The organism is Bacteroides sp. 1001302B_160321_D4, from assembly GCF_015667765.1.
Classification (GTDB): Bacteria; Bacteroidota; Bacteroidia; order Bacteroidales; family Bacteroidaceae; genus Bacteroides; species Bacteroides xylanisolvens.
The window spans coordinates 1-57,671 of the sequence record NZ_JADPLO010000008.1 but is presented as its reverse complement, the minus strand read 5'-3'; the positions used below and the strand labels follow the sequence as shown (position 1 = coordinate 57,671).

The 57,671-nt window shown below is 43.2% G+C and carries 47 protein-coding genes and 1 other RNA gene (1 of these 48 running past the window's edge); 15 read left to right on the top strand and 33 right to left on the bottom strand.

From position 1 onward, the window contains the following. On the top strand, positions 1-564 hold the 3' portion of the coding sequence (gene rny / locus KFO40_RS05150; RefSeq protein WP_004313412.1) for a ribonuclease Y. 972 nt of this gene lie to the left of the window's left edge; the window shows 564 of its 1,536 coding nt (coding positions 973-1,536); the start codon falls outside the window, past its left edge; the stop codon is at positions 562-564. Positions 565-628: 64 nt separating this feature from the next. Further along, positions 629-1,381, top strand: coding sequence for a copper homeostasis protein CutC (locus tag KFO40_RS05145; protein ID WP_074706880.1), 753 nt, complete (start codon positions 629-631; stop codon positions 1,379-1,381). A 145-nt stretch (positions 1,382-1,526) separates the two neighbouring features. Here the strand turns inward: KFO40_RS05145 and KFO40_RS05140 are convergent, their stop codons facing one another. The 4 genes from KFO40_RS05140 to KFO40_RS05125 form a co-directional block, all read right to left on the bottom strand. After that, positions 1,527-2,741: a sodium ion-translocating decarboxylase subunit beta gene (locus tag KFO40_RS05140; RefSeq protein ID WP_195455643.1), complete on the bottom strand. Its 1,215-nt coding sequence runs from the start codon at positions 2,739-2,741 to the stop codon at positions 1,527-1,529. Positions 2,742-2,755: 14 nt separating this feature from the next. Next, positions 2,756-3,187 carry a hypothetical protein gene (locus KFO40_RS05135; RefSeq protein ID WP_008021027.1) on the bottom strand — a complete coding sequence of 144 codons (432 nt, stop codon included), beginning with the start codon at positions 3,185-3,187 and terminating at the stop codon, positions 2,756-2,758. A 395-nt stretch (positions 3,188-3,582) separates the two neighbouring features. Continuing rightward, positions 3,583-4,020: a hypothetical protein gene (locus tag KFO40_RS05130; protein WP_008645296.1), complete on the bottom strand. Its 438-nt coding sequence runs from the start codon at positions 4,018-4,020 to the stop codon at positions 3,583-3,585. 82 nt (positions 4,021-4,102) lie between these two features. Further along, complete coding sequence (locus tag KFO40_RS05125; RefSeq protein ID WP_211146152.1) at positions 4,103-6,862, bottom strand: transglutaminase domain-containing protein; 2,760 nt, start codon at positions 6,860-6,862, stop codon at positions 4,103-4,105. A 325-nt stretch (positions 6,863-7,187) separates the two neighbouring features. Here KFO40_RS05125 and KFO40_RS05120 point away from each other — a divergent pair, with 325 nt between their 5' ends. Next, positions 7,188-7,325: a hypothetical protein gene (locus KFO40_RS05120; RefSeq protein WP_004301914.1), complete on the top strand. Its 138-nt coding sequence runs from the start codon at positions 7,188-7,190 to the stop codon at positions 7,323-7,325. Positions 7,326-7,418: 93 nt separating this feature from the next. Beyond that, a complete protein-coding gene (locus KFO40_RS05115) occupies positions 7,419-8,597 on the top strand; it encodes a C1 family peptidase (RefSeq protein ID WP_211146151.1) in 1,179 nt (392 codons plus the stop codon). Positions 8,598-8,757: 160 nt separating this feature from the next. Here the strand turns inward: KFO40_RS05115 and KFO40_RS05110 are convergent, their stop codons facing one another. The 3 genes from KFO40_RS05110 to dinB all read right to left on the bottom strand — a co-directional run bounded on the left by KFO40_RS05110 (position 8,758) and on the right by dinB (position 13,022). Further along, the gene (locus tag KFO40_RS05110) at positions 8,758-9,459 is read right to left on the bottom strand and encodes a DUF4627 domain-containing protein (RefSeq protein ID WP_211146150.1); all 702 of its coding nucleotides are present in this window, start codon (positions 9,457-9,459) and stop codon (positions 8,758-8,760) included. Positions 9,460-9,518: 59 nt separating this feature from the next. Next, positions 9,519-11,453 carry a heparinase II/III family protein gene (locus KFO40_RS05105; protein ID WP_211146149.1) on the bottom strand — a complete coding sequence of 645 codons (1,935 nt, stop codon included), beginning with the start codon at positions 11,451-11,453 and terminating at the stop codon, positions 9,519-9,521. Positions 11,454-11,930: 477 nt separating this feature from the next. Further along, positions 11,931-13,022 carry a DNA polymerase IV gene (gene dinB, locus KFO40_RS05100; RefSeq protein ID WP_004301910.1) on the bottom strand — a complete coding sequence of 364 codons (1,092 nt, stop codon included), beginning with the start codon at positions 13,020-13,022 and terminating at the stop codon, positions 11,931-11,933. A gap of 216 nt (positions 13,023-13,238) precedes the next feature. Here dinB and KFO40_RS05095 point away from each other — a divergent pair, with 216 nt between their 5' ends. Together KFO40_RS05095 and KFO40_RS05090 are read left to right on the top strand one after the other, a co-directional pair. Next, complete coding sequence (locus KFO40_RS05095; protein ID WP_211146148.1) at positions 13,239-14,666, top strand: DUF4419 domain-containing protein; 1,428 nt, start codon at positions 13,239-13,241, stop codon at positions 14,664-14,666. Beyond that, positions 14,651-15,793 (top strand): YhcG family protein, encoded by a 1,143-nt coding sequence (locus tag KFO40_RS05090; protein WP_074706869.1) that lies wholly within the window; start codon positions 14,651-14,653, stop codon positions 15,791-15,793. The genes KFO40_RS05095 and KFO40_RS05090 overlap by 16 nt, the downstream gene beginning before the upstream one ends. Positions 15,794-15,991: 198 nt before the next feature. Here KFO40_RS05090 and ssrA read toward each other — a convergent pair. Beyond that, positions 15,992-16,388, bottom strand: a transfer-messenger RNA (tmRNA) gene (gene ssrA, locus KFO40_RS05085). 183 nt (positions 16,389-16,571) lie between these two features. On the opposite strand from ssrA, the gene KFO40_RS05080 reads away from it, so the two are divergent. Continuing rightward, entirely contained in the window at positions 16,572-17,753 is a 1,182-nt protein-coding gene (locus KFO40_RS05080; protein ID WP_211146147.1) for a lactonase family protein, read from the top strand. Positions 17,754-17,796: 43 nt separating this feature from the next. Here the strand turns inward: KFO40_RS05080 and KFO40_RS05075 are convergent, their stop codons facing one another. The 8 genes from KFO40_RS05075 to KFO40_RS05040 form a co-directional block, all read right to left on the bottom strand. Next, positions 17,797-18,435: a M23 family metallopeptidase gene (locus tag KFO40_RS05075; RefSeq protein WP_141408963.1), complete on the bottom strand. Its 639-nt coding sequence runs from the start codon at positions 18,433-18,435 to the stop codon at positions 17,797-17,799. A 28-nt stretch (positions 18,436-18,463) separates the two neighbouring features. After that, positions 18,464-19,129 (bottom strand): B3/4 domain-containing protein, encoded by a 666-nt coding sequence (locus tag KFO40_RS05070; RefSeq protein ID WP_211146146.1) that lies wholly within the window; start codon positions 19,127-19,129, stop codon positions 18,464-18,466. Between the two features lie 50 nt (positions 19,130-19,179). Further along, entirely contained in the window at positions 19,180-19,992 is an 813-nt protein-coding gene (pgeF, locus tag KFO40_RS05065) for a peptidoglycan editing factor PgeF (RefSeq protein WP_087322622.1), read from the bottom strand. Further along, positions 19,989-21,143 carry a GTPase ObgE gene (gene obgE, locus KFO40_RS05060; RefSeq protein ID WP_087322624.1) on the bottom strand — a complete coding sequence of 385 codons (1,155 nt, stop codon included), beginning with the start codon at positions 21,141-21,143 and terminating at the stop codon, positions 19,989-19,991. The genes pgeF and obgE overlap by 4 nt, the downstream gene beginning before the upstream one ends. An 89-nt stretch (positions 21,144-21,232) precedes the next feature. Next, positions 21,233-21,802: an adenylate kinase gene (locus KFO40_RS05055; protein ID WP_004301902.1), complete on the bottom strand. Its 570-nt coding sequence runs from the start codon at positions 21,800-21,802 to the stop codon at positions 21,233-21,235. A 59-nt stretch (positions 21,803-21,861) separates the two neighbouring features. Then, positions 21,862-22,398: a hypoxanthine phosphoribosyltransferase gene (gene hpt / locus KFO40_RS05050; RefSeq protein WP_004308350.1), complete on the bottom strand. Its 537-nt coding sequence runs from the start codon at positions 22,396-22,398 to the stop codon at positions 21,862-21,864. Between the two features lie 40 nt (positions 22,399-22,438). Then, the gene (locus KFO40_RS05045; protein ID WP_004325025.1) at positions 22,439-23,983 is read right to left on the bottom strand and encodes a peptide MFS transporter; all 1,545 of its coding nucleotides are present in this window, start codon (positions 23,981-23,983) and stop codon (positions 22,439-22,441) included. A 193-nt stretch (positions 23,984-24,176) separates the two neighbouring features. Continuing rightward, positions 24,177-24,401 (bottom strand): winged helix-turn-helix domain-containing protein, encoded by a 225-nt coding sequence (locus KFO40_RS05040; RefSeq protein ID WP_004301899.1) that lies wholly within the window; start codon positions 24,399-24,401, stop codon positions 24,177-24,179. 1,061 nt (positions 24,402-25,462) lie between these two features. Between KFO40_RS05040 and KFO40_RS05035 the strand changes: the two genes are divergently transcribed. From KFO40_RS05035 to KFO40_RS05025, 3 genes are all read left to right on the top strand, one after another. Beyond that, positions 25,463-26,974, top strand: coding sequence for a bifunctional ADP-dependent NAD(P)H-hydrate dehydratase/NAD(P)H-hydrate epimerase (locus KFO40_RS05035; protein WP_008021001.1), 1,512 nt, complete (start codon positions 25,463-25,465; stop codon positions 26,972-26,974). 72 nt (positions 26,975-27,046) lie between these two features. Then, the gene (locus KFO40_RS05030; protein ID WP_211146145.1) at positions 27,047-28,114 is read left to right on the top strand and encodes a DUF4831 family protein; all 1,068 of its coding nucleotides are present in this window, start codon (positions 27,047-27,049) and stop codon (positions 28,112-28,114) included. Positions 28,115-28,151: 37 nt separating this feature from the next. After that, on the top strand, positions 28,152-28,436 hold the full coding sequence (locus KFO40_RS05025; protein WP_004301893.1) for a hypothetical protein: 285 nt from the start codon (positions 28,152-28,154) through the stop codon (positions 28,434-28,436). A gap of 18 nt (positions 28,437-28,454) precedes the next feature. Here KFO40_RS05025 and KFO40_RS05020 read toward each other — a convergent pair whose 3' ends face one another. The 16 genes from KFO40_RS05020 to KFO40_RS04945 form a co-directional block, all read right to left on the bottom strand. After that, on the bottom strand, positions 28,455-28,805 hold the full coding sequence (locus KFO40_RS05020; protein ID WP_004301892.1) for a PqqD family protein: 351 nt from the start codon (positions 28,803-28,805) through the stop codon (positions 28,455-28,457). Between the two features lie 97 nt (positions 28,806-28,902). Further along, on the bottom strand, positions 28,903-30,291 hold the full coding sequence (locus KFO40_RS05015) for an MFS transporter (protein ID WP_004309797.1): 1,389 nt from the start codon (positions 30,289-30,291) through the stop codon (positions 28,903-28,905). Between the two features lie 249 nt (positions 30,292-30,540). Then, positions 30,541-30,936, bottom strand: coding sequence for a preprotein translocase subunit SecG (gene secG / locus KFO40_RS05010; RefSeq protein WP_008020992.1), 396 nt, complete (start codon positions 30,934-30,936; stop codon positions 30,541-30,543). 6 nt (positions 30,937-30,942) lie between these two features. Beyond that, complete coding sequence (locus tag KFO40_RS05005; protein WP_049703275.1) at positions 30,943-31,716, bottom strand: hypothetical protein; 774 nt, start codon at positions 31,714-31,716, stop codon at positions 30,943-30,945. Positions 31,717-31,721: 5 nt separating this feature from the next. Continuing rightward, positions 31,722-32,249 (bottom strand): LptE family protein, encoded by a 528-nt coding sequence (gene lptE, locus KFO40_RS05000; protein ID WP_004309799.1) that lies wholly within the window; start codon positions 32,247-32,249, stop codon positions 31,722-31,724. Continuing rightward, positions 32,236-33,477 (bottom strand): sigma-54 interaction domain-containing protein, encoded by a 1,242-nt coding sequence (locus KFO40_RS04995; RefSeq protein WP_004301887.1) that lies wholly within the window; start codon positions 33,475-33,477, stop codon positions 32,236-32,238. The genes lptE and KFO40_RS04995 overlap by 14 nt, the downstream gene beginning before the upstream one ends. A 9-nt stretch (positions 33,478-33,486) precedes the next feature. Then, positions 33,487-34,581, bottom strand: a complete 1,095-nt coding sequence (pdxA, locus tag KFO40_RS04990) for a 4-hydroxythreonine-4-phosphate dehydrogenase PdxA (RefSeq protein ID WP_117513694.1) — start codon at positions 34,579-34,581, stop codon at positions 33,487-33,489. A 4-nt stretch (positions 34,582-34,585) separates the two neighbouring features. Beyond that, positions 34,586-35,626 (bottom strand): DUF4837 family protein, encoded by a 1,041-nt coding sequence (locus tag KFO40_RS04985; RefSeq protein WP_211146144.1) that lies wholly within the window; start codon positions 35,624-35,626, stop codon positions 34,586-34,588. Positions 35,627-35,644: 18 nt separating this feature from the next. Further along, positions 35,645-36,679 (bottom strand): 23S rRNA (adenine(2503)-C(2))-methyltransferase RlmN, encoded by a 1,035-nt coding sequence (gene rlmN, locus KFO40_RS04980; RefSeq protein ID WP_008017001.1) that lies wholly within the window; start codon positions 36,677-36,679, stop codon positions 35,645-35,647. 103 nt (positions 36,680-36,782) lie between these two features. Next, entirely contained in the window at positions 36,783-40,136 is a 3,354-nt protein-coding gene (locus KFO40_RS04975) for a DUF4062 domain-containing protein (RefSeq protein WP_211146143.1), read from the bottom strand. A 211-nt stretch (positions 40,137-40,347) separates the two neighbouring features. Continuing rightward, positions 40,348-42,489 carry a peptidylprolyl isomerase gene (locus KFO40_RS04970; RefSeq protein WP_004301881.1) on the bottom strand — a complete coding sequence of 714 codons (2,142 nt, stop codon included), beginning with the start codon at positions 42,487-42,489 and terminating at the stop codon, positions 40,348-40,350. Between the two features lie 119 nt (positions 42,490-42,608). After that, positions 42,609-43,865 carry a hemolysin family protein gene (locus KFO40_RS04965; protein ID WP_049703277.1) on the bottom strand — a complete coding sequence of 419 codons (1,257 nt, stop codon included), beginning with the start codon at positions 43,863-43,865 and terminating at the stop codon, positions 42,609-42,611. Between the two features lie 57 nt (positions 43,866-43,922). After that, the gene (gene lptC, locus KFO40_RS04960; RefSeq protein ID WP_008645327.1) at positions 43,923-44,540 is read right to left on the bottom strand and encodes an LPS export ABC transporter periplasmic protein LptC; all 618 of its coding nucleotides are present in this window, start codon (positions 44,538-44,540) and stop codon (positions 43,923-43,925) included. Positions 44,541-44,583: 43 nt separating this feature from the next. Then, the gene (locus tag KFO40_RS04955; protein ID WP_008017009.1) at positions 44,584-45,909 is read right to left on the bottom strand and encodes a hypothetical protein; all 1,326 of its coding nucleotides are present in this window, start codon (positions 45,907-45,909) and stop codon (positions 44,584-44,586) included. Between the two features lie 65 nt (positions 45,910-45,974). Continuing rightward, complete coding sequence (locus tag KFO40_RS04950) at positions 45,975-47,252, bottom strand: OmpP1/FadL family transporter (RefSeq protein ID WP_118194594.1); 1,278 nt, start codon at positions 47,250-47,252, stop codon at positions 45,975-45,977. Then, entirely contained in the window at positions 47,239-48,027 is a 789-nt protein-coding gene (locus KFO40_RS04945) for a type III pantothenate kinase (RefSeq protein ID WP_008020984.1), read from the bottom strand. Before KFO40_RS04945 ends, KFO40_RS04950 begins: the two co-directional genes overlap by 14 nt. A 654-nt stretch (positions 48,028-48,681) precedes the next feature. Between KFO40_RS04945 and KFO40_RS04940 the strand changes: the two genes are divergently transcribed. From KFO40_RS04940 to KFO40_RS04920, 5 genes are all read left to right on the top strand, one after another. Continuing rightward, positions 48,682-49,869, top strand: coding sequence for a DUF4105 domain-containing protein (locus KFO40_RS04940; protein ID WP_211146142.1), 1,188 nt, complete (start codon positions 48,682-48,684; stop codon positions 49,867-49,869). After that, positions 49,869-51,443, top strand: coding sequence for an alkaline phosphatase family protein (locus KFO40_RS04935; RefSeq protein WP_015532487.1), 1,575 nt, complete (start codon positions 49,869-49,871; stop codon positions 51,441-51,443). Before KFO40_RS04940 ends, KFO40_RS04935 begins: the two co-directional genes overlap by 1 nt. Positions 51,444-51,640: 197 nt before the next feature. After that, complete coding sequence (gene secA, locus KFO40_RS04930) at positions 51,641-54,958, top strand: preprotein translocase subunit SecA (RefSeq protein WP_008020978.1); 3,318 nt, start codon at positions 51,641-51,643, stop codon at positions 54,956-54,958. Positions 54,959-55,192: 234 nt separating this feature from the next. Then, a complete protein-coding gene (locus tag KFO40_RS04925; protein ID WP_004314052.1) occupies positions 55,193-56,299 on the top strand; it encodes a DUF6340 family protein in 1,107 nt (368 codons plus the stop codon). A gap of 61 nt (positions 56,300-56,360) precedes the next feature. Next, on the top strand, positions 56,361-56,807 hold the full coding sequence (locus KFO40_RS04920) for a hypothetical protein (protein WP_009039707.1): 447 nt from the start codon (positions 56,361-56,363) through the stop codon (positions 56,805-56,807). Positions 56,808-57,203: 396 nt separating this feature from the next. Here the strand turns inward: KFO40_RS04920 and KFO40_RS04915 are convergent. Continuing rightward, on the bottom strand, positions 57,204-57,671 hold a 468-nt coding region (locus KFO40_RS04915), incomplete at its 5' end, for a discoidin domain-containing protein (protein WP_211146141.1).

Sequence of the window (57,671 nt, the reverse complement as noted above, 5' to 3'; positions counted from 1 at the left end):
CAGAACTTGTTGCAGCATGCACGCGAAACAGCCAACCTTTGTGCTGTGATGGCATCGGAACTGGGACTGAACCCGAAGAAAGCAAAACGTGCAGGTTTGCTGCATGATATTGGTAAAGTGCCTGATGAAGAACCGGAATTGCCGCACGCATTGTTGGGTATGAAACTTGCCGAGAAATACAAAGAAAAACCGGATATCTGCAACGCTATCGGTGCTCACCATGACGAAACAGAAATGACCAGTCTGCTGGCTCCTATCGTACAGGTTTGTGACGCCATCTCCGGTGCACGTCCGGGCGCACGCCGCGAAATCGTAGAGGCTTATATCAAGCGTCTGAACGATCTCGAACAGCTGGCAATGGCTTATCCGGGTGTAACAAAGACGTATGCTATCCAGGCAGGACGCGAACTCCGCGTTATCGTTGGTGCAGATAAGATTGACGACAAGCAGACAGAAAGCCTGTCAGGTGAAATCGCCAAGAAGATCCAGGATGAAATGACTTATCCGGGACAAGTGAAGATTACCGTCATCCGTGAAACACGTGCGGTAAGTTTCGCTAAATAACGTAACGATTCAAAAGAAGATTCATATAAGGGCGAAGAAATTCGCCCTTTTTTAATACACGACTATGGGAAAGTATCAATTTGAGATTTGTACCAATTCAGTGGAAAGTTGCCTGGCCGCACAGAAAGGTGGTGCAGACCGTGTGGAACTGTGTGCCGGAATACCGGAAGGTGGAACAACGCCCTCCTATGGTGAGATCGCCATCGCAAGGGAAGTACTGACTCATACCCGCCTGCACGTTATTATCCGGCCTCGTGGAGGAGATTTTCTGTATTCGGATATCGAAATCCGGACAATGCTGAAAGATATTGAAATGGCACGGAAATTAGGGGCAGACGGAGTGGTATTCGGTTGCCTGACAGCAGAGGGTGAAGTAGACTTGCCAGTAATGCAGAAACTAATGGAAGCTGCTCAAGGGCTATCTGTGACTTTTCACCGGGCATTTGATGTATGCCGTAACCCACAGAAAGCATTGGAACAGATCATCAAACTGGGATGTAACCGTATTCTGACTTCCGGCCAGCAATCTACGGCTGAACTGGGAATCCCCCTTTTAGAAGAGTTACAGAAACAGGCTGCCGGAAAAATCACATTACTCGCCGGATGCGGAGTAAATGAAAATAATATCGCACGCATTGCCGCAGAAACCGGAATCAACGAGTTTCATTTCTCGGCACGTGAAAGTATTCAGAGCGAAATGATATTCAAAAATGAAGCCGTCTCCATGGGAGGCACGGTACACATCAACGAATACGAACGAAACGTAACTTCCATACGAAGAGTAAAAGAAACGATTGATGCCGCTTTACATGGATAAATATGGCAGCAAGGGATGAGATATCGTCTCATAATAGTACTAATACAAGACAGAAATGGTGAACATACAGCCTTCAAGCCTTTTGTTCACCATTTCTTTTTTGCATCATTACCAACAGTATCTCAAGAAACTGTTATACTTTTATTTATAAATATGGAATTATCGTAATATAAATACCAGTAATAATAGCCGAAGTAATTACTCCCGAGATATTAGCTCCCAAGGCATCTCCCAGAACAAATGAGTCCGGATTATCTTTGCTTACAATCTTTTGTGCAACCTTCGCGGTAGTGGGTACACAGCTAACAGCTGCAATACCGATTACCGGATTGTAATTACCCCGTTTAATAATATACATGATATATCCTCCGATTATTCCTCCGATACCGGAAAGTAATAATGCTACAATACCTAATACTAATAGTTTCAAGATCTTCGGATCAAGCAACAGATGTGCATCACAAAGTACACCCAGCAGTACGCCCAACATAAAAGTGGAGCCATAAAGCAACGGACCACTCACAAAATCATAGATATGTTTCATACCCGACTCACGAACAGCAACACCCAGGAACAAAGAGAAAAACAAAGGAGAAGCTACCGGGAACAAGAAACAGAGAATAGCACAAAGAACAGCAGAGAAAGCCAGTTTCACTTTAGCATCGTAATTCTTCGGAGCTTTCTTTGTCACTATCTTAATAGCGCGGAAGCGTTTGGGAACCAACAGTTTTACTAAGTAAGGATAGCCTCCATACGTTAAGCCCAAATAAAGATAGGCAACCACCGTAATAGGAACAAAGAGATGTTTTGCCAATGCCAACGAAGTAAACAACACCATTGGTCCATCGGCTCCACCCACCATAGCCACAGATGCACTTTCTTTCAGAGTCAGACCAAGAGCAGAAGCAATAGGTACTGTCAGAAAAGTGCCCAGCTCTGCGCACAAAGCCAGGAATATACTTGCAAATGGTTTCTGAAGCAGGAAGCCGACATCCAGAAGCGTCCCGATACCCATAAAGACAAAACAAGCTATCAGCCCGTTACTAAACGTCAGGGTATAAACAGGTTGCAGGAAATCTATCTGCATAGTATTCATTAATTGGTCCGTATCTGAAAGCATCGGATCGAGAAAGAGATTGCCCAGTGTACCGTCGGGCATAATGAGGGTTCCACAGTTAATAGCTACCATTCCCAGTCCCATCGGAATCATTACCATCGGTTCGAGTATACCTTTCCAGCCTAAATAGATCAGTAACAAACCGAGAAGTACTAAAAAAACTCTTGCAGAAGCAAGCACCCATCCGCTTGCCATCATTGTACCAATACCTTGAAACAAGGTAGCAAAATCTATATTTTCCATAAGTTAGTTTTCTTTTATTGTTTGTTGTTAGTAAGTTTCTTTGAGTTCTTCTTATTGACATGTGCCTGCTCTTCTTCCCGAAGAAAGAATTCGCGGGTATCCTGTGAATAATAATAATTCATCAGATTATTTTCAGAAGCTCCCGGACTCACGCCATGATAATAGCCGGAATAACCAGTAAAGTTTCTGTCGATCCCCTTACTGTAATCTTCACGGAAATCTCCCAAAGCATCTTCATCTGCAATGGGAATCTGTCGGACTAATCTCTCCACCTTTTGCCGATGCTGACGCCAGCGTCGCAAACGGAGTAGCTCCAAACGGTGGGAACTATAAAAATCAAATGAATCGGCCGCATAGGCAATCAACTTAATGACCGCAGCGACAAAAAAACCGATGAGGAACGTAAGCCCCATCATCGCAAGAGTAGATAGTAATAAATGAATCATAGTAATATAAAAAATTAGGTTGTATAATCTTATTCAAAAAAAGAAGAGGCGCCCAATGGTAAAACCATTACAAAATTTAGACACACATGAAAGTTAATCCCATTGGGCCTTCCTCATCACCATATAGAAGCAATCGGCGGATAACACTTGCCTGAAACCACTTCGGTATATATCCTTGCTTTTATACGACGTAACTCCCGTTTCACAACGGGAACACAATATTTTAATCCTTAAAGACAGGCACATCAATATCCGTCCTTTGTTCCAAGTCATAGGAAATACATTCTTTGTTTTCCATGTTAACATGAATAAAACTAAGATAATAAATAAAGGAAATGATGGTAGATGGAGGATCTGAATAGGCACCTCACCTTACCCAAAGATAAGAATATAGTCTAAATGAGAATATGCGCCAATGTATAGACGTAATACTTACACGAATATTTAGTGTAATTGACATCAAGGCCGGTATGCCCCAAACGATTCTCCGGAAGCATAACATTCAGAGAGCTCAATATCTGTATAATGACAGTATTGGTATTGAACTTCAGGTTCTTGAAAGGAACAATGCTTCTCGGAAAAGAGATATTGTCAAAAATGCAGTCACTAACATTACAAGTGGATGTCTCGTCAACAAACTGCGAATGAGAATCTTTACCTGGCTTGTCGAAGCCGGCAGAAGAAACGCAACAGCATGACACTGCTTCATATCGCATGTCATTAGACGAGGTTTCAGTTTTTTTCTGAAATCCCTGCAATTCTTTATTGGAAACATTACTAAATCCCAATACTAGAAATGCACATGCTAATATGCAAAAAATGTACTTAGTCATAATTTGCTGCAAACGTAATCATTCTTTTCCGAAAAAACGCATTAAGGGCAAGAATTAACGATTATTGTATACCTCCTCTTTTCTATAACCCATGTACAACTTTCATCAATTGCTCACCCAAACCGATTGTATATCCTTGAGAAACAAAGACTACCCTATTAAATGTATCTGCAATGATAAATACCGGCAGAATAGAATTGTTCAAATTCATAGCCTGCACTATTTCTTTGCGGATGCTGTCATCGACATCAATACCGTAGGTGATGATAGACGGAAGTCCTTTAAATTCGTCGGCATTAAATTTCTTGTATTGTTCTTCCGAAGGGAAAAGAAAGACCATCTTACGCCCCCATTGTTCGAAGTCATTGCCCAAAGCGGCTATATCTCTTAGTGCATGATTGGTAGGTTCCTGCCCTACTCCAAGCACAGCTACTACAAAATAGCCACGCCCACAGGTTTGCAGAATACTCTGTTTTGACAAAGATATCACTTTCTCTCCTATTCCCTCCACCGGTGCAAAAAGCGATTCGGAATTGAAATTACCGATAACAGCCACTTTTTCTCCGGATTCACGCAAATGATAAGGTACTTTGGTCGCTACAGGTTTGAATTCGTCTTTCTGTGCAGGTAATACAAAAGAAGAAATTCTCGCCAACACACCTCCATCAGCAAGCCTTGTGCCAGTAACCAACAAGTAATATCCGGTATCCAATGTCCCTATATATCGCAACTCGGGATGTTCTTCGTCACAGCTAATCAATTCTGGTCTGCCCTCCCGCAACCTGGAAATGGTAAACTTATTATAATACTTTACTCTCTTATCATCACGAGCAATTGCCTTACCGTCCTCATAAAAACGATAAATGCCTCTGGATGCCTCCACTTCTTCTTGTTTATCGAAATCAACTTCCACATATCTATTATCCCCCCATTCATCCTTTTCAGGATCCATATAGCTTATGCGTCCATCCATCTTTCTCATATCAGCAGCAATATTCAGGCTACGCGCCAAAGCCACAAAGAAAATATCCCGTGAAAATGAATCCGCCACCTTCGCACGCCAAACCCCTTCCGGAGAAATAGGAATACGCAGAAAGTTATTTTCCTCATCAATCGTAATATTACGGTTTACCCATTCAACTAAAGCTTGCGGATGATTTCGAAAGGTATCTATTTCCGTTTCGGAGAACTTAGACTGAAAGAACGATTTATAAGGCGTCAATACCTCCGTTGAAATACGGGGAGCAAGTATGTCATAAATATCTCCAACCGAAGCATCCATACAGCGCAAGGAGGGAATAACACAATCATATAAATAGTTAGGAACATCTTTCGTATTCAATAAATGATCAATCAATACTTCATAAGGTACATCACGAAGATCTTTTTTAGTAAGCATGGACAGCAAAGCCGCACCTTTCATTAATTTTCCCTGCCGGTCTGCCTCATTCAGAAAACGAACCAATACATCATGATTCCCTCTTGATTCCACTAAGAAAGAAGCCAGTGCCTTCCTTACGAACGAACCTGATTTTCCCTTCAAACAGGATATAATAGAATCAACTTGTTCCGCAGTCGGGAAAGTAGCGACATAAGCATTGCGAATCGAATCCTCCTGCATCATTCTCCGGTCATTCTTCGCCCGCTGCTCTGGCGTTACTTCCGGTAAAATAGGATTCTCAACAGGAGGAACGATATCAATATCCTCTTCAAATATATCTCCTTCCTTCTTATCAAGTGTCAATGTCAATTCCGGTTGCTTGCTGAAAGATAGCTTGGAAAAGCCGAATGTCCCTTTATAGGAAGCCCATACCAACATATCTCCCTTACCGGCCGTTAATGACACTTGACCACTGGCATCAGTATATTTAGTAGCCACTGTATAGAACTCCGCATAGTTATATACTTTAAACTCCACTCTTGCTCCGGTGACAGGTTGTCCATTCCTATCTTTCACCGTTACCAACGCTTTTGCGATTGGAGCATAATTCTCCGTTACATTGATTTCCGTATAATTCGGTGTCTCAAGCATGATCTCTTCCGGACCGTTGTAACGTCCGAAAACCTTGGTATGCATCAACATTCCCCGACTGGCAGGGGAATTAAACCATCCCAAGTTCAAAACCGGTTCCGGTTCACAGGCTCCGAAGAAATACCAATGTCCATCCGCCCATGCTTCCACCCAAGCATGATTGTCATCCGTATGCGCCCAGCGGGGCGTATACACTTGCCGCGCCGGAATACCGACTGCCCGGAGCGCAGCCACCGTAAATGTAGACTCTTCGCCACAACGTCCATACGCTGTTTTGACAGATGCCAATGGTGAGCTGGTGCGCGCGTCACTCGGACGATAGACTACTTTCTCGTGACACCAGTGGTTCACCTCCAATATCGCGTCTTTCATCGGCAGTCCCTTCACCCTGTCTTTTAGTTCATCATAAAACACACGGCGGGAATCATCCAGATTCTCGTTATTCACCCGGATCGGCAGAACAAAATGACGGAACACTTCATCGGGAATCTCTTTGCCCCAAGGCATCTCGTCACGTGTCTGCTTCGACAGCCGGACATTCTCCAAGTAATAATCTCCCGGATAGTCCGTCACATCCCCTATCGGCATATAAGCGTAGAGAAACATCAATGCTTCGCGCTCGTAGACTGACAAAATAGAATCGGCAAAGATTGCAAATAAATCTCCATGAGGAAGTGCCTGTTTTTTCTGCTCAAAGTCTTGAGCTACTTGATTCCGGTAGGATTCTTCTTTGAGGAAGTGAGCATTGTTACAAGCAAACAGTACAATCGACAAAATCAGGACGCACAAAAGATGGGTGAATGTTTTCATATAAGTGTTTGGTTTATTCTATTAATAAGGTTGCTGACTGACAAAAATAGAAGAATATTTTCTGAATACCTAGATAAGTACATAAAAATGTGATAGATAAGAATAATATTGTCATTGATGGGAAAATCCGGGAATTTTGTAACAGGTTTGTAATATAGACCGTGTTCGAACCCTTATAAAAAAGAAAATTCAAAAGAAAAAGAAGATTTTTATGTTTTACAGCATATAATTCGAAAACAATTTGTATCTTTGCAGTGTTATTAGAGAAAACAAGATGTAAAACCGCTCTTCAAAACGTGGAGGGCAAAAAAAGAGGAAACAAATTATGAAAAAGAATGCAAATGAAAAAATTATGATGTTACAGTACCGTATTAAACGCTATCAAGCAATGGGAAATGGTGCCATGTGCCAAACATTAAACGGTAAACTTCAAAAACTGCTGTCACAGCAGGTTGCCATGTAAATAAACACACTAATTATAATAAATAGAGCGAGGAACTTTCGAGTATCTTCGCTTTTTTTATACATTTGCAGAAGAAAGATAATAAAACACATTATGAAAAAGCTATTTATGTCGGTTGCGCTCCTCTTATTGGTCGTAACCTCTTTTGCACAAACACCTGGTTATGAGTTCACAACCATTGTATCTCACCAAGCAACGCCTGTTAAAGATCAGGGTTCCACAGGAACCTGCTGGTGCTTTGCCACCGCTTCTTTCATGGAGTCGGAACTGCTCCGAATGGGAAAAGGAGAATATGATCTCTCGGAAATGTTTATCGTCCGCCAAAAGTACATGAATCAGATGGAGGACAATTATCTCCGTCGTGGTAAAGGAAGTATCGGTGAAGGAAGTTTGGCACACACTTTCAAAAACGCTTATAAGAAAGCGGGAATCGTTCCGGAAGAAGTGTACACCGGATTGCTGGGCGATAACAAAGACCACAATCACGGTGCATTGTCACGCTACCTCAAAGCATTGGTAGACGCAAATATTGAATCTAAAAAGCGTACTCCGCAATTTGATGCGCTTATTAATAATCTGTTCGATATTTATCTAGGCAAGCTTCCCGAAAAATTCACTTATAAAGGAAAAGAATATACTCCTCAATCTTTCACAGAAAGTCTGGGATTGAATATGGATGATTATGTTGAACTGACCAGTTTCACTCACAAGCCTTATTATGAGACATTCTCGCCTGAAGTTCCCGACAACTGGGAAAACCAGCCGATGTATAATCTTCCGTTGGACGAACTGATCGGGGCTATCGACTATGCACTGAACAAAGGATATACCGTATGTTGGGACGGTGACGTAAGCGAACAGGGTTTCTCTTTCAAGAACGGAATCGCCATTAACCCGCAAGTGGAGGATGTGAAAGATTACTCGACTACCGACCGTGCCCGTTTTGAGAAAATGCCCAAATATCAACGAATGGACGAAGTGTTCAAGTTTGAGCATCCTTATCCGGAAATCAACGTAACACCGGAAATCCGTCAGGATGGTTACGAGAAGTTTGTGACAACTGACGACCACTTGATGCACATCACCGGCATTGTAAAAGATCAGAATGGTACTAAATATTATATCACCAAGAATTCCTGGGGAGCGGAAAGCAACAAATCCAGAGGTTATCTGAATATGTCTGAAAGCTATGTACGTGCTAAAACAATCTGCGTGATGGTACACAAAGATTCTCTGCCTAAGGAACTGAAGAAGAAACTCGGTATTCAATAAATCGCATGAAATCAGTCCCGAAGGGAGATTGACTGTTTCATACATTTATTTATTCGGAACTCTCCATTATATTCATATAACAAAAGAAATAGGGCAACGAAGTATCACTACTTCACTGCCCTATTTTTTTGTTAACCTACTATATTAAATCCTTTGCTCTTTATTTCTTTTTCAATGTCACGTCGCTGATTTCTACAACACCGCCTTTGTTCTGGGAAAGAATAGCCACATAACAATCTTTCAGAATAGCAGCATCATCGTCTGTATCAGACACTTCCAAGTTAGCATTTGCTTTCTTACTGCTAATAGCATTTACCACTTGTCCCATATCATAATAAACCACTACTTTAGTCCATTTACCGGGCTCTTTAATTTTAAAATTGTATTGTGCACCCGAAGCATTCGGTTGAGCATCCGCGTCATAGTCTCTACGCATGAAGAAAGTAGTATTGTACTTACCATTATCATTCTTTTCCTCATTGGTCTGTTTGATGTATACACTGACCGGAGTTCCTGCTTCTTTAGCTTTTGCATAGAAAGTAAGAACATAGATACCTTTGTCCAAACCATCGGTAATACGTTGTCCCAGGAAAGCTTTATACCAAGAGAGATTCTTTTCGGCACCGGAGTTATCCAATTTCATTGCATTCGGATATTTGGCATCTCCTGTTTCTTCCCAAGCAATAGTAGTTACACCGTCAGCTTCATTATTCATGATAAACCACTCTCCTGCGGTAGCTTTATTGGCATTAGTCACTTTAGTCTTTACTTCAGTGGCGAATTTTTCGTTTTTTATCAGGTTCTGCGCACTTACGCTTACTCCTGCAAGGACCAAAAGCCCGGCAAATAATACTTTTTTCATCTTACTGTGATTTAATTGTTTATACTTTATTTTTTCTAGCTTTAAAAATCTATTTCATCCTACTTCACTTGTTGAATAACAAATCCATATTTACCAGTCACTTTCTTTTCTTCAGTCTTTAGTGTGATGCGGTAAATCTCTTTGCCCCATACGTTAGACAGGCGCGGATCATCCAGTTTGATTGTTTCCAGTTCGGCCTTAAACTGTGGTGGATAGTTCATTTCCACCTTTTGTCCCTTTACTTCGATGCGGATTTTTCCGGCTGACGGGAAAGTCACATTGCCCCAAGTTAAAAAGTTCATTTGATTAGGAGCAATAGCCTCATCCAACGTATAAATATCACCAATAATGAGTTTTTTATCATCAAGAGCATAAGAGCGAACCCAGCTTTTCACTTTCGCTTCTGCCGGATAAGCAGTAGCTATATCCGTAGAGAACATCCGTTTCTTCTCATTGCAAACGGTATTGGTAGCTTTATACTCCTGCCCGAATTTCTGCGGTACTCCGTTAATCATCGGCAAGTTATGATAGTTGCTCTGCATGGTCCAGATGGTATAGCGGTCCTTGCCGAACGTCTGTTTGGTATATGTACCTACACCGGCATCAATTATCACAGGAATTGTATTTACATATAAAGAAAAGGTTCCTACATCGTTGTGGTTATGGCTTTCGTTATTAAATCCGCCTTTAGCGGCAACAAACATACCGTTCTTATTCTTCATATAACAGAATTCCGTTTCGGGATACCAGGTTACATCCGGCATATCATGTTTCGGAGTTGCTTTTGCCAGCTCATTACAGCAAAGTAGAGATTGAAGCGAACGAAAAGCGTCGTTGCCCATGGTAGCATACGGTTTTCTTCCTTTCAACAGGTATGCGGCAAAATGCATCATTTCATCGCTGTTTACAGCTTTACCGTACCGATAGATTAACAAAGGATCGCCCCCGCCTTGTGCCGATGCATCAGCAAAATTCACCACCCAGCCATTGCCGACATAGGAACGGGACATATATTCTCCCATCCGGCGAATCATCGGTTCATTGAACAGAGACAGCTTACCGCCTGTGCCATCAGAGAGTATCTGCAAATAGTCATAGAGCTTTCCGGCGGCATGTCCCCAGTAAGAGGTTCCCTCCTCACAGGCACCATCGGATTTCACAAAGTTGATAAACTTATCGACTGACTGCATGGAGCGATAAACAGCTTTTGCCAACTTATCCTTGTTGTTCTCCATCAGTAAGAAACATTGCAGGGCATTAGAGTTACACCAGGGATTCCAGTTGTTGATGATTTCTCCCGGTTTCCAGTTAAAAGCCATCCACCACATTTCGTCGTCGTTCATATACGGATCGAGAATACGCTCTTTAATTGCTTTACGCATTTGCAAAGATACCACAGGATTGATTTTGTCGAATGGTTTGCGGAAGAAATAGTGTACCCAAGCCATTAATGCTCCATATCCGCCTGAGCCGAGGTCGATAATCTGTTCGCGGAAGTCGGGAAGTGAACGTTTACTGCTCTGGCGCGGCAAGTGTGCGGATAGAACCCATGAATTCATTTCACAGCTCATATATGCTCCGTTCAATAGTTGGTCGATGAAGCGTCCTTTTCCTTCGGCCAGTTCGGCGAGCATCAGGGTGTTGAGTGCCTGGCGGTTGGCGTCATAAGGAACTTCCATCACTTTGCGGTTACCGCTACGTTCGTATTCCAGATAGGCAGTGGCAGGTATCAGTTGCCATTTGTAGTCGAGAAGTTTTTCAGCGGCTTCGATGAGACGTTGTTTGTTGGGTCCCATCAGGGAATCCCAGGCGGCACGATCGGTATAAGCAGGATAAGGCACCCAAGCCTGTTTCATTATTAACACGTTTTTCAACGTAGTCTCGTCAGCCGCTTTTTGCAGCATATTGCGTTCGGTATAAGCGTTTGCCTTGAAAGAGAAACTCCCCAAAGCTGCTACCAGAAAAACACAAAGCAAATGTTTCATTCGAGTCATGGTATTTTCATTCATTTAAGTATTGCAAAGATAACGTATCTGATAAAAAATGAGGTGAGTAAATCATACGAACCTGATGACAAAAAAGTACATACTTCAAAAATAGTACTCTTAATTGCTATATTTTAGGCTTTTAAGTCATTATAAAAGCAATTTAAGTCATTGTAGAAACAATTTAAGTCACTATAAAAACAATTTAAGTCACACGGAAACCGGGTTTTCATTTCGGAAAAACAAAGATGCAGTTTTAGAAAATAGAGGCTCCCTTTGGAGAAAATAAAGGTTCTATTTATTCCAAACAGAGGCTCTGTTTAGGGCAAATAAAGGCTCTATTTTATTTCAAATAGAGTATCTGTTTTACTTCAGACAAAGTATCTGTTTGGATATTCAATCCTCTTTCTTTTTTCATTCTTTGATTCTCTTCTTTTTCATCCCCTATTCTTTCCTCTTCATTCCTCTATTTCTTCCTCTTCGCCTTCAATCCCAATCGCTAAATTCAAAGCTCAACTGTTCCCAAACACCGTGTTGTTCATCGGCTTCCTCTTTTGGATTGGAGACGGAAAGACCGATGAGCCGGATTGGATGTTGCTCAAATTCGACACTTTTAAGCAATTCTTTTGCAAGTGGGAGTACCCGGTCTAAGGTGGTGAGTTCCTGCGATTGAGTAAGGCTTCGGGTTATCTGGCTAAAATCATGAAACTTGATTTTCAGGGTAAGCGTGTTGCCTTTGAAGTCTTTTCGCTGAAGACGTTCAATCAGCTCTACCGCCACATGGTATAGTTCGATAATGACCGATGAACGGGCTGAAATATCACGTTCCAATGTACGTTCGCAGCCAATGGATTTACGGATACGAATTGCTTCGACAGGGCGTTCGTCAATTCCTCGTGAGCACTCATAATACAGTGCGCCGGCTTTCCCGAAATGGGCTGTCAGCATTTCAAGAGAGCATTTCCGTAGTTGAAGTCCATTGTGGATGCCAAGTAAATGCATCTTCTTTGCAGTCACCGGACCCACTCCCCAAAAAGATTCGATAGGAAGACGGGCGATAAAATCAAGGGCCTGTTCCGGATGAATGGTACATAAGCCATCCGGTTTGCGATAGTCCGAAGCTATTTTAGCCAGAAACTTATTATAAGAAACTCCAGCAGACGCAACAAGGTTGAGCTGCTCCCGAATCTTCTGCTTTATTTCCTTTGCTATATCCACAGCCAGGGAAATATCTTTTTTATTTTCTGTGACATCCAGAAAAGCTTCATCCAGAGACAGAGGTTCGATGATATCCGTATATTCGTGGAAAATCTCATGTATCTGACGGGAAACGGATTTATAAACATCCATCCTGCCAGGTACAAAAATGAGTTGGGGACAAAGACGTTTCGCCTTTTGCGAAGCCATGGCGGAACGGACACCGTAACGCCGGGCTTCATAGCTAGCAGCAGCCACAACTCCCCTCTCTTCTGCATGACCTACCGCTAAAGGCTTGCCACGAAGTTCTGGATTATCACGCTGTTCTACAGAGGCATAGAAGGCATCCATGTCGATATGTATAATCTTTCTCTGCGTCATTGTTTAGGATTAGCAGAGCAAACTTACTATAAATTCCCGAATAAATCCTGCTTATCGGTTCAAGAAATAATATGCTTATGATTTTTATAGATATAAGTCAAAAAAACATTCAATATCTTGTCAAAGACAGTTCTTATTATATTATATTTGCATATCGTCTATTCAAAATATAGAGGTAGTTAATAAGTTTGTGCCACCATACAACTCTTTAAGATTATGAAAAACACATTATTTTGCTTATTCATATTTTGCAGTGTTTCCACATTCGCTCAAAATGGAATCACTTTTAAGGTCGAAAAGCTTTCAAAGCCTGAAGAATTACTTCATCTACACTCCCCGAATGAAATTTACGAAAGTCTTATATTATCAGATATGAACATAGAGCCTTATGAGATAAAAAAGAAGAATATCAAGGTTCCTTATCATATCATTGCAAAGAGCGAATCTCCCGACAGTCTCGTTTCTTTTGGTCCTAATTCTTTTTTCAACGGTATGTATCAGGCTTATGCGGATCACAGGCCATTCGTGTTGTCCCCGGACATAATTTGGCTATTAATCAGCCAGGGATTTGCACGCCATATCAATGCCAATCAGGAATCTATGAGAAATGAACTTGTTGATTTCTCCGGCAAACTATCCTTAATTGTCAGAGAAGACAAAAAATTGGAGGACCCTACTCTTTCATGGGAGAAAATCTTTCCGCAATTTACAGAACAAATATCCCAATACGCCGGTAATCATCTGACCGAACTGCTCACCTGCAATTTTTCAACGACTACCTCTTTAGAGAAAGTTGCTTCCGAAATAACAATCATGGAAGCTGTAAAACCTTACTTTGAGTTTATAATCATACGCATTGTCTGTGGAATACCTGAAATAACTCTCGAAGGAACACCGGAGGACTGGGAAAAACTACTGCACAAAGCCAGAGGCTTGAAAGAATACAAACTCGATTGGTGGATTTCAGAATTGGAACCTCTTTTGGAAGAATTTGTCAAAGCATCCAAAGGAGAAGTTAATAAGAACTTTTGGCGCAACATGTTTAAATATCATTCACAGAAACGATACGGAGCCCCAAACATTATTGATGGATGGATCGTGAAGTTTTTCCCTTACGATAAGGAAGGGAAAAGAAATAATCTGAAACAGCTGGAAGGCAGGAATTGTCTCCCTGATGAGATAGTGAAGGTAGATGTAAAGTATCAGGAAGTATATGGCGACGCTGTCAAAGAAACTCCATTAGAGTTTTGGGCAGGTTTCATCGGGTTAGAACAAAACAGCAAGACTTTTGCTCTGCGACCGCAAATTGGTTGGATGGTCAGGAAGAAAGATGTTAATAAGGAGGGATTAAAAAGTAAATTAAGTGCTGATGCTCAAAAGGATGGTTGGGGAAGCGGCATCAATATCAGAGTAAAAGAATTTCCGGCTGTACTGTTGGAGCTCAAAGAAATAAAAAGGTTGGATATCCAATTTATCGATACAATCAATATACCGGACGAAATATCAAAGATAAAAATCGAATCGTTGAATTTATATGGAAAGATTACTAAAGAAGGAATAGAGCGTATTAAAAGATTATTGCCTGACACAGATATAAAAATAAATGGTTCGCGAGGTGGGAGTGCTTCATTTATGACTCCATAATAAAAAGAGGCTATCCAAAAGCCATAAGTCAGATTTCAAAGGCTATCAAGATGCACTATCCCGAAAAGAAAGGATATTCAGCGAGAAGCCTTACCTATATGTGTCAGTTTGCCCGAACATACCCACTAGAGATATTACAAAGAATGCTTTCTTGTGACAAGGTGTTGAGAACGCCAACAATCCCCAATATGCTATCCTTGACTGATGAACTGAACTGTTTACCAATTACGCAAGAACCTCTTGCGCAATTTCAGACAAATATATTTCAATCAAAAGAATTTACGCAAGAGCCTCTTGCGCAAATTCAAAAGATAGACAAGACAATCTCCGCAATGCTGCAAACATCCATTGATGATATTGAAAAGGATTTTGTTTGTTCCCCCATTTCAAAAATAAACTGGACCAGTCATGTGATACTATTGGATAGCTCATTACCCTTAGGAAACAAATATTGGTACATGAAACAGTCCGTTGAAAACGGATGGAGCAGCAACGTATTAAAGATACAGATTGAGACTAATCTGTTCAAACGGCAGATAGAAACACAGAAAGTCAACAATTTCACAAAGACCTTGCCCGCCCCTCAAAGTGACTTAGCTAACTATTTGCTGAAAGACCCGTATATATTCGATGTAGCAGGTACAAAAGAACTGGCAGATGAAAGAGATATTGAAAAACAGCTTGTAGAACACGTCACAAGGTATCTATTGGAAATGGGGAACGGCTTCGCCTTTGTAGCCAAACAGAAACATTTCCAAGTCGGGGATAGCGATTTTTATGCAGACCTTATCCTATACTCCATAAAACTCCACGCCTATATAGTCGTAGAATTAAAGGCTACTCCATTCAAGCCAGAATATGCAGGGCAATTGAATTTCTACATCAACATCGTAGACGACCAGTTGAGAGGTGAAAACGACAACAAGACAATAGGATTGTTGCTCTGCAAAGGTAAAGATGAAGTAGTGGCACAATATGCCCTAACGGGCTATGCACAGCCCATAGGAGTAAGCGACTACCAGCTAAGCAAAGCCATTCCCGAAAATCTGAAATCCGCCTTGCCAAGTATCGAGGAAGTGGAGGAAGAATTATCACAGCTACTCGATAACAAGAAAGACGAAAAGTAATCCGATCAATCCCGTTTGGACAGTCTTGACATTTAAGTCGTCTGCCACCTATACAACGACCGATTCACCCCGAGCATTGACGAACAGATGAATATCACAGAAAATAGAAATATTAAATAAAACAAAAACACCCCGCTTTACATTACTAGTATGTAAAGCGGGGCGCAAATCTCATAAATTACTTAAAATCAGCATTTATTGTGGACCTGGAGGGAATCGAACCCTCGTCCAAACGAGGAAATCATAAGCTTTCTACATGCTTATCTTTGCCTAATTTTTCGTGCAGAAACAGAACCAAAGCCATCAATTCCTGCCTTATCCTCTAAAGTTTCATCAAAAGTGCGAGGCCGCCTTTGACTATCCCCGATGTAACTGCACCACTGAACCGGAATGCTTCGGAGCAACAGCTTCCGAGTGATGTCTCGTCCTGGCACCTAGTGCCTGGATTAAGCTAATCTACTGTGATTCGATTAAGCAGCAAGAGCGTAATTAGTTTCGCCAGATAAAATTTTGATAACTGATATTTAAGTGGAAATTACCGACCCACTGCATGCTTACCTACCATTTCTGCCCGCTGTCAAATCCAGTCAAGCCCAAATTTTTATTCGTACAGAATAGCGATTGTTTAGAACGCTTTCCAAGAGTGCAAAGATAGGAAATGTTTTCTAATTTACGAGAAGACGTTAGCAAATATTATATCAAAGCACTATCTTTACGGAGCTATTTTATATTTAAGGTGAAAAAGCATCATGAAAAATCAACCAATAATAAGCTACTTATGATTAAGACATATCTATCTAAAACATCTATATTCAAAGCATTTGCCGCTGTTTGCATATTCGGAATCAGTATCAGTGGCTGTACTTCTAAGAAAAAGACTCCTATGGAAACAACCGATACAACGGAAAACGAACTAACCATGTTGGTGGGTACTTACACATCAGGAACCAGTAAAGGGATATATAGCTACCGCTTCAACGAAGAAGACGGGACTGCCACTCCGTTAAGTGAAACGGAAGTTGAAAATCCTTCTTATCTTGTTCCATCTGCCGACGGGAAATTCGTCTATGCAGTCAGTGAATTCAATAATACACAAGCTGCAGCCAATGCATTTGCCTTCAATAAAGAAAAAGGAACTTTGCAACTATTAAATTCACAGCAAACGGGAGGTGAAGATCCCTGTTATATCATCGCCAGTGGAAATAATGTGATAACCGCCAACTACAGTGGCGGCAGCATCTCCGTTTTCCCTATCGCAAAAGATGGCTCGCTCCTACCCGCTTCCGATATTATACAATTCAAAGGTACGGGAGTAGACAAGGAACGACAAGAGAAACCGCATCTGCATTGTGTCCGTATCACTCCGGATGGTAAATACTTGTTTGCCGATGACTTGGGTACAGATCAAATACATAAGTTTATCATTAACCCAGCTGCAAATGTAGAGAATAAAGAAGCATTTATGAAAGAAGGATCGCCTGCTGCCTTTAAAGTGAAAGCCGGTTCGGGTCCCCGCCATCTGACTTTCTCGCCAAACGGCCATTACGCCTATCTGATTAATGAGTTATCGGGCACAGTAATCGCTTTTGAATATAAAGACGGAGATTTAAAAGAGATCCAGACAATCGCTGCCGATACGGTAAACGCACAAGGAAGCGCCGATATCCATATCAGCCCGGATGGTAAATTCCTGTATGCCAGCAATCGTTTGAAAGCAGATGGTATTGCCATATTCAGTATTCACCCGGATAACGGAATGTTGTCAAAAGCAGGCTACCAACTGACAGGGATTCATCCACGCAATTTCATCATCACGCCTAATGGCAAATACTTGTTGGTTGCTTGCAGAGATAGCAATGTGATACAAGTTTATGAAAGAGATGCAGATACAGGACTATTAACAGATGTACAGCAGGATATTAAAGTAGACAAGCCGATTTGCATAAAATTTGTGCCATAATTTGTCATAATCTCCCGGCTATTCATCAACTACTGATAGCCCTTTACTTTTTATTTTGAGCAATCCGATTGTCAGGAATTTGAGTCTTCACAACGATTTTACTCCCGTTCTTGGTACACTTGATACATTCTTTCCGCAATGTCCTCTCTTTTAAGTCAAAAATGAGATTCGGATTAAAATGTTGCCCGTTAATACGGGTTTCGAAGTGTACATGTTCGGTAGTGGCACGACCGGTACGTCCTGTCAGCCCGATAGCTTGTCCGGCTTTTACGACATCACCAGCTTTAACCAGATTCTTGAAATTGTGGCTATAAAGTGTTTCCAATCCGTTAGCGTGGCGGATTACAACGATATTGCCATAGGCATAATAGGGTTTCGACATACGCACCACTCCATCAAAAGCAGCACGAATCGTATCTTTTGCACAGGTCTTAATGTCTGTTCCCGAATGTCCTCCGCGAGTTCCATAGGCAGAGATTACTTTTCCTCCGGGTAATGGGAAAGCATATTCATGGTCTTTCAGAGAATCCAAATGCAGATAGATATGATTGCTTTTAGCAAATAATCCGGGAGTAGCTACCCGTACATCAGCCATTTCGCGGGCAGAGAAGAAAGGTTTATCCTGCCCGTCGGCAGTCAGTGGCAATAATAAAACTGTCAGTAAGATAAGTATGTTTTTCATGTCTTTTTTCTTAGAGCACTCATTCTAATTATTCGAAGAATACGATTTCGCCTCCATCCGATTCTGTATAGTTTCTTAATAAGGTCTGTATCATTTCAGCAGCTTCTCGCAAACCTTCTTTTCCGTTATAACCATTGACTATGGCTAGGATATGAGTGGTTCCGAGATCCATTTTCGTACGTTCATGATCGCTTGTCGGGGTTCCGATTCCTCCGAAAGAATCGCGATATACAGGTAGTCCTTCGATATTCAATACACCGCGTCCGATACCTTCAAACCGTTCTCCTGCTTTGCCGATACCGAGTTCAAGGCGCGTACCTTGTATCTTGTCCGCGTCAAAACCACCGATCGAATGTCCCGTACGAAGAGACACAAGGTTAATAAGGTCTACCAACGTATCAATCTGATATAACGGGATTCCACGCATCAAGCGGCGGCGTAGAGCTTCGGCTGACGGGCGATAACGTCCGGGATCTTTGCCACAACGCTTATAAGCCTCACGGGTAGCAAAGATAACAGGTTGATGTTTGATGTCTTCCATCTGTGTAGTGGAAGTCAGTTGCCCGGTAAAAGCGTCGATTTCCTGCCAAAGCCCTTCGCTGTAAGCTGTATTTTTCACAACAGCATACACAGCGGCTCCGGCAAAAACCGGACATGCGTCTTTTATTTCTTTAGATACTTTTATTTCAAACATAACTTATCATAAACCAATCATCAGCGTCCTGCAATAACGGACACCAATTATTACTTTCTAATCATTATTCCCGACAATGTACGACCGGAATCTATTCCCAGTCTACGTGCGGAGAAGAATTCATCATGATGAATATAGGTACAGATTCCAGCCACTTCTATCTGCTCTGCAGGCACTCTGCGATTCAGTAATTCAATCCGGTTGGCTTCCCACAAATCAATATGATATTTGCCTGTCTCCTTCTTCTTCATAGAAATAAGAGACATATCGAAACCGCTTTCTTCAAAAGCATCATACACTTCATCGCCTACTTCAAATGATTCGAGCGAAATGCTCGGCCCGATGCAAGCTATTACATCTTCGCCTTGCGTCCCGAACTTTTGAGTCATGTTGTCCATCACATGACTGACAATATGCTTCACCGTTCCCTTCCATCCGGCATGAACGGCAGCCACAACGTGTTGTTTTTTGTCGTACAGCAATACAGGAACACAATCCGCTGTCGTGACACAAACGCAATATCCCGGCACATTCGTTATCAAAGCATCCATTCCTCGCAGAAGTAGCCGTCTCCTTTCCAATGATTCTTTAAAAAATGATTCATTGATAATCAGACTGGCGCAACCATGACTCTGTTCAGGAATAAATAATTCCTTTATCTGATGATTCATGCACTGAAACAACCAGTTCTGATTGCGATTGACGTTCACACATGAGTCGTTGGTATAAGGCGAACAGTTGAAAGAGCCGTAAGCTCCGGTGCTTATACCTCCGTGACGTGTAGTTACGAAATGAGCTACTTCGGGATATGCATCTAATGACTTATATCCCTTCAACTCGTTATGTTTTGTAAGAGAAATCATTCTTCTTCCCAATCTTCTTCGTACTCATAATCGATATCATCGTCGCCATCTTCCTCATATTCATAAACGATGTCTTCATCTTCGCCCATGTCTTTGAGTTCCTGTTGCAGACGGGTCACGTCTTTCGGACGGTGAACGATGTCCTCTATTTTATTGCTTTCCTTGTTCAGTTCTTCCCAAAGGATGTCTTTCAACACCGAGATACCCAAACCGGAAACAGAAGATATGAATACATGTGGAATGCCTTCCGGCAATGTAGGTTCAATCTCGTCCATCAACTCCTGATCGAGCATATCACTCTTGGTGACAGCCAACACACGTTGCTTGTCCAACATTTCAGGATTGAAGGTACGCAGTTCGTTCAGCAAGACTTCATATTCTTTACGAATGTCGTCGCTGTCTGCCGGAACCATAAACAGCAGTAATGAATTACGCTCGATATGACGCAAGAAACGCAGTCCCAAACCTTTTCCCTGGCTGGCACCTTCGATAATACCCGGTATGTCCGCCATCACAAAGGATTTTCCACCGTGATAGGAAACAATGCCCAAGTTGGGTTCGAGCGTAGTAAACGGGTAATCGGCAATTTTCGGTTTGGCAGCCGAAATGGAAGAAAGCAAAGTTGACTTTCCCGCATTCGGGAAACCTACCAGACCGACATCGGCAAGCAGTTTCAGCTCCATGATAACGGTCATTTCCTGCATCGGCTCTCCCGGCTGCGCAAAACGCGGAGCCTGACGGGTGGCCGTCTTGAAATGCCAGTTACCCTGACCGCCGCGACCGCCTTTGAGCAAGACCACTTCCTGTCCGTCTTCTGTTACGTCACAAAGATACTCCCCTGTCTCGGCATTATAAACTACCGTTCCGCAGGGCACTTCTATTATTTTATCCGCACCGTCTTTTCCGAAGCTACGTCCTTTGCTCCCCGATTCACCATGACCGGCCATTGCGTGACGGTCATACTTCAAGTGCAGCAATGTCCAGTAATTACGGTTACCGCGCAAGATGATATGACCTCCTCTTCCACCATCGCCCCCGTCAGGACCTCCGTTAGGACAATATTTCTCGCGCCTCATGTGCGTAGAGCCTCTTCCGCCCTTGCCCGAGCGACAGTATATCTTTACGTAATCAACAAAATTCGATTCAGCCATATTTTTTTAAAGAGTTAAAGTAGTCAGTAGTTAGAGCAGTTAATTAGAACACTCCGGCTACTGACTTATTTATTTATAATATTGTATTATTACAATTTATCTACTGCTTCGCAGATTTCAGCGAAGATACCTTCCATAGTACCCAAGCCGTTGATGTGTTGGTATTTCTTTTCGTTCTTGTACCAGTCGATCAGTGGAGCAGTCTGTGAATGATATACATGCAGACGTTTCTTGATTGTTTCTTCGTTATCATCAGCACGACCGGAATCCTTGCCACGTTTAATAAGACGTACCATCAGTTCTTCTTCCGGAACATCCAGATCAACCATTACAGAAACGTCCTGTCCTCTTTCTGCCAACATTTTCTTTAATGCTTCTGCCTGTGCAATTGTTCTTGGGAAACCGTCGAAAATTACACCTTTGCTATCTTTGAAGCTGTCGAATACGCTTGCCAGAATATCAATCATTAATTCATCAGGAATCAATTGACCTTGGTCGATGTAACCTTTAGCTGTTTTACCCAGTTCTGTGCCATTCTTGATTTCAGCACGCAATACATCTCCTGTCGAGATGTGATTGATTCCATACTTTTCTACGATACGTTCGCTCTGTGTTCCTTTTCCTGAACCCGGAGCACCGAAAATTACGATGTTCAACATTTTGTTATTTACAATTTAACGATTTACTATTTACCATTTAAACTGGTACCTATTTAATATTAATCTACTACTGTATAAATATCGGGATAATTACGTCCGAAACCATCATAATCCAGTCCGTAACCTACGATAAAGTCGTTCGGGATTTCCATCGCTACATATTCAATGTTGAGGTTTACCTTGAGCTTTTCAGGTTTCACCAACAGAGAAGCGATATGAATAGCTTCGGGATTGCGTGTACCTAATGTTTCGAGCAGTCGCTGCATCGTCAGTCCTGTGTCTACGATATCTTCTACGATCACAATGGTACGTCCGGCAATGTCTTCATTCAGGCCGATTACCTCTTTAATCACTCCGGTGGAAGTGATGCCCTGATAAGACGCCAACTTCACAAATGAGATTTCACAAGGGATGGTGATGTGCTTCAGTAAATCAGCGGTAAACATGAACGAACCGTTCAACACACTAAGAAAAAGCGGATTCTTACCTGCCAAATCGCGGTTAATTTCGTTCGCTACGCGAATCACTTCTTTCTGAATTTCTTGTTCCTTAATAGAAACGGTAAACAATTTGTCTTTTATCTGAATGGTATCCATAACCGGTAATTTAAAAATAACCTTGCAAAAATACGATTTTTTATTCTACCCCGTGCATCATCTTCTGTAATTTCTTCGAGAGAAGGAACAGAATCAACGAAGCAACACCGGACATTACGACGAATACCATAAAGAAATCATACATGGTAGCAATCTGATAACCAAAGATTGACTTCACTTTTCCGGCTTCCGGATAGAGTCCGCTCAACATTCCCGCAAATTTATTAGCTGTGGCAGTAGACAGATACCAGATTCCCATCATCAGGGAGGCGAAACGCAGCGGACTCAATTTATTTACCATTGAAAGTCCGATAGGCGACAAAGCTATTTCACCCATGGTATGAATAAAGTAAAGTCCTGTCAGCCAAATCATGCTCACTTTCACTCCGGGAACTGCATCTTTCACTCCGAAACAGATGAAAAGATAACCTAAAGAAAGGAGTAACAGACCAATCGCTTGTTTGGTAGGAGAAGCAGGTTCCATCTTTCGCTTGTTCAGGAACCCCCATACACCCGGCATGATATATGCCAGGACAACTACAAACAGTGGATTGAAGGATTGAAACCATGAAGCCGGCATTTCCCAACCGAATATGTCACGATTCGTCTGTTCGGATGCGAAGAGAGTTAAAGAAGCTCCCGCCTGTTCGTAGGCTGCCCAGAAGAAGATGACAAAGAAGGCTACTATATAGATAACGAAAATACGGCTGCGTTCTATTTTGGTCAATGAACCGTCTAACAAGATCAGAACAGGGAAAACAATGCAGGCGGTAAAAATGCCGATACTCACCCAATCGCCTTCAAATGCATAGTTAAAGAAGGCTATTAAAGCAATGGTAAGAATTGTGATTACAAGGGTATTACGTACTTTGGTACGTTTGTCCATCTTCGGGTGTGAGATATGGTCGGCCTTGTCTTCTTTCTTTTCACGTTTAGCATCGGGGATAATACCAATCGGTTCTCCGGAAGGAGAAAAAAGATATTTATTCTTTTGAGTCTCGAAAAGAACAACGGTGAACAGTGTCATGATTCCGGCTGCAAGAAATCCCCATTTAAAGTCATGCGGATCACCGGTATCACCCAGATAACCACAAATCAAAGGAGCAGCAAAAGAGCCTACATTCACTCCCATATAAAAAATGGTGTATGCAGCATCCAACCGCCTGTCTCCGGGTTCGTAGAGCTGACCTACCAGAGAAGAGACAGTGGGTTTGAAGCAACCATTGCCCAAGATCAGGAAGCCTAGTCCGCCATACATCATCCAGTGGGCAAGGTTCGTATTATCTAAAGTGGAAGCACTCATAAACATCAGGAATTGTCCGACTGCCATCATCACCGCTCCCCAAAACACGGAACGACGGATTCCCCAATATTTATCGGCAATGTATCCGCCAATCAACGGGGTTAAATAAACTAGTCCGGTATAGCTGCCGTAGATGGATGCTGCCGCTTCTTTGTCAAACAATAATGCCTGCGTCAGGAAAAGAATAAAGATCGCACGCATACCGTAATAACTGAAACGTTCTGCCGTGCTTGTCGCGAAAATCAAATAAAGGCCTTTCGGATGCCCTTTCAATGCACTCATGAATTTATGTGTTTAGTAGTTTATGGGGTGCAAAGGTACAGAAAAAGTAGATTAGATGCTTCTCTTATCAAACAGAATAATAGGGGGAATAGTAAAAACGAGCATAAAAAATCCTACTGATCCACTTCATTACTTTTTTAGCAGTGTAAATAATAAAGTGGAGATCCATCTTAAATGTAAGTTAGCTACCACCTTAGCCAAAAGTAAATTCGACATTTTCGATACTGGCAAAAAGCATTCCTTCTCTTTTCCTCAAAAAGATCTTGTCTTCTCGGGCCAGCCAACCAATAGCGAGAGCTACGTCTTCAAACGTCAAACTTAATTCACGGCACAAATCGAACATTGAAAGTTCACCTTTTTCATTTAAGATGCGCCATACTTTCCCGGCATTCAAGCCAATTTTTGTCTTTTCCATCATGCAAACTTTAGAAGATTAAACAATCCGTTATTTAGATTTTAATTCATTTTCATTGTGAGCACTGGAAAATAATGTGATGCACATTATCTATCTCCAAAGATAACATTTTTATCGGAAACGGCAAATAATCAAAGGCTTAATCAGGGGAACCGCATTAAAAATTTGTTTAAGAAGGTATGGCGATAAACTAAACACAATTTCCATCCGCGCCTCTACAGAAAAAGATTTTTCATTTCTCATATTCTCATAAATAAAAAACAAGTGGCAGTAAACTAATAAGATAGACTATGAGAAATGATTTAAAAACAGGCATTTCTCATAGTTTCTTCGCAAAATAACCCGGATTTTGCTTCATTTCTCATAGTGTAGTGTGCCGGAAGCTGACATTGAATAAATAAAACTATGTATTCCTTTTGCTTGCTTCCATACACAGTGTCTTAGTTCCACATATTGTGGGAAAAGATTCCCTAAGGCTTGGGAAAGTATTCCCTTATTTTGTGGGAAAGTATTCCTGTATATTGAAGGAAAACTTTCCCACAATATATGGGACAATCGAGACCAATGAGCATCTTCAAGCAAAAAGCCACTATTTTATCTAAATAGTAGCTTCATTTCCTGATAAAAATAAGGCAGGCTGAAAGAAAAAAGGAAGAACAAATGGCTTTTGACTATGAGAAATACCCTGAAGTACAATGAGAATAAGGTGGCTTTTGAGCCAAAATATGGGAGAACTTATGAGAAATACCGTTTTGAAGAAGTATTTCTCATAAGATATCTATTTGATTAGCTTTCGTTTATCGAAAAACAATGAGAATATGAGAAATGAAATGAAGAAATCTTTTTCAGGAGAAATAAAAGTAAGTTCATAATGGTGCTGCATTGAATTATTTTTTGGCGGAGTTATTCTAACACTTAATAGTTCAAAAGCAGATATTTTTCTGACCCAAAGATAGAACTAATGATGAATTAAAAGTTGCAATTATGGTTTTCTTCCCACAACAAACGGGAAAAGTCAGAAGAATCATGTACATTTGTAATCCGAAAACTAAAAGAACATCGCAATGAAAATATTTCCAAGCAGCAGTATCAAGAAATTGGACGCTTATACCATTGAGAACGAACCTATTGCATCAATCGATCTGATGGAACGTGCAGCAACCGTATTAACAAAAGCCATCACAGACAGATGGAATACGGAAACGCCGGTCACTATCTTTGCCGGACCGGGGAATAATGGCGGAGACGCTCTCGCCGTAGCCCGCATGATGGCTGAAAAAGGATATAAAATCGAGGTATTTCTCTTCAACACGAAAGGAGAACTTTCACCCGACTGCCAGACCAATAAAGAACTGGTAGAAATGATGGAAGAAGTAAAATTCCACGAGATCAGTACCCAATTCGTACCTCCCGCCCTGACGCCCGACCATCTGGTAATCGACGGATTATTCGGTTCAGGCCTGAACAAACCGTTAAGCGGCGGATTCGCTGCCGTAGTGAAATACATCAATTCCTCCCCTGCCATGGTAGTAGCCATCGACATTCCTTCCGGACTGATGGGAGAAGAAAATACATTCAACGTAAAAGCTAATATTATCCGTGCCGACGTAACTTTCAGTCTGCAACTGCCGAAGCTCGCCTTTCTTTTCGCAGAGAACACGGAATTTGTCGGAGAATGGGAAGTGCTGGACATCCAATTAAGCGAAGACGGTATTGAAGAGATGGAAACGAACTACGAAATGTTGGAAATAGAGCAAATCCGTTCACTCATCAAGCCACGCAAACAGTTTGCCCACAAGGGGAACTTCGGCCATGCACTATTGATTGCCGGTTCAAAAGGAATGGCAGGAGCCTCTGTTCTCGCTGCCCGCGCCTGCCTCCGTTCGGGAGTAGGGTTGCTGACTGTCCATGCGCCAATGTGCAACAACGACATCTTGCAAACCTCCATACCCGAAGCAATCGTAGAAACCGACATCAACGAAACCTGTTTTGCCGTACCTACCGACACGGACGACTATCAAGCAGTCGGCATCGGCCCGGGACTGGGACGAAACGAGGAAACGGAAGCTGCCTTGTTGGAACAACTGGAACACTGCCAGACTCCTGTTGTAGTGGATGCCGACGCACTTAATATCCTCGCCAACCACCGTCATGCACTTACCCACCTACCGAAGGGTTCCATCCTCACCCCGCATCCGAAAGAACTGGAACGTCTGACCGGCAAATGCCAGGACTCTTACGAACGTCTGATGAAGGCCTGCGAACTGGCCCGTGCCGCCCATGTTCACATTATTTTAAAAGGAGCCTACTCCGCCATCATCACCCCCGAAGGTAAATGTTTCTTCAACCCAACCGGAAATCCGGGAATGGCAACCGGAGGTAGCGGTGACGTACTGACCGGAGTAATACTAGCGCTGCTTGCCCAAGGTTACCCCACCGAGGAAGCCGCTAAAATCGGCACTTACATTCACGGACTGGCGGGCGATGTCGCTCAAAAGAAGCAAGGAATGATCGGAATGATCGCAAGCGATATTATCACCTGTCTGCCGACAGCATGGCGACTTGTAAGCGAATAAAAGTTAAGAAGTTACCCTTTTTTCAATAACTTCATTAACTTTGTTTTCAAAACCAGTTAAAAAGAACCGAATATGAAAAAGTTGATTATAGCAGCAGGACTACTTATGACAACGTCCGCCTATGCACAAACCGAAGTACTGACAGGGGTTACCCGAGGAAAAGACTATGGAGTGGTTTACAGTCTTCCCAAAACCCAAATAGAACTTGAAATAAAAGCCAACAAAGTCAACTATACTCCGGGAGAATTCAGCAAATATGCTGATCGTTACCTGCGACTGACCAACGTCTCCGCCGACCCTGAAGAGTATTGGGAACTAGCTAGCGTAAAAGTGAAATCCGTAGGTGTGCCCAACAGCGAAACTACGTATTTCGTAAAATTGAAGGATAAGACAGTAGCACCGCTCATGGAACTGACAGAGGATGGCATTGTGAAAACGATCAATGTTCCTTACAGCAATAGCAGTGCAAGCAAAAAAGTTGCTCCCGCTCCCGCAGTCCTCCAAAAGAAAGCGAATCCTCGTGAATTCCTGACCGAGGAGATTCTGATGGCTAGTTCTACCGCCAAGATGGCCGAGCTGGTGGCTAAAGAAATCTATAACATCCGCGAAAGCAAAAATGCCTTATTGCGCGGACAAGCTGATAATATGCCTTCAGATGGGGCACAGCTTAAAATTATGCTCGACAATCTGAATGCACAGGAAGAAGCCATGACGCAAATGTTCTCCGGCACCTGCAACAAAGAAGAGAGAACATTCACTGTCCGCCTTACCCCTGACAAGGAATTCAACAATGAAGTTGCCTTCCGCTTCTCGAAGAAGTTAGGTGTAGTTGCCAACAATGATTTGGCAGGAACTCCGTTTTATATCAGTCTGAAAGACCTGAAATCGGTCAAGATGCCACAGGAAGATGGTAAGAAGAAGAAAGATTTGGATGGAATCGCCTACAACGTACCCGGACAAGCTATGGTTACACTGACCGACGGTAAAAAGAAACTTTATGAAGGTGAGCTTCCTATTACTCAATTCGGTGTGATAGAATATCTGGCTCCGGTTTTGTTCAATAAGAATTCTACCATCAAAGTTTATTTTGATCCGAATACGGGAGGATTGCTCAAAGTGGACAGAGAAGAAGGGAAATAGAAAAACGAAGGAAGTGAACTTCTAAAAAACAAAGAATATGGTTGGTGAAGGACATGCATTCGACATGATACGCCGAATAAAAGAGGGACGGGAAGCTTCCCGCCTACGTCGTGAACGTGCTAACGATAAGTTGAAGCATCTAAACCGTGCAAACGAACCTTATCCACTACCCAACACCACCCCCGAAGAAATGGAACGTATCATCCACGACTCGGAGAAAAAGAAAGAGAAAGACAGCAATTATTTTGTTTGGGGAACGCTTATTATCATGGGGGTCCTGATAGCAATTGCCGTCATACTTTGGGCTGTATTTATCAAATAAATAATAATAAATTCCTATTTATGCAACTGGTATCACCAGTTTTATAAATCCATCTTTCTGCATTTGAGAAAGATAAGCCGATACACGCGACTCGTAGCCCTCTTCATTTTGAAAGTGGTCTGCGAGTTTTTCTATAATCTCACGAACATTGCGTTTTCCATCTATCAGTTCCCATACAGCCGTACCGTGTTCTTCCAATTTCACATGAAGTTCTTTCGACATTCCTTTCGGCACAAGGAAGCGTTGCATCCACGGATATTTAAAACGGGGAAAGGAGAGCACAATTGTCTCCCCTTCCCTTTCTGCTGTAATATGTTCACTGCGACAGGGAATGACCTCTAACAGGTTGATTTTCTCTTTGGCAGCCATATTTCTTATTTTTTATTTCAGAGTATTCATACTGATACTCTTCTGTTTACACCTTGATACAAAATTCCTTTGTCACTTTAGGTATTGAATTTCCTAGTTACTTTTGGATATTCGCCTCTTCCAGACCGTATCCCTTCTTCTTGTTCTCTGCCTTTAACATCAAAGCCACAATCAGAGCAAGCACACCAAAGAGAGCAAAAATAGCCATCGGCAACGTGTAGTCATAAGTCTGTGCACCGTCTACTACCGGACCTTTGCAATAAGTATTCAACACCCATCCGATCAACAAAGGAACACCCATCAATCCCCAGTTCTGTACCCAGAAAATCAATGCGTATGCAGTACCCAACTGTTTTTCCGGAATAATCTTCGGAACAGACGGCCACATAGCTGAAGGCACCAACGAGAAGGCAAATCCCAATATAATCATGATGATAGTAGCAAACCACCATATATTCAGTATAGGCAGAGCAAACATCGTATGCACAAAAATAAGCATCACTGATCCGATTATCATCAATGTGGCTCCCTTACCGATACGGTCATAAAGCGAGCCGAACAACGGAGTCAGGATAATCGCACCAATCGGCAACAATCCGGGAATCGTTCCCGCCAACTTCGGATCTACATTATACTTCTGCACCATCAAGTCGGCAGCATACTTGATAAAGGGGAATACAGCCGAGTAGAACAATACACATAGTAATGCAATCAGCCAGAATCCTTTATTGGTAATGATATACACAATATCTTTCATACGGAACGGCTCTTCCGGTTCCAATCCCTCTGCATCCAAAGAAGCATCCAACTTCTTATCATAGAAAGTATAAAGGAAGAAAGCAATCGTACCCACGCACAACATAATCAGACAAAACAAAATCGGAGCAGGAATATTGGTATGAAATGTGCCACTCTCATCCGTAGATCCGAAAAAGTCGGCCAAAGGAACCGTGAGCACCATTGCCAGAGTTGTTCCGATACGTGCCGTAGCCATTTCAAGTCCCATAGCCAACGCCATTTCCTTACCCTTGAACCATTTCACGATAATCTTGGAAACTGTGATACCGGCAATTTCCACACCTACACCGAAGATAGCATACCCCAATGCAGCCAGGGTTACCTGTGTTTTGAATCCGAAGAGCATGGCACCTTCCGGAAAAGTAGTAGAAATCGCATAGTATTTCAATCCACAACCAAACACCATCAATAAGCAAGCCCCCATTCCGGTGAAACGAACTCCCATCTTATCCAAAATGATACCACCGAAAATCAGCATCAATAGGAATACATTAAACCACCCGTAAGCGCTTGTGAAGAAACCATAATCAAGACTGTCCCATAGTAGTTCTTTCTCAAGCATGGGTTTTAGAGGAGACATTACGTCGGTGAGGAAATAGCCGCATAGCATAGTAAATGCGACTAATGCTAGAACACTCCATCGGAGTACGGCGGAGTCATTCAATTTCTGTTTCAAATGTTCTGTCATTGTTATATTTAAAAATAGTAGTTAATAATCTTCATACGACCAACAAAGGTAGTTAAATCTCGTTTGTTTCTATCAAAAAGAGATTGTTTTTACAAGAAAAAGTTAAGTGCGGATTACACTGACCACGCGGAAGATTGAAAATCCGTGTAATCTGCGTAATCCGCACTTAAATATCAAAGAAATGCAGCATCCGTCTGCACCTTCCCATTAATGGTTTTACCCCAAAGTCTTACCTGACAACGGAGTGAATTACTCTGCTGCAGGAGCAGGAGTTTCAGCAGCCGGTGCCGGAGTTTCTGTAGCAGGTGCATTGGTAGCAGGAGCTTCAGTTTGCGGCGCAGCCGTACCTGCGGGTAAGTTATACGGGTTAGTCTGTTGTTCTTTCTGTGCCTGTTCCAACACTGCGTCTTTAGCAACAGCAGAGCGAGGAACTACATAAGCAGTAGCAATGCTCATTACCACCATGAAGATAGCTAAGCCCCATGTTGCTTTTTCCAGAAAATCTGTAGTCTTGCGCACGCCCATGATGGCGTTAGATGAAGAGAAACCAGAAGCAAGTCCGCCTCCTTTTGAGTTCTGAATCAGCACGATGAAACACATCAACAAGGCTGCAATAACCATTAAGATAACGAATAATAAGTACATTTTTAGTTATTTTGAATTAGCGTTAATAATCAATTTCTCCAAAAATCTGATTTGGTCTGCAAAGTAAGCATTTTTTTTTGGATATTTCAAGCTTAATTTTTTAATTATTTCAAGAGCTTTTGAATATCGTTGCTGTTTAACATAGATTTTTGCCAAAGTTTCCGTAAAACAGCTGTCATCTTCCTCTTCTTCCTTCATCGTTTCTTCTTCGGTAGGTTCGTCCGAAGAGGTTGGCGAAGATGGCATTTCTTCTCTTAAAGGTTTCATGCAGAGGGGAGAGTCGCTCTCGCTCTTTTCTATAAAGTCGTCAATCAGTTCGTAGCCTTTAAGTTTGGGCGTTTCTTCGGACGACTGTTCCGTGGCCGGAGTCTCCTCCAAAAGATAAGAAGTGTAATCCATCGAATAGTCGAAGCTGGTGCGGGCAGTCACCTCTTCGGGTACTGTGGACAAGAAAGCGTCGATCAATGCTAATGTGCGGTCTACGGACGGTTCGTCTTTCAGCACCTCCGTGAGAGGTACTCCCTTTTTCCGTGCCTGCACATCATAGCGGTCACCTTCAATCAACCGGAACAACTGCCGTCTGTCTGCAATGTAAAGAACTGCTTTCCGCAGTTCTCCACCAAAACTAATATCATGGAGAATATACAGATTCTTCAGATACAGCAGACGAAGTGACTGAAAATACGGATACCTCGCAAGAAGATTGCGCAGTTCGTACAAAGTATCCCTATTCAGCGTCTCGGGATGCTGAATCCATTGTTGAAAGTTAACAGAAGTCATTTATATTACCAGTTTGCTACAGTTGCATTAAAAATTTGGTCGGTGATCTCTTTAGACATTTCAGCAATCAATCCGTCCTGTACGGCAGTCAGCAACTGGCTAGAGTCGTAGGTACGGAACGCAGAAAACTGTTGTTCAAAGTCTTCGGCATGATTGGTATTGTTGACAAAACGCACATTGACGGTAATAGTCAACTTCGTCTCCGAAGAATAACCGTCGGCAGATACTGCCTGGTTGTACTGATTGTATCCTGTGATTTCTCCGTCAATCTGCAAGTCCGCATTCTGATTCGGCTTGAGCAGTTGCAGACGGGTCTGCCGGATGAAGATATCTTTCAGGTCCTCATTGAATTTGGTTGCCAACGGAGCATATACATACTCCGACTTGATCGGGAAGTCGGCTATCGAAATAGTCTTTACCTTATCATAATTGATAGACGATCCGTTAAACTTATAGGAAACAGTGCACGCAATGACTACCAACGGCAAGCCGAACAGTAACAAAGGGCGTATTATTTTCTTAATCCAATTCATATTCTTTTATTTTTCTATAAAGTGTACGCTCGGAAATATTCAAGTCCTTGGCCGCACTCTTCCGCTTTCCATGATGCCTCTCAAGTGCCTTGCGTATCATTTCTTTCTCCACTTCGTCCAGTGACAAAGGAGATTCTTCTACATATTCTTCCGTGTCTTGTATGTCATCATCATCCTTGCAAACTGTGGGCTGCATGGTGTGAATGATAGCAGGTACCGAAGGTTGATGCGCCGTCACTACCGGAGTAGTAACCACCGTTCCCATTTGTCCTACCTGCCCCACCTGTCCGGCACGTTCCGCCATCAGGTTGTGCACCATCTTCTTCAGCTCCGCCACTTCCTGGCGCATATCGAACAGAACAGAATAAAGAATCTCCCGCTCGCTCTCAAAGCCTTTACTCTCACGCGTTCCCATCAACGCGGGAAGACGTTGCGTATTTTGTGCAGGAAGATAATTCTGCAAGATAGCAGCAGAGATCTCCCTGTTGGTTTCAATGATAGATATTTGCTCGGTGATGTTCTTCAACTGGCGCACGTTTCCGGGCCACGGGTAAGCCAACAACTCTTTCTTCGCATCCTCCGTCAACTGAATAGCAGGCATCCGGTATTTCTCTGCAAAGTCTGCGGAAAACTTACGGAACAACAAAAGTACATCGTCACCACGTTCACGCAAAGGCGGTATTTGGATAGGCACCGTATTCAACCGGTAATATAAATCTTCACGGAAACGTCCTTCTGCAATCGCTTGTGTAAGATTGACATTGGTAGCTGCCACAATACGAACATCCGTCTTTTGCACTTTGGACGAACCTACTTTTATAAACTCGCCACTCTCCAACACACGGAGCAAACGCGCCTGGGTAGGCATCGGCAACTCCCCTACTTCATCAAGGAAAATAGTACCACCGTCGGCTTCGCCAAAGTACCCTTTCCGTTCGCCAATCGCACCGGTAAACGCACCCTTCTCATGCCCGAACAGTTCGGAATCAATCGTGCCCTCCGGAATAGCACCACAGTTGACAGCAATATACTGTCCGTGCTTCCTCCGGCTATATTGATGAATAATCTGCGGAAAACTTTCTTTTCCGACTCCACTTTCTCCGGTAATCAGCACAGACAAATCGGTAGGAGCTACCTGAATGGCAACATCTATGGCGCGCGACAATGCTTCGGTATTACCTATAATACCGAAACGTTGTTTCACTTGTTGTATCTCTGCTCTTGTCATCACTCGTTTTTAATCTTCGTCTACTGTATCCAGCTTCAGTTTATCACTATCGTCACGTTTCTCGTAATACTGTTTACGCAACGGATTGGCACGAGCCACTTTTTCCCGCTGACGATTACGGAACACATCGATGGCAACATAGATTGCCTGACGGAAAGAATCTTCACAAGCCAATCCCTTGCCTGCAATATCGTATGCCGTTCCATGAGCCGGAGAAGTACGTACTACCGGCAGGCCTGCCGTATAGTTCACCCCGTCTTCCATAGCCAAGGCCTTGAACGGAGCCAGCCCCTGATCGTGATACATCGCCAGGATACCGTCAAAATGAGTATAATTGCCTGAACCCATAAAGCCGTCGGCCGCATAAGGACCGTAGCAAAGGATTCCTTTTTCTTCCATTTCTTTCATGGCAGGGATAATCACTTCCTGCTCTTCCATTCCCAACAAACCACCGTCTCCGGCATGAGGATTGAGAGAGAGCACCGCAATACGCGGAGCACCGATACCGAAATCCTGTTTCAGGCAACGATGGAATATCATCAGTTTCTCCTGAATCAGTTCTTTGGTAATCGTAGTCGCGATCTCTCTGACAGGGATATGTGTCGTCACCAAAGCCACCCGGAAGTCATTCTTCATCAAAATCATCAATGACTTATCACCATTGCCCAGACGTTCTTCGATATATTCCGTATGTCCGGGGAAGGAGAACTCTTCCGACTGAATCGTATGTTTGTTGATCGGAGCTGTTACGATAACGTCTATCAACCCTTCGCGATATTCTTCGATGGCACGTTCCAAAGCCCCCAGCGCAGCTTTACCGGCTTCGGGGTCGGGTTTGGAAAATTCCACTTTCACCTCATCATCCGTACAGTTCACCACGCTCAAACGGTTGTACCCCGCTTCGGTAGCAGAGTTGACAATGCTAAAATTGGCCTGTATATCCAGCGCTTTGCGATGATAAGCCGCTACTTTCGGTGAGCCATAAATGATCGGAGTACATAGTTCCAACATTGTAGGGTCGGAAAATGTCTTAAGAATCACCTCATAGCCCACCCCGTTAATATCTCCTTGGGTGATACCTATCCTTATCTTGTTATCTTCCATGTTTTTATTTATTAGTTTGTTCCGCTTCCTTAGATGCTTCTCCCAATGGAATCTGCTTCTGCTGAACTTCATTCGGAAGTTTCAGTGTATACAGAGATGCTTCCATCTGGCGTACCAGGTTGCGTTTCATTTTATCAGGTGAATAAACAAATATTTCTGCTGTAATAATTCGTTGGTTTTTCTCGTCCAGACGAGTATGAGATACATACGGACCACCCATAAAGTCGCCCTTCATACGCCACAAGCCACGTGCTTCCATTGTGTAGCTGTTCTGTACATTGATCGGACGGACATCGGTCAGCAAACTATCGGTCGACATATAAACGCCTTCCTTGAATCCGGGGATATTGGCTTTCATCACGGAGTCACGTTTGTGCACAAAATATTCTTTGGTAAACGTATCCTTGTCAGTGTACGGATAAGAGTACATCACAAAGTTACGGTCGGCAGTACCTGTGTTGGTAGAAGCCCAGAAGAAATCATCCCCGGTCTTTGAATTAGCCAGTTCGGCATCCACCCAGATGTCGCATCCGAACAAACTGTCCACTTTCTGCGAAATGAAGTTACTGTGTTTCCCTTCCAGGAACGTAATCTGACGGTTCATTTCCGCACGGGTAAAGAAGTCGACAATCGTCTTTTTGTTCTCTTCCACAAACTTCTCAAACTCTTCTTCGTTCGGAGCCTGGATAGTCAATATCATCTGCGGATTGGCATACACGTCCTTCGCATATTTGAACGAGGCTTTCGTATATATATCCTGTATATCTACAATAATAATGTTACGTATCAACTTCAGCGTAGAATCATAATCTTTCGGTGAAGTATACATAATCCGGAAAGAAGGTTCCGACTGCGGCAAACCGGGCATATCAGCATCGAGCGCATCATGTAAAGCCCTTCCGGCAGCACGATCCCAAACACCGTGATCTACTACAACCAAAAGCTCGTAAGCACGACCACTAGAGGTGTGATTTCCTTTCAGACCACAAGATGCAACGACAAAGGTTACCAAAGCGATGCATAAAATAAAAGAGTACTTTTTCATGATGTTCGGTTTTATATATTAACTTTCATTATTTTTCTCCTGTTTCGCTGTCGACAGCATACCGCAAGCGGCAAAAATATCTTCGCCCCTGGATGAACGGATAGTGGTGAAAAGTCCGTGTGACGTCAGATAATCACGAAAACGGGTCATCGTATCCATGTCCGCCCCCTCGAGGTCTACCCCCGGTATGGCATGAAAACGAATCAGATTCACCCTGCAATCCAGCCCGCGAAGAAGTTTCAGCAACTCTTTGGCATAGACCTGCGAATCATTGAGCCCTTTAAAAACAATATATTCAAACGAAAGTCGACGTTGTTTACTAAAATCATAGTTTTTTAACAGTTCCACCATTTCGGTGATTGAAAACGCCTTTTCCGCCGGCATTAATTCAGCACGCTGAACGGTCAGCGGAGAGTGAAGGCTGATGGCAAGGTGGCAGTCATTTTCTTCGATAAAACGCTGCAATCCTTTCCGTAGCCCGACTGTAGAAAGCGTGATACGCTTCGGACTCCATGCGTAACCGTAGGTAGCGGTCAGTAGTTCCAATGCCTTCAATACCTCATCCAGGTTATCGAGCGGCTCGCCCATTCCCATCATTACGACATTAGTCAGTTTGTCCCGTTCCGGCAGCGAATGAATCTGGTTCATGATCTGGCTGGCGGTCAGGTTAGCCGTATACCCCTGTTTGCCGGTCATACAAAACTTACAGTTCATCTTGCAACCTACTTGTGACGACACGCACAACGTTGCCCGGTCATCATCCGGTATATAAACCGACTCTACAAAATGGTTCTCACCCACTTTATAAAGATACTTCACCGTACCATCTACAGAGCGCATTTCATCTACCGGAGCTTCCGCTCCCACCTCATAGTTCTGCTTGAGCAACTCCCGGTGTTTCAATGACAAATTAGTCATATCATCAATCGAGGCTACCTTCTTTTCGTAAAGCCAGGATGCAATCTGCTTGGCAGCAAAGCCGGGCATACCCAGTCTTTTTGTCAATGATTGAAGCTCTACAAGAGTCATTCCTAAAAGGGGATATTTAGACATTCTTCTTTCTGTTGATAGTTTATATCTGCAAATGTAAGGAAATAAAGTCGATTTCCGTATAGCAGGAATGTAAAAGTTAACAAAAAAGGGAAGTATGCCTCCGTTATGATTCAACCACGCTGATATATTGAAGTAGCTTTTGCGCCATTTCAGAATCCTCTCCATTCTTTTTCACTTCATGACCGTACGCCTCACGGAAACAAGCCAGCGCCTCTTCCCGTTCATTACAAAAGCTGTGCAAAACCCCTAAGTTCTGACAAGCCAGAATCGTATCTTCTTCCTCCCATCCCAAATACTTCTTTCGCAGTTCAAGTTCTCTGAAGAAAGCCTCTTTCGCCATTGGATAATTCTCCAACTTCACATAAGCCTGTGCTTTGTAATAATATACCAGACAGGAAGCATTAGGGTCAGTATCATCGTGAAAATCCAAAGACGTTGCAATACGAATCACGTTATCATAGTCTTTATTCATGTAATACTGCTGCATAATATCACATCTCAATGCCTCGTAGCGGACAGTCAGTTCCGCCAGACGCGGTTTTTCGCTGAAATACATTTCATGCAGAAGAGACTCACGGAAGAATAAAGTAGATGCCTGCTCATCGCCACGTTCATTCATCATCCGTTTGAATTCCCTGCACAGATAATACAACTGTTTATGACAAGCGACGATCTGTTTTTTGCTATCTATCTGTATAGCAATGTCCAACGCCTGATTCATCAGCATCCATGCTTCATCGTATCGTTTGATATAATAAAGACATTTACCCTGCATACGCAAACATTTAGCCACTCCACCGGACAGTCTGCCATTCAACGACTCGTGCATTTCAGCTACTTTCCGGAATTTCTCGGCAGCACTCTCTTCCTCATCCTTATAGTAATCACAATAAGCCAGATATTCGGAAAGTTCAATGACTTCTGCCTGACTCTTCTCGTCAGCAGAAGCTGCATGATAATCAAGCGCCCTATTCAGATAGGTCACTGCTTCATTGTATTGCTCATTGTAGTAATATGCCAGAGCTAGATTTCGGCAGGTGTTGGCAATCTCCAGTTCCGGAGTCGGTACTATGTTTTCCTGCATCACCAATGCTTTCAGGAAACAGTCGCATGCCGTTTCGTATTCTTCATTACGGGCATACCGGCATCCCTCATTCATCTTCAATACCGACTTGGCTATTAGTGGCATGGCAGCACCTTCCATACTCTTCTCACTCACAGCAGCTGCCGCCTTCGTCAGATGGAAAGAACTGCTCAAGAAAGTAGCCATATCATTAGCAATAACAGGAATTAAAAAAGAATCGATCTCATCAAAGTCCAATTCGGCATAGACTTCAGGCGTAACTTCAGGATTGTCGTTCATGATCGCCTTCCAGCTATCTTCCAACAGAGAACGATTCGTGCGATACAGAATCTCGAAAATCTCCACATCACAAATCCAATCCTTCAATATATCCCATTCTTGCATCTTATAGCATTGATAGGTAATCTCCACTTTATAGCGATACGAATCATGGTAGCAGAACTGTTTCATGCGATAGTTATAATCGGCAAAAGTCAACGGATGGGAAAGGATCTCTTCCTCATCCAGCAGAGCGGAAATAATTTCATGGCGACTATCATCTATACATTCGTCATCTTGAGCGAAATAGCGTTCGATCGCTTCTACCATTTGTGTGTCACCAATGCAATATCGTCCTCCTTTGTTGGTGAGCCAGCTGCTCATTTCCACTCTCAACTGCGACCAAAGTATCTGATTAATGTCTGCCATGCTCTTCACTTCATCTTCGGTAAATCCTTCTAAAGTAAGTGAAAGCATCAGAAGCGTTCTTCCAATCTCTTCGAAACCATAATCAGCCGACAAACGCCGTAACACACTGTCATAGAATTGCCCAACCTCATTGAGCCGGCAATATCCACTCATATATTCATTGAGAGCATCGTACTGACCGAACGAAACCAGCTCGTTGAGCAATACACTTAAACAGCGCGGTTGTTTAGCCAGCACCCACGAAGCAAGAATATCTTCCTGTTGTGCGGACAAAGCCTTGGAGTAAGTAGACAAATATTGCTTTGAGAACGACTTGGCATCCGCCTGTGAAAAACCATTCAACTGGAAATGGGCGTAGCCATTCTGAACAAAGGGCAGGTAGGCAGTGGATGACGCAGAAAAGCTCAACACGACTTTCACATTCGAGGGAATAGATGCAAATAAAGAAAACAAGGATGCTTCAGTCGGATTCAGATAACTGATGTCATCAATCAACAGAATGATAGGGTATCTTGATGCACCCAACGCACTCCACAACTGACTGAACTTTTGAATAGAATTCAAATCTTCTTCAATCTCCTTGAGGTTTCGAAGTGTATTCCCTGAAAAAGTGTTCAAGCCAGCATCTCCCATCAAAACCGAGTTTTTCACGGCGTCCATGATGGATTTGGCAGTGCTCTGGGTCGAGTCCAGTTCTTTTGAAACTTCCGCCGCGAACAAATTTTCTTCACCCAAAGATTGATGTTTGAGTGCGTTCTGGCATTTGGAAGCTAACATTCTCGCCAACGTTTCCGGATAAGAAGACAATGTAGTACTATCCAAGCGATGATAGATAGGAATCATCGGCATATCATTGTTCACTAAATCGCTCCAATGAGCCAACAAAGCGCTCTTGCCAAGACCGCAACCGCCCGTTACCACCAGACACCGCTGTTCATCCACCGCCAAAAAATCAGCAAACGCCTGATCTGCTTCAGGTATTGGGTGATAATTGAATAAGAGTTCATTGCGCGTCAGTTGTTCTTGCAATGCTTGATTATCTTCAACGGTCAGTACATCCGGAAACTCCCGTTCAAGCAATTCCGTGAAAGCAGCTTCCACAAGGTTACACAACTGATCGGGCGAATCATACTCCTGCACAGGATAACGATCCTGTTGCAAAATACTCTCTTTCAGACGTTTCAGTTTAAGAGACTCCTCTTCAGGGCAAGACAGTTCATCATCTGCCGACTGTTTTATATAAAAATAGGCATGTAACGGATTGGGATTGCGCAGTACACCAAACTGCATTTCAATTTCCGTCACACTCAAATGGTGATTCAAGTCATCTTCTATCCAACGATATTCCAAGCTGTCATTGAGAGTTTGAGATAAATCTTCATAACTGGGACACCATCCATAGCGGTCGCCTACCATACCAATGAAGAAAGGCCGGGAGTTAACGATCTCTTTCAGGCATATTTCAACAACCTTGCCGCTTTTCGCATCTTCTTCTGTGATTCCCCAACGCAAATCAACCAATGAAATGGTGGCACCACGGCTGGCAGCCTTCACTTGCAAACCCTTAAAGAGTTTGACTAATGCAGAACGTTCCATCTCCATGTCTCTGAACGTTGACGAAAGGAAAACACGGATAACACGTGAATTTTCAGCGGGAACTGAATACTGGGCTAGTTGTTTAGTCATAATATAGATTCGTATTAGTTAATGAAGTATTTTGCAAAGCCAATTGATAAAGATTGGCAAGATATGGAAATTTAATCAGATAACAAAGACCATAAACAAAAAAAACGAGCACAAAAAAGGCACGGATTACACGGGTTTCGCGGTTCCCTCAAAAATTTAAACCGCGTAAATCCGTGTAATCCGTGCCTACTATCTATTACTTACTACTTGTTTAGAAGAACAAGAAGCGTGTATCTTTTACGTTTGCTTTCAGATACAAATCATTCATCAGACGGCTGGCAAAACGTGCGTGCATGTTAGTCAGCGTAGCTTCTTCTGCTTTTGCGTCGAATGTTTCGTTCAGTTTGTCCTTGCCGTATACCTGCAATACAAATACTCCGGCATTACCTTTGATAGGAGCGCTCAACTGATTTACTTCAGCTGCAGAAGCATAAGCACCTACCAGCGGTTCGCTGCTGCGCAATGCTGATACGTATGCAGGAGCTGCAAAAGTAACCATCTTCAAAGAGTCGCTGACTGCATTAGTCATCTCTTTGTACTGGTTGAATGAAGTTGCATTGGCAGCTTTCATGTCAGCCATAATCTTTTCAGCTTTCTTATCTTTTACGATTTCAGCTCTCAACTGATCCTGTACTGCTTTCAACGGACGATATCCCTCCGGCTTAATGCCTACCAGACCTACTACCATCATGTGATCGCTTTCGCCACATTCGTACAAGCCGGAAACATCACCCGGTTTTGCTTTATCAAATGTCCATCTCAACGCTTCTTTTGTACCTCTTACACCACCGATATTGTGTTCAGAGCTGCTCAAATCCATTCTGTCGAGCAATCTGTAACCGGCTTCTTCAGCGTTAGCTACCATCTTTTCTACACTCGGATTAGCTGCGATAAACTGGCTGAAATCATTATAAGCACGGTTGTAAGTTTCTTTGCTGAACTCTACTTCACGTTTGATAACAGCTACTTTATATTTGTCTTTTACAGATTTCTTGTTCGTTACCTGAAGAATTACGTTTGCTTGTCCCATCGGCAAGTTTACCAATTCGTTCACACCTGTATTGTTGATAGCAGAGATGAATTTCAGGTTATCGCCGTCTATCTGTGCACCTTCGTACTGTGCAGAAGTTAGCCAGTTTGCATCACCAGTCTGACCATATTTCTTTGCCAGATCAGCAAAGTTAGCGCCACCTTTGATCGCGTTGTAGATACTGTCAGCCAATGTCTTTGTCTTCACAGCATCTTCTGCGTATACCTGAATCTGACGGAATTCGACAGAATCGGCAGCAGCAGCTTTAGCTACAATTTTGAAAGAGTTGATTGTATTGTCGGCACCGTTATAGTAAGGACCATAAATAGTACCTACCGAAGCAGAGTCCAAACGGGCAACTACATCTGACGGGAAAGCTGTTTTGTTATAGAACAAGTCTACATAAGGAGCTTCCGAGCCAGTCGAGCGGATGAAAGAAGTATAATCTTCCGTAGTAGTAGCCAACTGTTCAGTAGCTTCGTCCACTTCTTTCTGGATAGCAGCTCTGTCTTCAGCACTTGCAGTCACTTGTACATCAATGTACTTGATGTCACGAGTTTCCTGATATTGCTTGAATTGTTCTTTCTTCTTGTTATACAAGTCTTTCAGTTCCGATTCTTTCACTACGATTGTAGAGTCCACTACAGAAGAGTAAGGAATACCAGCCATCAACACGTTGTACTGGTTCACTCTTGCGTCGAAAGCGTCCTGTGCTTCCACCGGATTGGAAAGAAGAGCTTTAGACACCAATGCCTGATACTTTTCTGCCAGACGGCTCTCGATCAGAGTTTTCTGAATGAAAGACCAGTATTTATACATGTTATTGTATTGTTCAGCATACTGTGCCGGCATTTGTGATTCGCTCATCTTGGCATATTCCACGAGGAACTTGTTCAACATATCCTTGTCGAAGTTTCCTGTTTGCGGATTCTGGAAAGGAGTTTGTCTCAACAAAGGATGAACGCCTGCTTTCAGGATGTCCTGGATTTCAGCAGCAGAAACAGTCAGTCCCAGTGCTTTTGCTTCTTTTTCGATCAGTTTATTGTTTACGTAGGAACGCCATACTTCATCGCGCACCTGATTGGTTTGTTCGTCATTCAAGGCGGTCACCCCACGCATGAGTTTCACCACTTCGGTATATTCTTCTACCAAATTCTGATACTCTTGAGCGGAAAGAGCGTCTCCGTTCACCTCACCTACGTCATGTGCCTGATGCGGCTGCATCACCTTCCATGCGTCACCTGCAATGAAAGCAAACAGCGCCAAGCCGATAACAATCACCAATAGAGGTCCTTTCGACCTAATGTTTTGTAACGTTGCCATTTTGATTAATACGATTTATGTTTATTATTATTTCTTTCTTTTGTCGTTTTAGCGCACGAAGATACAAAAAATGCTAATATGCATCTATTTATTGGCTAAAAATTTCTTGATTATCGTCATTATTCCAAGACTTTTAATCGCACGAGTTCTATTTTTGTCGCTGTGACCTTAATTATCTTGAATTGATAACGTCCTACCCGGACCACTTCATGCAACTTCGGGAAGCTCTGATATTGGTTCAGGATCAACCCTCCTACTGTCAGATAATCATCCGACTCGGGCAAGTCGAGTCCGTACGTCTCATTGACTTTTTCTATCTCCAGGCGGGCGGACAACACATACTCGCGTTCGTCGATCTGCTTGCTGATATAGGAAGTGTTATCGTGTTCGTCTTCTATATCTCCAAAAATTTCTTCAACGAGGTCTTCCAGAGACACGATGCCGGACGTACCGCCAAATTCATCCACCACTACGGCAATCGTTTTCTTTTGCTGCATGAAGAGTTTCATCAGTTTGTTGGCGGACATCGTTTCGGGCACAATCGGCACTTGTTTCACATTCTCATGCCAGTTTTTCGGGGCACGGAACATTTCCGACGAATGGATATAGCCGACTACGTTATCGATATTCCCGTCATACACGATTATCTTGGAGATTCCGGATTCTATGAAGCGGCTTTTCAGCTCGTCCAGCGAGGTAGTCAGATCGACAGCCACCACTTCGGTACGGGGAACGATGCAGTCGCGGATTTTTATGTTCGAGAAGTCGAGGGCGTTCTGGAAGATTTTCACTTCCGTATCCAGCTCTTCTTCATTTTCGGCATTATCAATGCTGCTTTGTACGAAATAGTCCAGATCGACTTTTCCAAAAGCTCTGTCGGACGCATCCTTATTAACCTTCATTCCAAAGAGGCGAAGGAAGATACAAGACAAGCCGGAGGCTAATTTGGAGATGGGATAGAGAACCACATAACAAACAATAAGCGGAATGGCAAAAACATTCAAGACCAGATTGGGATTGATTTTGAAGATTGTTTTCGGCAAAAACTCTCCGGTCACCAGGATAATCAGGGTAGAAATAACGGTCTGCGCCAACACCATCAGGAAATGATTGTCTATGAATCCCGCCAGCAGATTGTCGCCGATAATCTGTGCCATCAGGATACCATAGATAACCAGTGCGATATTATTCCCCACCAACATGGTAGAGATAAATTCATTCGGGTTCTTGAAGAAGATAGAAAGGATGCGGGACGTAATTCCCCCCTTGCGTTCCATCTCAAAACGCAGTTTGTCTACCGACACAAAGGCAATCTCCACTCCTGAAAAGAAAGCGGAAAAGACCATGGTGATAATTAGAGAGATATAAATATTCATAAGTTTTGATTTACGATCAGACGATTTACGAGGTACGGTACAATGATATGACTTCGCCTATTTCGCAGTATCTTTATTCACTGAATCCGGCAGTGCTTTTGTTTCCGGTTGGGGCGGACCGCTACTCGCTTCCTCGTCCACATAGAAAATACCTTCAATATTACGAATGGTATATATAGTCATTTGCTGGTTCGAGTCGAAGCCGTGTCCTGTGATAATTCTGTCCGGTTGCTGGATACGTATAAACTTGTCGGAATACACTTTTTGAGTGGCCTCATTCCAGTAGAGCAGTTCGGTATTAAAACGCTCTCCTTTGCGGTTCTGTATATCCACATTCCCTATCAGCTTCCAAAGCCTTTCTTTGTCATAATAATAGGCAGTATCTGCTTTAATACTGGCTTCTACATTAAAGATAGAGTCGAACTGCTCCATATACACACCTTTTTCAAACGCCCAATACGAAGGCTTTTTACGGTCGTACATCATCCACTCTTCCGTGTTCACCCTATAACGTGTCACTCCGGAATCGGAAATAAGGGTAGTAACTCCCAATGTGGTCATCACCGGAAGAGAATCACGTTCTGTGATAGCCTCTCCCATAGCTTTCTGTTTTCCGCCACAGGAAGATAATAAAAGAAGCATAACAACCACCCCGAAGGTGATTGTTATGCTCATGCTTTTATGCAACAAACGGTTTCTTCGTTTTCGCAACATACGGTTATCTAATCGTTGTAGTCTCTCCTATCCAACCGCCGATAGTGATGCGGTCGCCTTGCTTGTAACCTAACATAAACAGGTCTTTAGCTTGTGGAGTATGACCAGAATATCTACCGATCAAGCTATTAGCTTCTTCAGCTACGCTCGGATCTACTTGTTTTGCACGTTGCAGTTTGTCGATTACTGCAAAGTAAGTACACTTGTTCAAAGCTGACTCGTCGCTCCAGTTAGGGCTCATTGCATACAGATTGGCAATCAGGATATATGGAGCACCATAGTTTTCGTTGAACCCGATAGCTTTCTGGCAATATGCTCTTGCTTGAGACAGTTTTTTAGCAGAAGCCAATACTGCTGCGGCAGCGTATGCTTTTTCAGCTTTCTTCACGTTGTCAGTTTCCAATCCAATAGCTTCGTCGAAGAATTTGACAGCACCGTCGATGTCACCTTTCTTAAATGCTTGGTAAGCACATCCGGTAGCGGCATCTGCACTAGGTTCTATCTTGTACACATAGAAAGCAGCCTGTTGATAAGCTTCGCTTTCCGTACATCTCATCATTTTCATGATGTCGATTACTTTCTTCAAGTAAGCCAGGTCTGTTTGGTTAGCTTCTACTTTCGGTCCATAGATGTTTTGCAGTGATTCGCAATCAGCTGTTCCGCTGTTTACAAACAAAGCAACCAGATTATCTTTGATACCTTGCAAGTTTTTCTTCTTTGCTTCGTTCGTTTCAGCAGCAATAGCAGCATCAGCATATTCAGAAGCAGCCAGATAATCCTGAATGAATTGTTCCTTATGGTTAGGATCTGTTTTCAGTTTATCCAAAGACATTTGCAGGAAATAGAAGATAGTAGCGGCAGCAGATTCAGCTTTTACTGCATTTACCGACTGGCTCAACCATTGATAAGCCTGATTAACATCAATTTTCGGAGCGAAAGCGATGTAATCTACTGCTTTGATACCCAGAGCTTCATCAGCAGAAGACACTTTTGTACCTTTAGCCAAGAACTCATCTGTGTATTTGATACGCAAATCATGCGTATTCATCAGTTCATCAAAATATTTCTGATATTCCGGATTATTCCTATCCTTGATTTGTCCCATCAAGCCTTTCAGAATTTTATATCCGTCAGTAAAAGTATAGAAACGAAGCGTCGGGCAGTTTTCCAACACAGCTTTCCAAGGAGTATACGCATCTTTAAAGTTACCTGCACGCACAGCTTCATGCGAGATACTACTGTTCGAGTTACAGTTAGTCGCATCCTGTGCTACCACAGTGGTTGCCCCTGCCGAAAGGAACAACATAGCCACAAGCGTTTTAATTTTCATTGTATCTAAATTTTAGTTGTTATTATTATAGTCGTCTATTCTTTCTCTTCTTACATTCATCTCAATTACTCTACTCTGCGTTTGAAGAACCAACGTTCGTTGAACGTCAATCCGATGCTAACGCGGAAGATATTTTCGTTTACAAAGGTCGATTCCTGTCCACTTACACGAACAAACTGTCCGCTGATGCTAAGGATGGAACGGGAACGAGGCACAGGCAAACCGAAACCGGCTGTTACGCCATATTCGCGGGCTGCGTCTTTACCGCCAATCTTATAATACGGAGTCGTATAATAAGCTCCCAAACGATATTTGATGTGGGATAAATAGGAACGTCCAATCAAATTGGGAATATATTCCGCACCCACTGATATTTTATGACGGTCGCAATACGTGTATGTTTCATCAAAATCTTCACGTACAGCACCATCCGATGTATTTACGCCAAACTTAGCTTTTGACCACTGCTGCAAACTATAATCCAGGCCGACAGTCAAACGTTTGTCATAGTTATATGTAAAGCCGACGCCAAAAGTATTAGGCACTTCAAGCGTAGCATCCCAATCCTGACTGACAGTTGAGCTAGCTTGCGTCGTTACTGTATAATCATTATTCAGTTTATGCTTCGGAGAATATACTGCTCCGATAGTGGCTGAATGTTTTTTGTTAAATTCTTGCGTATATTGCAATCCAAAATCCAGTTTATAATCCGACACTGACACAGCATTCTGCCTAATGTAAGAATAAGCAGAAGCGGTATTCGGATAAAGCTGCGTCAACGAGCGGGTTATATCTCCCCAAAAATAAGAAGCATTCACACCAACAGACAGGTTTTTCAAGACTTTTACACCCGCACCAACATACAGTTGATGTAAACCTCCCTCACCAGTAAGGCTTTTCGTGCTATACGGTGAAGTTTCTGTAGCCTCATTGCTTTCCGATACAGAATATCCCACATTGGAGAACGGCAACAGACCGATACTCATCGCTACCCTCGGATGCAAACGAAATTGCATAGCCAGATAGTCGAAGCTAGAGTTTTTAGCGTTCAGTTTCACACCACCGCCACTAATATTCATATTTTGCAGACTAACGCCTCCTTCAAAAATAAACGTCAACGAGTCAATGGCTGTATACGAAGCAGGATTCAGCGGATTGATCTGTGCTCCATCCCGAAGTCCAAAAGCAATTCCCCCCATCGCCTTGCTATTCCCGAAACTCTGATCGGACAAGTCGCCATAGCCATATCGTGTATAAGGAGAGTTTGTATTATTTTGAGCGATTGCCATTCCGGTAACCATCGTGAGCAAAAGCGCACAAAGTGTGTGTTTAAATCCTACCATTATTATAGTTTAAAATTCTATTTAATCCTTTCAACACTAAAAATCTATCTGCAAAGATGATACTTTTTACGCTGCTATCAAAAGAAAAATCATCTCCGCCCGTTAAAAAAACCAAAAGTTCAGGATATTTATGCTTCATAGACTCAATATAACCTGAAATTTCGTATTCCATCCCTTTCATCACTCCGGCGCGTATAGCCGTTTCGGTGTCCCGTCCCATCGGGAGTTTGCGCCCGTTGGTGTCTACCAGAGGCAAACGTCCCGTAAACTGATGCAGTGCCTTGAAACGCATCTGCATACCGGGAGAAATATTACCGCCATGATACTGGCCTTTTGAGTCGATAAACTCGTAAGTAATGCAAGTTCCCGCATCAATCACCAATATATCCCGATGAGGAAACTGCTCATTAGCACCCACTACGGCAGCCATACGATCATATCCCAATGTTTCGGGAGTTTCGTACAGGTTGACAACCGGAAGCGGAGTCTGATGATTGAGCCAGAGCAAAGGAAACGGCAAAGCGGCCAAATCAGCTAAAACCTTTTCGTTTAGATCAATGACAGTAGCCACAATCCCCTGTTCAACCGGATATTGAGAACAAAGAGCTTTCAAGCAACCTAGAGACTGATTGGATTCAGCTACTACATCCACCATTTCTCCGCCGTCGAAGAAAGCAATCTTTGCCTTTGTATTTCCTATGTCGATTATTAAATTCAAATCTTTTGGTTCTTTAGCGGGCGCAAAGGTAAAGTAAAAAAAGAAAAGTTGAAGCATAGAAGAGGAATTATCTTCTTTTTTCATTTTAGAAATCCCCCAAAACAAAAATATCGAACTATCTATTTTTAAATAGATCAATTATCTTTTATTGTTTATTATGTATTCCACTTTGCGTTCGGCAGTCCTTTTTCATTACATCATAAACAGCTAATAAGCAATAGATTACAAGAGAAAAACAGCGTTCCACAAAGCGTTCCGCTATTTTGTAATCAATTTTCCGTTCAAACAGAAACATTATTTCATCCAAACAGAGGCTCCGTTTTATCTCATCTAAAGGCAAATTTCCTGAATCATCTTCATTTTTTCATTCACAAAACACAGAAAAAGTGTGTTGAGCGAACTATATTATATAGATTATTATATTTTAGTATTTATATATGTTCGGTTGGTGGTTCGCCTACTTTTTTTCCGAGCGTTGCAAACGCATGACAGACAAGCAGTTGAGCCACCTCCAGGGGGTGTTCGTTTGGCTGTTCGATTTTTTAGCCCCAAAATAGAGGCTCTATTTGAGGGAAACAGAGACTCTGTTTAAGCCATATAGAGCCTCTGTTTGTATGAAATAGAGACTCTATTCCGATAAAACAGAACCACCGTTTTCCCGAATCCAACAATTCTTCCTATATTTGCCACCAAAATAAAACGAGCCTGCTAATGAAACGTTTTTTCTTATATACAATCCTCTCCTTCTTCCTGCTGCTTCCGTCCGCCGGACAAGCACCTGCCAACAGCAACGACTCCATCCGCTTGAGTTTGTTGACTTGCGCTCCCGGAGAAGAAATATATTCCCTGTTCGGACACACTGCCATCCGCTATGAAAACCCGTCACAAGGGATTGACGTTGTGTTCAATTACGGATTATTCAGTTTCAACACTCCTAACTTCATCTTCCGCTTCTCGCTCGGAGAAACCGACTACCAACTGGGAGTGACGGATTATGAGCATTTTGCGGCTGAATACGCATTCTACGGACGCAGCGTGTGGCAGCAAACACTAAACCTGACTGATGAAGAGAAAACAAAACTAATCCAGTTATTACAAGAAAATTACCGCCCGGAAAACCGGGTGTACCGTTATAATTTCTTTTACGACAATTGCGCCACCCGTCCCCGGGACAAGATAGAAGAAAGCATTGCAGGAAAGGTGGTTTATCCGACGGAACCGCAGGATGGTTCGCGCACTTTCCGCGACATCGTACATCAATATTGCAAAGGACATCCGTGGGCGCGTTTCGGCATCGACCTCTGCATCGGAAGCGAAGCCGACCAGCCCGTCACACAACGGCAAATGATGTTTGCCCCCTTCTATCTGATGGATGCTTTCGACGGCGCACAGATTTCCACAGATACCTATTCCCGTCCGCTTGTCAAGGCCAACGAACTGATAATCGACGTCACTCCCGAACCGGATGAAAGCGGCTGGATGCCCACTCCGCTCCAATGCTCGTTACTCTTATTTATACTGACAGCCGCCGCCACAATCTATGGCATCCGCCGGAGAACCGGATTATGGGGGATCGACCTTGTTCTTTTTGGCATGGCAGGTATCGTGGGATGCGTCCTCGCCTTCCTCGCCCTCTTCTCCCAACACCCGGCAGTCAGCTCCAATTTCCTGTTATTGGTTTTCCATCCGGGACAACTTCTTTTCCTTCCCTACATCGTATATTGTGTCCGAAAAGGGAAGAAATGCTGGTACTTGACCTTGAATCTGGTCGTTTTAACACTTTTTATAGTGCTTTTTCCTGTAATTCCGCAAAGATTTGACTTTGCTGTTGTACCTTTGGCACTCGTTTTGCTGATACGTTCAGCAAGCAATCTGATTGTGACATCTAAAAAGAAATAATGAAAGGACTACTAACTTCCCTCATCACCGTACTGACTTTCACCGGGCTACAAGCCCAGTCACTGCCTTCCGCCCCTAAATTAGTGGTAGGGCTGACTATCGACCAACTGCGTACGGACTATCTGGAAGCGTTTTCGTCACTCTACGGCGAGAAAGGCTTCAAACGTCTTTGGAAAGAGGGAAGAGTGTTCCATAACGCCGAATATACCTTCTGCGGCGTAGACCGCGCTTCTGCCATCGCAGCTATTTACAGCGGCACGACGCCTTCCATGAACGGAATCATCTCCCAACGATGGATGGACGCCTCTACCCTTCGCCCCGTCAACAGTACGGACGATACGGCATTCATGGGATATTACACCGACCAAACGGCCGCACCCACCAAATTATTGACTTCCACCATTGCCGACGAGCTTAAAATAGCGACCCAAGGCAAAGGACTCGTATATGCCATCGCCCCCGATTGCGACGCCGCGCTTTTCGCAGCCGGACATGCCGGAAACGGTGCTTTCTGGCTCAATCCCAACACCGGAAAATGGAGCGGAACGACCTATTATGGAGAATTTCCGTGGTGGGCAAGCCAATACAATGACCGGCAGGCGATTGATTTCCGTATTGCGGGTATGACATGGGAACCGGTATTCCCCCGTGGCATGTACACTTTTCTGCCAGATTGGCGGGATATACTCTTCAAATATAAATTTGATGACGACCGTAACAATAAGTACAGACGCTTCATCGCCAGCCCTTTTGTGAATGACGAAGTGAACGCACTTGCCGAAGAAGCATTGAACAAAAGCTCCATCGGCATGGATGACATTACTGACTTATTGGCACTCACTTATTATGCAGGAAACTACGCACATAAATCCGTACAGGAATGTGCCATGGAAATACAAGACACCTACGTGCGTCTCGACCGCAGCATCGAAAACCTGCTCGAAGCGCTCGACAAGAAAGTAGGACTACAAAACGTGCTTATTTTCGTCACTTCCACCGGATATACGGACAGCGAATCGGCTGACTCGGGATTGTACAAGATTCCCGGCGGAGAGTTTTATCTCAACCGTTGTGCCGCCCTATTGAATATGTACCTGATGGCTACGTATGGCGAAGGAAAGTATGTGGAAGCTCACCACAACCAGCAGATTTATCTGAATCATAAATTGCTGGAAAAGAAGGAACTGAATCTGGCAGAGATCCAACAAAAGTCAGCAGAATTCCTGATGCAGTTCAGCGGAGTGAACGAAGCATATTCAGCCAACCGACTGTTGCTGGGTTCATGGACACCGGAAATTCATAAAATACGCAACGGCTACCACCGCAAACGTTCGGGCGACCTCGTAATCGACGTCCTTCCCGGATGGACCATCGTCAACGAGAACGGCGGCGAAAACAAAGTGGTACGTCATTCTTATATCCCTTCACCGCTGATTTTCATGGGACATTCCGTAAAACCGGCCATTATCCAGACACCTGTAACCATTGAACATATTGCGCCCACACTGGCACATTTCATGCGCATCCGGGCTCCCAATGCCTGTACTTCTGCTCCTATTACCGACCTACGGTAAAAATTTACTCACAAAAACAGGGAGCAAAACATAAATAAATCAGCATTTTAATGTAACTTTGCGGAGATTATTCGCCACAAATCCCACAGATTCACACAGATTAAAAAGAAAGATCCGTGTTCTATATGAAAAAATCTGTGTAAATCCGTGAAATCTGTGGTGCAGAAAAAGATAAATAATAAACTAAATAATATAACATGGGATTTAATGAATTTTTAAGCTCGATTTTCGGAAACAAATCCACACGAGACATGAAAGAAATCAAGCCCTGGGTGGAAAAGATCAAAGCTGCCTACCCGGAGGTTGAGAAACTGGACAACGACGCCCTCCGTGCCAAAACGGAAGAACTCAAAAAATATATCCATGAATCGGCTACCGCCGAACGTGCGAAAGTGGAAGAGTTGAAGGCAAGCATCGAGACACTGGAACTGGAAGACCGCGAAGAAGTCTTCGCACAAATCGATAAGACAGAAAAAGAAATTCTGGAGAAATATGAAAAAGCACTGGACGAAGTACTGCCCGTTGCTTTCTCTATCGTGAAAGCTACTGCCAAACGTTTCACAGAAAATGAAGAAATCGTTGTTACCGCTACGGATTTTGACCGCCAACTGGCTGCAACGAAAGATTTTGTACGCATCGAAGGCGACAAGGCCATCTATCAGAATCACTGGATAGCCGGTGGTAACGATACGGTATGGAACATGGTTCACTACGATGTACAGCTCTTCGGTGGTGTCGTTCTGCACAAAGGTAAGATTGCGGAAATGGCAACCGGTGAAGGTAAAACATTGGTGGCTACCCTCCCGGTATTCCTCAACGCACTGACCGGAAACGGTGTGCACGTGGTTACCGTGAATGATTACCTCGCCAAACGTGACTCCGAATGGATGGGGCCTCTTTATATGTTCCACGGTTTGAGCGTGGATTGTATCGACCGCCATCAACCGAACTCCGACGCACGCCGTCAGGCATACCTGGCAGACATCACGTTCGGTACGAACAACGAATTCGGTTTCGACTACCTGCGCGACAACATGGCTATCAGCCCGAAAGACCTTGTACAACGTCAGCACAACTATGCCATCGTCGATGAGGTCGACTCGGTATTGATTGACGACGCCCGTACTCCGTTGATTATCTCCGGTCCTGTACCAAAAGGCGACGACCAATTGTTCGAGCAACTCCGTCCGTTAGTAGAACGTCTGGTAGAAGCACAGAAAGTATTGGCTACCAAATATCTCTCCGAAGCTAAGAAACTGATCGCATCCAACGATAAGAAAGAGGTGGAAGAAGGATTCCTCGCTTTATACCGCAGCCACAAGGCATTGCCGAAAAACAAGGCTTTGATTAAGTTCCTTAGTGAACAGGGTATCAAGGCAGGTATGCTCAAAACGGAAGAGATCTACATGGAACAGAACAACAAGCGCATGCATGAAGTTACTGATCCGCTGTATTTCGTAATCGACGAGAAACTGAATAGTGTAGACCTGACAGACAAGGGTGTAGACCTGATTACCGGTAACTCTGAAGACCCGACATTGTTCGTTCTTCCGGACATCGCCGGACAACTTTCGGAACTGGAAAACCAACATCTGACTAACGAGCAACTGCTTGAAAAGAAAGATGAACTTCTGACAAACTATGCCATCAAATCGGAACGTGTACACACCATCAACCAGTTGTTGAAGGCTTACACCATGTTCGAGAAAGATGATGAATATGTAGTGATCGACGGACAGGTGAAGATTGTAGACGAGCAGACAGGCCGTATCATGGAAGGTCGTCGCTACTCTGACGGATTGCACCAGGCTATCGAAGCCAAGGAACGTGTGAAAGTGGAAGCTGCTACGCAGACCTTTGCAACGATTACTTTGCAGAACTACTTCCGTATGTATCACAAACTGTCCGGTATGACCGGTACTGCTGAAACGGAAGCAGGCGAACTTTGGGACATCTACAAATTGGACGTAGTCGTGATCCCGACCAACCGTCCGATTGCAAGAAAGGATATGAACGACCGCGTTTACAAGACGAAACGCGAAAAGTATAAAGCTGTTATCGAGGAAATCGAAAAATTGGTTCAGGCAGGACGTCCGGTATTGGTGGGTACTACCTCGGTAGAAATCTCCGAGATGTTGAGCAAAATGCTTACCATGCGTAAGATTGAGCACAAGGTATTGAACGCCAAACTGCACCAGAAAGAAGCGGACATCGTTGCTACTGCCGGTTTGAGCGGAACAGTAACCATCGCTACCAATATGGCTGGTCGTGGTACCGACATCAAGTTAAGTCCGGAAGTGAAAGCTGCGGGCGGTTTGGCAATTATCGGTACGGAACGTCACGAATCCCGTCGTGTAGACCGCCAGTTGCGTGGTCGTGCAGGACGTCAGGGTGACCCGGGTTCTTCTATATTCTTTGTGTCACTGGAAGATGATTTGATGCGTCTGTTCTCCTCCGACCGTATCGCCAGCGTAATGGACAAACTTGGTTTCCAGGAAGGCGAAATGATCGAGCACAAGATGATTTCCAATTCTATCGAACGTGCCCAGAAGAAGGTGGAAGAAAACAACTTCGGTATTCGTAAACGTCTGTTGGAATATGACGACGTGATGAACAAGCAGCGTACAGTGGTTTACACCAAACGCCGCCACGCTTTGATGGGTGAACGTATCGGTATGGACATCGTGAACATGATTTGGGACCGTTGTGCCAATGCTATCGAAAACAATGATTATGAAGGCTGCCAAATGGAACTGCTTCAGACATTGGCGATGGAAACTCCGTTCACTGAAGAAGAATTCCGTAACGAGAAGAAAGAAAAGTTGGCCGAAAAGACTTTCAACATTGCGATGGATAACTTCAAACGCAAAACTGAACGTCTGGCACAGATCGCTAATCCGGTTATCAAACAGGTATATGAAAACCAGGGACACATGTACGAAAACATCCTGATTCCTATTACAGACGGTAAACGGATGTACAATATCTCTTGTAACCTGAAAGCGGCTTACGAATCGGAATCTAAAGAAGTGGTGAAATCGTTCGAGAAATCAATCCTGCTCCACGTTATCGACGAAGCATGGAAAGAAAACCTCCGCGAACTGGACGAACTGAAACATTCCGTACAGAACGCAAGTTACGAACAGAAAGACCCGCTGTTGATTTATAAACTGGAATCTGTGACTTTGTTCGACGCCATGGTGAACAAGATCAACAACCAGACTATATCTATCTTGATGCGCGGACAAATTCCTGTACAGGAAGCTCCGGACGAACAGGCTGCCCGTCGTGTGGAAGTGCGCCAGGCCGCTCCTGAACAACGTCAGGATATGAGCAAGTATCGCGAAAACAAGCAGGACTTGAGTGATCCGAACCAACAGGCTGCTGCCAGCCAGGATACTCGTGAACAGCAGAAACGTGAACCCATCCGTGCAGAAAAGACTGTAGGACGTAACGATCCTTGCCCATGCGGAAGCGGTAAGAAGTATAAGAACTGTCACGGTAAAAACCTTTAAGAAGTTGAGAAGGGAGAGTTGAGAGCTAAAAGTTGAGTTAGTAGGAGTTTCTATTTCTTTGAGCTCATTTTTGAATCAGCTTCGCTCAAAAGCCTTATTTAATTTTTAACATTAAGGTATAATCTCAAGTTTCAATACACAAAAGAAAGTCTCAAACGGTTAAAAACTGTTTGAGACTTTCTTTTATTCCTCCAAAATTGTACTTTTGTTCAAATTACTAAATAGAACAAAACTATGGCAAAATCTTATTCACTGGCTTTCGTCACTATCTTCCTGCTGACACTGGGCAGCTGTCAGAGTTTGGAACAGATTTCCATTGATTATCTGCAACCTGCCGACTTGAGCTTTCCTCCGCAACTCCGGAAAGTAGCTATCGTGAATAACACCAGCAACACCCCGGATAACAAACTAATAACAACGACTGAAAAAATCAAAGAAGGTACACCGCTGGTAAGTCGTGCAACGGCATACGCCAACGGAGATCCCAAGATTGCCACCGAATCACTGGCTGAAGAAATCGCACATCAGAATTACTTTGAAGAAGTAGTCATCTGTGACTCTGCTTTGCGGGCAAATGATAAACTGGCCCGCGAAAGTACATTGAGCCAGGAGGAAGTCCGTCAGTTAGCCTCTAGTTTGGGAGTGGATTTTATCATTGCACTGGAAAATCTGCAACTCAAAGCAACTAAATCTGTCCGTTTTCTGAATGAGTTCAACTGTTTTCAAGGAGCAGTAGACGTAAAAGTATATCCCACGGTGAAAGTGTATCTTCCCGAACGTAGCCGGCCGATGACTACGCTCCATCCTAACGACAGCATCTTTTGGGAAGAGTTTGGAGGTACTGCCGTAGAAGCTGCCACCCGTATGATTCGCGACAAACAAATGCTGGAGGAAGCGGCGGTATTTGCAGGGACAGTTCCGGTGAAATATCTCGTCCCCATGTGGAAAAAAGGAACACGGTATCTGTATACCGGAGGCTCGGTTCCCATGCGTGATGCTGCCATCTATGTACGCGAAAATTCATGGGACGACGCATACGAACTTTGGAACCAGGCTTTCGAAGGTACCAAGAACCAAAAGAAGAAGATGCGGGCAGCTCTCAACATAGCTGTTTATTATGAAATGAAGGATAGTCTCGCTAAAGCGGAAGAATGGGCGGAAAAGGCACAGCAACTAGCCAAGAAAATTGATAAAAAGAATATCACAGATAGTGTTCAGGCCAGCATTGACGATGTGCCGAATTATTATCTTACGTCCTTGTATTTAGCCGAATTGAAGGAGAGAAACGCTCAATTACCTAAGTTAAAATTACAAATGAGCCGATTTAATGATGATTTTTAAGGAAATTGTGTATCAAATCTTATTTTTTTTATACCTTTGAACTTATAAAAAGAAGGAACCCATGAAACTAAGCCAACAATCACTATCCATTATCGAATCGGCTATCCAAAAGGCAGTCGCTAAATATACATGTAACTGTGAACAAACAGTTGTAACCGACATCCATCTCCAACCGGACCAGACATCGGGACAACTTAATATTTACAATGATGATGATGAAGAACTGGCAAACATCATGATCGAAGAATGGGCTACGTATGAAGGGGATGATTTCCTTGAAAGTGTGGAACCTTCTCTACGCAACATTCTTTGCAGAATGAAAGATGCCGGAGACTTCGACAAGGTGACTATCCTGAAGCCTTACTCTTTCGTTCTGGTGGATGAAGAGAAAGAGACCATAGCGGAATTGTTACTGGTGGACGATGATACGATCCTGGTGAACGATGAATTGCTGAAAGGGTTGGATAAGGAATTGGACGAGTTCTTAAAAGAGTTGTTGGAAAAATAAAATACAGCATTTTTAGGATAGAGTTCGTTCAGGATTAATATAAATATCCGAAAGCATTATATAAAGAGAATCGGAAGCAAACAGGGTATTTCCTGTTGCTTCCGATTATTTTTATAGATACTCTTTTTATAGATAGCCGAGTAACGTTTCATACCCGGCTATATCATTGATCTTTTAATTAGTTTTTCAATGCCTTTGTCTTACTCTTTTCAGCCCATGCTTTCTCCATCCCGTAGAAATTAGGCTACTCAACAGATTTCCCGTCCAGCTCCACCTTCTTCTGTTCAAAGATATCGCTTACAGTTCTCTGCTGCTATAATAAACTTTCCAATAGTCAGAATCTCCTTTAGTAAATCTTTGACTAGAAGCAAATGTAGAAATATACACCTTAGAAAATTAAAAATCCTCTTTTTTAATGAATATTCTATATTCTTTAATCATGCCCGGATATTCTTTTTCGGCACGGGGCAGATAGCGGAAGCCGGTCACTATTTCCACTTTACTCAAGTCAATCACCAATTGATGAGGATAAGGAACATTATCCACAGTCATCCAGAAAGTAGATTCCTGCAAGTCGAATATCTTGTCGGCTGTACGGTTGCCGCTACGCGTTTCTTCGCTATCGGCATAACGAATTTTCCAATGCTCACGAGATACCGGTTTGCCATCGGCTCCCAGAACATCGAACTCTGCCACTGCTGCGATGTTATCATTTGCTTGCGGAGAAAGTGCTTCCAGACAGAAATAACGTCCTTTTGCCGGAGCAGCAAATCGTACTTCCTGCCAGCCGTTGCCCGGAGTGAAAGCACCTTCATGTATTACTTTCTCACCTGCCAGTTTCAGTTTTTCTCCATCCTTGCGGTG

Bases quoted from the DNA above. Each gene is read 5' to 3' on its own strand.
- KFO40_RS04935 (WP_015532487.1), top strand. From the start codon at position 49,869: ATGAAAGGACTACTAACTTCCCTCATCACCGTACTGACTTTCACCGGG.
- KFO40_RS04950 (WP_118194594.1), bottom strand. From the start codon at position 47,252: ATGGTAGGATTTAAACACACACTTTGTGCGCTTTTGCTCACGATGGTT.
- KFO40_RS05075 (WP_141408963.1), bottom strand. From the start codon at position 18,435: ATGAAAAACATACTTATCTTACTGACAGTTTTATTATTGCCACTGACT.
- KFO40_RS04920 (WP_009039707.1), top strand. From the start codon at position 56,361: ATGAAACTAAGCCAACAATCACTATCCATTATCGAATCGGCTATCCAA.
- hpt (WP_004308350.1), bottom strand. From the start codon at position 22,398: ATGGATACCATTCAGATAAAAGACAAATTGTTTACCGTTTCTATTAAG.
- pgeF (WP_087322622.1), bottom strand. From the start codon at position 19,992: ATGATTTCTCTTACAAAACATAACGAGTTGAAGGGATATAAGTCATTA.
- KFO40_RS04945 (WP_008020984.1), bottom strand. From the start codon at position 48,027: ATGCTTCAACTTTTCTTTTTTTACTTTACCTTTGCGCCCGCTAAAGAA.
- KFO40_RS04965 (WP_049703277.1), bottom strand. From the start codon at position 43,865: ATGAATATTTATATCTCTCTAATTATCACCATGGTCTTTTCCGCTTTC.
- KFO40_RS05095 (WP_211146148.1), top strand. From the start codon at position 13,239: ATGAAAAACACATTATTTTGCTTATTCATATTTTGCAGTGTTTCCACA.
- KFO40_RS05105 (WP_211146149.1), bottom strand. From the start codon at position 11,453: ATGACTCGAATGAAACATTTGCTTTGTGTTTTTCTGGTAGCAGCTTTG.
- KFO40_RS05110 (WP_211146150.1), bottom strand. From the start codon at position 9,459: ATGAAAAAAGTATTATTTGCCGGGCTTTTGGTCCTTGCAGGAGTAAGC.
- lptC (WP_008645327.1), bottom strand. From the start codon at position 44,540: ATGAGCATAACAATCACCTTCGGGGTGGTTGTTATGCTTCTTTTATTA.
- KFO40_RS05035 (WP_008021001.1), top strand. From the start codon at position 25,463: ATGAAAATATTTCCAAGCAGCAGTATCAAGAAATTGGACGCTTATACC.
- KFO40_RS05005 (WP_049703275.1), bottom strand. From the start codon at position 31,716: ATGACTTCTGTTAACTTTCAACAATGGATTCAGCATCCCGAGACGCTG.
- dinB (WP_004301910.1), bottom strand. From the start codon at position 13,022: ATGACGCAGAGAAAGATTATACATATCGACATGGATGCCTTCTATGCC.
- KFO40_RS04955 (WP_008017009.1), bottom strand. From the start codon at position 45,909: ATGAAAATTAAAACGCTTGTGGCTATGTTGTTCCTTTCGGCAGGGGCA.
- KFO40_RS04940 (WP_211146142.1), top strand. From the start codon at position 48,682: ATGAAACGTTTTTTCTTATATACAATCCTCTCCTTCTTCCTGCTGCTT.
- KFO40_RS05025 (WP_004301893.1), top strand. From the start codon at position 28,152: ATGGTTGGTGAAGGACATGCATTCGACATGATACGCCGAATAAAAGAG.
- KFO40_RS05145 (WP_074706880.1), top strand. From the start codon at position 629: ATGGGAAAGTATCAATTTGAGATTTGTACCAATTCAGTGGAAAGTTGC.
- KFO40_RS05070 (WP_211146146.1), bottom strand. From the start codon at position 19,129: ATGTTTGAAATAAAAGTATCTAAAGAAATAAAAGACGCATGTCCGGTT.
- KFO40_RS05125 (WP_211146152.1), bottom strand. From the start codon at position 6,862: ATGAAAACATTCACCCATCTTTTGTGCGTCCTGATTTTGTCGATTGTA.
- KFO40_RS05030 (WP_211146145.1), top strand. From the start codon at position 27,047: ATGAAAAAGTTGATTATAGCAGCAGGACTACTTATGACAACGTCCGCC.
- secA (WP_008020978.1), top strand. From the start codon at position 51,641: ATGGGATTTAATGAATTTTTAAGCTCGATTTTCGGAAACAAATCCACA.
- KFO40_RS05055 (WP_004301902.1), bottom strand. From the start codon at position 21,802: ATGTTGAACATCGTAATTTTCGGTGCTCCGGGTTCAGGAAAAGGAACA.
- obgE (WP_087322624.1), bottom strand. From the start codon at position 21,143: ATGGCTGAATCGAATTTTGTTGATTACGTAAAGATATACTGTCGCTCG.
- KFO40_RS05130 (WP_008645296.1), bottom strand. From the start codon at position 4,020: ATGACTAAGTACATTTTTTGCATATTAGCATGTGCATTTCTAGTATTG.
- KFO40_RS05045 (WP_004325025.1), bottom strand. From the start codon at position 23,983: ATGAGTGCATTGAAAGGGCATCCGAAAGGCCTTTATTTGATTTTCGCG.
- KFO40_RS05140 (WP_195455643.1), bottom strand. From the start codon at position 2,741: ATGGAAAATATAGATTTTGCTACCTTGTTTCAAGGTATTGGTACAATG.
- pdxA (WP_117513694.1), bottom strand. From the start codon at position 34,581: ATGGAAGATAACAAGATAAGGATAGGTATCACCCAAGGAGATATTAAC.
- secG (WP_008020992.1), bottom strand. From the start codon at position 30,936: ATGTACTTATTATTCGTTATCTTAATGGTTATTGCAGCCTTGTTGATG.
- KFO40_RS05040 (WP_004301899.1), bottom strand. From the start codon at position 24,401: ATGATGGAAAAGACAAAAATTGGCTTGAATGCCGGGAAAGTATGGCGC.
- KFO40_RS05015 (WP_004309797.1), bottom strand. From the start codon at position 30,291: ATGACAGAACATTTGAAACAGAAATTGAATGACTCCGCCGTACTCCGA.
- KFO40_RS05020 (WP_004301892.1), bottom strand. From the start codon at position 28,805: ATGGCTGCCAAAGAGAAAATCAACCTGTTAGAGGTCATTCCCTGTCGC.
- KFO40_RS05120 (WP_004301914.1), top strand. From the start codon at position 7,188: ATGAAAAAGAATGCAAATGAAAAAATTATGATGTTACAGTACCGTATT.
- KFO40_RS04975 (WP_211146143.1), bottom strand. From the start codon at position 40,136: ATGACTAAACAACTAGCCCAGTATTCAGTTCCCGCTGAAAATTCACGT.
- rlmN (WP_008017001.1), bottom strand. From the start codon at position 36,679: ATGTCTAAATATCCCCTTTTAGGAATGACTCTTGTAGAGCTTCAATCA.
- KFO40_RS04970 (WP_004301881.1), bottom strand. From the start codon at position 42,489: ATGGCAACGTTACAAAACATTAGGTCGAAAGGACCTCTATTGGTGATT.
- KFO40_RS04995 (WP_004301887.1), bottom strand. From the start codon at position 33,477: ATGACAAGAGCAGAGATACAACAAGTGAAACAACGTTTCGGTATTATA.
- KFO40_RS04925 (WP_004314052.1), top strand. From the start codon at position 55,193: ATGGCAAAATCTTATTCACTGGCTTTCGTCACTATCTTCCTGCTGACA.
- KFO40_RS05135 (WP_008021027.1), bottom strand. From the start codon at position 3,187: ATGATTCATTTATTACTATCTACTCTTGCGATGATGGGGCTTACGTTC.
- KFO40_RS04985 (WP_211146144.1), bottom strand. From the start codon at position 35,626: ATGAAAAAGTACTCTTTTATTTTATGCATCGCTTTGGTAACCTTTGTC.
- KFO40_RS05115 (WP_211146151.1), top strand. From the start codon at position 7,419: ATGAAAAAGCTATTTATGTCGGTTGCGCTCCTCTTATTGGTCGTAACC.
- lptE (WP_004309799.1), bottom strand. From the start codon at position 32,249: ATGAATTGGATTAAGAAAATAATACGCCCTTTGTTACTGTTCGGCTTG.
- KFO40_RS05080 (WP_211146147.1), top strand. From the start codon at position 16,572: ATGATTAAGACATATCTATCTAAAACATCTATATTCAAAGCATTTGCC.